At 67.9% G+C, this 50967-nt stretch carries 42 protein-coding genes and 1 pseudogene; 23 read left to right on the plus strand and 20 right to left on the minus strand.

Features of this window, described 5'->3' with window-relative positions:
• Positions 1 to 1017: RNA polymerase sigma factor (locus H5J26_RS05245; protein ID WP_181764504.1), on the plus strand; the 1017-nt coding region annotated here is incomplete at its 5' end.
• Positions 1018 to 1074: 57 nt separating this feature from the next.
• Here H5J26_RS05245 and H5J26_RS05250 read toward each other — a convergent pair.
• From H5J26_RS05250 to H5J26_RS05260, 3 genes are all read right to left on the minus strand, one after another.
• A complete protein-coding gene (locus H5J26_RS05250; protein ID WP_181764505.1) occupies positions 1075 to 1470 on the minus strand; it encodes a nitroreductase/quinone reductase family protein in 396 nt (131 codons plus the stop codon).
• A gap of 332 nt (positions 1471 to 1802) precedes the next feature.
• Entirely contained in the window at positions 1803 to 2078 is a 276-nt protein-coding gene (locus H5J26_RS05255; protein ID WP_309237784.1) for an ANTAR domain-containing protein, read from the minus strand.
• Positions 2079 to 2221: 143 nt separating this feature from the next.
• Positions 2222 to 2761: a flavoprotein gene (locus tag H5J26_RS05260; RefSeq protein WP_181764506.1), complete on the minus strand. Its 540-nt coding sequence runs from the start codon at positions 2759 to 2761 to the stop codon at positions 2222 to 2224.
• Positions 2762 to 3951: 1190 nt separating this feature from the next.
• On the opposite strand from H5J26_RS05260, the gene H5J26_RS05265 reads away from it, so the two are divergent.
• The 5 genes from H5J26_RS05265 to H5J26_RS05285 are packed head-to-tail and all read left to right on the plus strand — an operon-like array spanning position 3952 to position 8161.
• Positions 3952 to 5256, plus strand: coding sequence for an ATP-binding protein (locus H5J26_RS05265; protein WP_181764507.1), 1305 nt, complete (start codon positions 3952 to 3954; stop codon positions 5254 to 5256).
• Positions 5253 to 5657: a roadblock/LC7 domain-containing protein gene (locus tag H5J26_RS05270; protein WP_181764508.1), complete on the plus strand. Its 405-nt coding sequence runs from the start codon at positions 5253 to 5255 to the stop codon at positions 5655 to 5657. Before H5J26_RS05265 ends, H5J26_RS05270 begins: the two co-directional genes overlap by 4 nt.
• Entirely contained in the window at positions 5654 to 6043 is a 390-nt protein-coding gene (locus tag H5J26_RS05275; RefSeq protein ID WP_181764509.1) for a DUF742 domain-containing protein, read from the plus strand. The genes H5J26_RS05270 and H5J26_RS05275 overlap by 4 nt, the downstream gene beginning before the upstream one ends.
• Positions 6024 to 6617 (plus strand): GTP-binding protein, encoded by a 594-nt coding sequence (locus H5J26_RS05280; protein WP_181764510.1) that lies wholly within the window; start codon positions 6024 to 6026, stop codon positions 6615 to 6617. The genes H5J26_RS05275 and H5J26_RS05280 overlap by 20 nt, the downstream gene beginning before the upstream one ends.
• Positions 6614 to 8161, plus strand: coding sequence for a cytochrome P450 (locus H5J26_RS05285; RefSeq protein ID WP_181764511.1), 1548 nt, complete (start codon positions 6614 to 6616; stop codon positions 8159 to 8161). The genes H5J26_RS05280 and H5J26_RS05285 overlap by 4 nt, the downstream gene beginning before the upstream one ends.
• Before the next feature lie 63 nt (positions 8162 to 8224).
• Here H5J26_RS05285 and H5J26_RS05290 read toward each other — a convergent pair whose 3' ends face one another.
• Complete coding sequence (locus tag H5J26_RS05290; RefSeq protein WP_181764512.1) at positions 8225 to 8608, minus strand: VOC family protein; 384 nt, start codon at positions 8606 to 8608, stop codon at positions 8225 to 8227.
• A 433-nt stretch (positions 8609 to 9041) separates the two neighbouring features.
• On the opposite strand from H5J26_RS05290, the gene katG reads away from it, so the two are divergent.
• The 4 genes from katG to H5J26_RS05310 all read left to right on the plus strand — a co-directional run bounded on the left by katG (position 9042) and on the right by H5J26_RS05310 (position 17130).
• Positions 9042 to 11273, plus strand: coding sequence for a catalase/peroxidase HPI (gene katG, locus H5J26_RS05295; RefSeq protein WP_181764513.1), 2232 nt, complete (start codon positions 9042 to 9044; stop codon positions 11271 to 11273).
• Between the two features lie 104 nt (positions 11274 to 11377).
• Positions 11378 to 12373: an aldo/keto reductase gene (locus tag H5J26_RS05300; RefSeq protein ID WP_181764514.1), complete on the plus strand. Its 996-nt coding sequence runs from the start codon at positions 11378 to 11380 to the stop codon at positions 12371 to 12373.
• A gap of 675 nt (positions 12374 to 13048) precedes the next feature.
• A complete protein-coding gene (locus H5J26_RS05305) occupies positions 13049 to 13507 on the plus strand; it encodes a lamin tail domain-containing protein (RefSeq protein WP_181764515.1) in 459 nt (152 codons plus the stop codon).
• Between the two features lie 248 nt (positions 13508 to 13755).
• On the plus strand, positions 13756 to 17130 hold the full coding sequence (locus H5J26_RS05310) for a pyruvate carboxylase (protein ID WP_181764542.1): 3375 nt from the start codon (positions 13756 to 13758) through the stop codon (positions 17128 to 17130).
• Between the two features lie 198 nt (positions 17131 to 17328).
• On the opposite strand, the gene H5J26_RS05315 is transcribed toward H5J26_RS05310, so the two are convergent.
• Positions 17329 to 17571: a hypothetical protein gene (locus H5J26_RS05315; protein ID WP_210771025.1), complete on the minus strand. Its 243-nt coding sequence runs from the start codon at positions 17569 to 17571 to the stop codon at positions 17329 to 17331.
• 208 nt (positions 17572 to 17779) lie between these two features.
• Between H5J26_RS05315 and H5J26_RS05320 the strand changes: the two genes are divergently transcribed.
• From H5J26_RS05320 to H5J26_RS05335, 4 genes are all read left to right on the plus strand, one after another.
• Positions 17780 to 18223: a hypothetical protein gene (locus H5J26_RS05320; RefSeq protein ID WP_181764516.1), complete on the plus strand. Its 444-nt coding sequence runs from the start codon at positions 17780 to 17782 to the stop codon at positions 18221 to 18223.
• 177 nt (positions 18224 to 18400) lie between these two features.
• A complete protein-coding gene (locus H5J26_RS05325) occupies positions 18401 to 18793 on the plus strand; it encodes a PPOX class F420-dependent oxidoreductase (protein ID WP_181764517.1) in 393 nt (130 codons plus the stop codon).
• A 396-nt stretch (positions 18794 to 19189) separates the two neighbouring features.
• Complete coding sequence (locus tag H5J26_RS05330; RefSeq protein WP_181764518.1) at positions 19190 to 20344, plus strand: abortive phage infection protein; 1155 nt, start codon at positions 19190 to 19192, stop codon at positions 20342 to 20344.
• Positions 20345 to 20401: 57 nt separating this feature from the next.
• On the plus strand, positions 20402 to 21079 hold the full coding sequence (locus tag H5J26_RS05335) for a TIGR00266 family protein (protein ID WP_181764519.1): 678 nt from the start codon (positions 20402 to 20404) through the stop codon (positions 21077 to 21079).
• Between the two features lie 207 nt (positions 21080 to 21286).
• Here H5J26_RS05335 and H5J26_RS05340 read toward each other — a convergent pair whose 3' ends face one another.
• The 5 genes from H5J26_RS05340 to H5J26_RS05360 all read right to left on the minus strand — a co-directional run bounded on the left by H5J26_RS05340 (position 21287) and on the right by H5J26_RS05360 (position 25897).
• Positions 21287 to 22723, minus strand: coding sequence for a glycosyltransferase 87 family protein (locus tag H5J26_RS05340; protein ID WP_181764520.1), 1437 nt, complete (start codon positions 22721 to 22723; stop codon positions 21287 to 21289).
• Positions 22724 to 22908: 185 nt separating this feature from the next.
• Entirely contained in the window at positions 22909 to 23853 is a 945-nt protein-coding gene (locus H5J26_RS05345) for an ABC transporter permease (protein WP_181764521.1), read from the minus strand.
• The gene (locus H5J26_RS05350) at positions 23850 to 24791 is read right to left on the minus strand and encodes an ABC transporter ATP-binding protein (RefSeq protein WP_181764522.1); all 942 of its coding nucleotides are present in this window, start codon (positions 24789 to 24791) and stop codon (positions 23850 to 23852) included. The genes H5J26_RS05345 and H5J26_RS05350 overlap by 4 nt, the downstream gene beginning before the upstream one ends.
• Positions 24788 to 25192, minus strand: coding sequence for a GntR family transcriptional regulator (locus tag H5J26_RS05355; RefSeq protein WP_309237785.1), 405 nt, complete (start codon positions 25190 to 25192; stop codon positions 24788 to 24790). The genes H5J26_RS05350 and H5J26_RS05355 overlap by 4 nt, the downstream gene beginning before the upstream one ends.
• A gap of 318 nt (positions 25193 to 25510) precedes the next feature.
• On the minus strand, positions 25511 to 25897 hold the full coding sequence (locus H5J26_RS05360) for a DUF2255 family protein (protein WP_181764524.1): 387 nt from the start codon (positions 25895 to 25897) through the stop codon (positions 25511 to 25513).
• Between the two features lie 346 nt (positions 25898 to 26243).
• On the opposite strand from H5J26_RS05360, the gene H5J26_RS05365 reads away from it, so the two are divergent.
• The 4 genes and pseudogenes from H5J26_RS05365 to H5J26_RS05380 all read left to right on the plus strand — a co-directional run bounded on the left by H5J26_RS05365 (position 26244) and on the right by H5J26_RS05380 (position 30845).
• Positions 26244 to 26816: a helix-turn-helix domain-containing protein gene (locus H5J26_RS05365; RefSeq protein WP_181764525.1), complete on the plus strand. Its 573-nt coding sequence runs from the start codon at positions 26244 to 26246 to the stop codon at positions 26814 to 26816.
• A gap of 47 nt (positions 26817 to 26863) precedes the next feature.
• Positions 26864 to 28306, plus strand: coding sequence for an NAD(P)/FAD-dependent oxidoreductase (locus H5J26_RS05370; protein ID WP_181764526.1), 1443 nt, complete (start codon positions 26864 to 26866; stop codon positions 28304 to 28306).
• A complete protein-coding gene (locus H5J26_RS05375) occupies positions 28303 to 29802 on the plus strand; it encodes a peptide MFS transporter (RefSeq protein ID WP_235980417.1) in 1500 nt (499 codons plus the stop codon). The genes H5J26_RS05370 and H5J26_RS05375 overlap by 4 nt, the downstream gene beginning before the upstream one ends.
• A gap of 158 nt (positions 29803 to 29960) precedes the next feature.
• Positions 29961 to 30845, plus strand: a pseudogene (locus tag H5J26_RS05380) (IS5 family transposase).
• Positions 30846 to 30870: 25 nt separating this feature from the next.
• Here the strand turns inward: H5J26_RS05380 and H5J26_RS05385 are convergent.
• From H5J26_RS05385 to H5J26_RS05395, 3 genes are all read right to left on the minus strand, one after another.
• The gene (locus tag H5J26_RS05385) at positions 30871 to 31827 is read right to left on the minus strand and encodes a S66 peptidase family protein (RefSeq protein ID WP_181764527.1); all 957 of its coding nucleotides are present in this window, start codon (positions 31825 to 31827) and stop codon (positions 30871 to 30873) included.
• A 54-nt stretch (positions 31828 to 31881) separates the two neighbouring features.
• A complete protein-coding gene (locus H5J26_RS05390) occupies positions 31882 to 32787 on the minus strand; it encodes a bifunctional helix-turn-helix transcriptional regulator/GNAT family N-acetyltransferase (protein ID WP_181764528.1) in 906 nt (301 codons plus the stop codon).
• A 91-nt stretch (positions 32788 to 32878) separates the two neighbouring features.
• A complete protein-coding gene (locus tag H5J26_RS05395; protein WP_181764529.1) occupies positions 32879 to 35170 on the minus strand; it encodes an FdhF/YdeP family oxidoreductase in 2292 nt (763 codons plus the stop codon).
• Positions 35171 to 35521: 351 nt separating this feature from the next.
• On the opposite strand from H5J26_RS05395, the gene H5J26_RS05400 reads away from it, so the two are divergent.
• Complete coding sequence (locus H5J26_RS05400; RefSeq protein ID WP_181764530.1) at positions 35522 to 36454, plus strand: LysR family transcriptional regulator; 933 nt, start codon at positions 35522 to 35524, stop codon at positions 36452 to 36454.
• A 133-nt stretch (positions 36455 to 36587) separates the two neighbouring features.
• Here H5J26_RS05400 and H5J26_RS05405 read toward each other — a convergent pair whose 3' ends face one another.
• A complete protein-coding gene (locus tag H5J26_RS05405; protein WP_181764531.1) occupies positions 36588 to 38675 on the minus strand; it encodes a beta-glucosidase family protein in 2088 nt (695 codons plus the stop codon).
• Between the two features lie 396 nt (positions 38676 to 39071).
• Between H5J26_RS05405 and H5J26_RS05410 the strand changes: the two genes are divergently transcribed.
• Together H5J26_RS05410 and H5J26_RS05415 are read left to right on the plus strand one after the other, a co-directional pair.
• On the plus strand, positions 39072 to 39650 hold the full coding sequence (locus H5J26_RS05410; RefSeq protein WP_309237786.1) for a TetR/AcrR family transcriptional regulator: 579 nt from the start codon (positions 39072 to 39074) through the stop codon (positions 39648 to 39650).
• The gene (locus H5J26_RS05415; protein WP_181764533.1) at positions 39647 to 40816 is read left to right on the plus strand and encodes an FAD-dependent oxidoreductase; all 1170 of its coding nucleotides are present in this window, start codon (positions 39647 to 39649) and stop codon (positions 40814 to 40816) included. Before H5J26_RS05410 ends, H5J26_RS05415 begins: the two co-directional genes overlap by 4 nt.
• A gap of 319 nt (positions 40817 to 41135) precedes the next feature.
• Here H5J26_RS05415 and H5J26_RS05420 read toward each other — a convergent pair whose 3' ends face one another.
• Entirely contained in the window at positions 41136 to 41993 is an 858-nt protein-coding gene (locus tag H5J26_RS05420; protein ID WP_181764534.1) for an alpha/beta fold hydrolase, read from the minus strand.
• A gap of 480 nt (positions 41994 to 42473) precedes the next feature.
• Here H5J26_RS05420 and H5J26_RS05425 point away from each other — a divergent pair, with 480 nt between their 5' ends.
• Complete coding sequence (locus H5J26_RS05425; RefSeq protein WP_181764535.1) at positions 42474 to 42731, plus strand: hypothetical protein; 258 nt, start codon at positions 42474 to 42476, stop codon at positions 42729 to 42731.
• Positions 42732 to 42942: 211 nt separating this feature from the next.
• Here the strand turns inward: H5J26_RS05425 and H5J26_RS05430 are convergent, their stop codons facing one another.
• Both H5J26_RS05430 and H5J26_RS05435 read right to left on the minus strand, forming a co-directional pair.
• A complete protein-coding gene (locus H5J26_RS05430) occupies positions 42943 to 43440 on the minus strand; it encodes a hypothetical protein (RefSeq protein ID WP_181764536.1) in 498 nt (165 codons plus the stop codon).
• A gap of 463 nt (positions 43441 to 43903) precedes the next feature.
• Positions 43904 to 45154 (minus strand): MFS transporter, encoded by a 1251-nt coding sequence (locus tag H5J26_RS05435; RefSeq protein WP_181764537.1) that lies wholly within the window; start codon positions 45152 to 45154, stop codon positions 43904 to 43906.
• A 644-nt stretch (positions 45155 to 45798) separates the two neighbouring features.
• Between H5J26_RS05435 and H5J26_RS05440 the strand changes: the two genes are divergently transcribed.
• Positions 45799 to 46257, plus strand: coding sequence for a DUF2867 domain-containing protein (locus H5J26_RS05440; protein ID WP_181764538.1), 459 nt, complete (start codon positions 45799 to 45801; stop codon positions 46255 to 46257).
• 89 nt (positions 46258 to 46346) lie between these two features.
• On the opposite strand, the gene H5J26_RS05445 is transcribed toward H5J26_RS05440, so the two are convergent.
• The 3 genes from H5J26_RS05445 to H5J26_RS05455 are packed head-to-tail and all read right to left on the minus strand — an operon-like array spanning position 46347 to position 49904.
• The gene (locus tag H5J26_RS05445) at positions 46347 to 47936 is read right to left on the minus strand and encodes an AbgT family transporter (RefSeq protein ID WP_235980418.1); all 1590 of its coding nucleotides are present in this window, start codon (positions 47934 to 47936) and stop codon (positions 46347 to 46349) included.
• A 51-nt stretch (positions 47937 to 47987) separates the two neighbouring features.
• Positions 47988 to 49154 carry an NAD(P)/FAD-dependent oxidoreductase gene (locus tag H5J26_RS05450; protein ID WP_181764539.1) on the minus strand — a complete coding sequence of 389 codons (1167 nt, stop codon included), beginning with the start codon at positions 49152 to 49154 and terminating at the stop codon, positions 47988 to 47990.
• A 36-nt stretch (positions 49155 to 49190) separates the two neighbouring features.
• On the minus strand, positions 49191 to 49904 hold the full coding sequence (locus H5J26_RS05455) for a GntR family transcriptional regulator (RefSeq protein ID WP_181764540.1): 714 nt from the start codon (positions 49902 to 49904) through the stop codon (positions 49191 to 49193).
• Positions 49905 to 50967 lie beyond the last annotated feature (1063 nt).

Consider the following 50967-nt stretch of genomic DNA (forward strand, 5'->3'; position numbering starts at 1 on the left):
GTCGGGGCGGCCAAGCTGCGGGAGGCGGCAGTGCTGGCACGTGACGAAGGGCCCCACGACCCCACGGACGAAGACGGAAGCGGGGTGCGGGACGACCGGCTGCGCCTGATGTTCACCTGCTGCCACCCCGCCCTTCCGATCGAAGCCCGGGTGGCTCTGACACTGCGTACGCTCGCAGGGCTCACCGCCCCCGAGATCGCCCGTGCCTTCCTCGTGCCCGAGACGACGATGGCCCAGCGGCTCGTGCGGGCAAAGCGGAAGATCCGCAACGCCGGAATCCCCTACCGGGTGCCGCCCGCGCACCTGCTGCCCGAACGCACCACGGGCGTGCTGGGCGTGATCTACCTGCTCTTCAACGAGGGATACGCGGCCAGCTCCGGCGACCATCTGGTGCGCGCGAACCTCTGCGCGGAAGCCGTACGACTGGCGCGTGTGCTGGCACGACTCATGCCGGACGAGCCCGAGGTGCTCGGACTGCTCGCGCTCCTGCTGCTGCACGACGCCCGGCGCGGGACGCGGGTGGACGAGACCGGCGAGCTGGTCACTCTGGAGGACCAGGACCGCGGCGCGTGGGACCGTGCAGCGATCGAGGAGGGGACGACCCTGCTGGAGTCTGCGCTGCGCCGCAGGCGTCCCGGCCCGTACCAGATCCAGGCCGCCATCGCGGCGTGCCACACCACCGCGGCCACCGCCGCGGAGACGGACTGGGCCGAGATCGCAGCCCTCTACGGGGAGTTGGCGCGCTACGTGCCCTCGGCGGTGGTGCAGCTGAACCGCGCCGTGGCGGTGGGCATGTCCCAGGGCACGGAGGCGGGGCTGGCGCTCGTCTCGGAACTGGAGCTGCAGGGAGACCTGGACGGGTACCACCTGCTGCCGGCAACCCGTGCTGATCTGCTGCGCCGTGCCGGAAGCACCCAGGAAGCCGCGGCGTCGTACAGCCGGGCTCTGGAACTGGTGGAGAACGAGGCGGAGCGGCGCTTCCTCGAAAGGCGGCTCGCTGAGTGCCGATCCGCCTAGAGGCCGTTCGTCGGTGGGGCGTCAGAGCCCACGGCCGCATGTGCCCGGTGAGCCGTGTCAGTCGGTGAGGTCGACCCTCACGGTCAGCAGCCCTGCGCCGAGCGCCCTGACCGCGAGGCTGTTGAGCCGCGGCAGAGACTTCAGCCGTGCACGAGCGTCGTCCTGCGGCATCAGATGGGCCGTGCCCGCATGCCAGCGTCCTTTGATCCGGACCCGGACCTGCGGATGTGCCTTGATGTTCCGTACGTACTGCGACTGCTCGCCGTACTCGGAGACCAGCCAGAACTCGTCTCCGACGCGGCGGCCACCGACCGGAGTCCGTCGTGGCTGCCCGGAGTTGCGCCCCACCGTCTCCAGAAGTGTCTGAGTCGGCAGACGGGAGAGGAGCGGATTGCCGATGCGCCTCTGGAACGACGTGACGGTCCGGTACTTGAGTTCGTCGTGACGCGCCATCCGTGATCGCCCTTCTGCTGCTGGTGCGCCGCGGTCGTCGGCTCAGGCTTCAGACCGGTCGCCTTCCCGCCTCGGCGTCAGGAGCCGAGCTCAAGCATCCCACCGTCACCGGAACGGGTGGGAGAGCGACGGCTCCCAGGCGGACGCAACGGACCCCGGAGGGACACTCGATGGGGGGAGTGGTGCAAGTCGTGGTGTAGGAGCCGCAGTCGTGGTTACCCGACTGCATGCCTCACGGCTTTGGATATGAGGTAGTGGGGAAGTACCTGCCGGTCGGCCGCGGACGACAGGTGGGTGCGGGCTACAGCGGGCACGGTGAGCGGAGGATGAGCTCATTGCTTCCCGATATTGCGCAGCTGCGACTTGACTGCGGCGCGGATCGAGTCGGCCATGGGGTCACCCTGGGTGGCTGCGGTGACCTGCTCGGCGACGATGTGAAGTTTGGTGTTGGTGTGCTGTGACGCCGCCTGCAGCACGTCCCACGCCTCCTGTGGGGTGCAGCCGTGGGAGGCCATCAGTACACCGTGGGCCTGGTCGATGACAGGCCTTGTCTCCATGGCCTGACGCAGCTGCTCGAGTTCCGTCTCCGGCTTCTCAGCCCCGCTCACGGTTTCTCCCCTTCGGTGTGCAGTCAGGAAGTCGGCTCGGTTGACGATGATGCCTCGACCAGAGGATATAGCCGAGGGTGATTTCCTACACCCAGGCGTCGGGACGCCCGGCTGGGCGCCCGCACGGTTTCCTACCCCGCGGGTTACCCCGCGAGTGACCGCGCGGCATCGAGCGCCAGATGCCACGGATACGCTGTCCGGTCTCCCTCACCTGGCGGGCTGGGGCGGAAGCCGCCCTCGCCGTACAGGACCCGCACGCCGGCCGAACGCAAGGTCTCGACGCTCCGGCCGAACTGCGGATGAGTGGCGTAGGCGCTGTTGACGTACGGCATCATCGCCAGCGGCCACCCCATGCCGATCGCTTCGGCCACATAACCGGTCACGAAGTTCGGGGTGAGCCCCAGGGCTGACGAGTTGACGGTGTTCAACGTCGCCGGCGCCACGATCGCCGCGTCCGCATGTGGCCACACCTCGCGGTCCTCGGGGGACCGCGGTGCGCTGCGCACGGGGTTGCCCGTCTGCTCTTCAAGGGTGGGCAGTTGGTCCTCGAGCCAGCCGGCCGCGGTCGGTGTCAGTCCGACGCAGACGGACCATCCGTCCGACCTTGCGCGCTGGACGGCACCGGCGAGGTCGAGCACGGGCGGCGCAGCGCAGCCGAACAGGTACAGCACACGAGAGGTCATGGGGACATCCCACACCTCTTGCGCCCCTGCGCCGCGCACCGCTCCGGGACGGGACGGCGGCGACGATGCCGGAGGCGTCGAGGTCGGACCGCGGACGATTCGAGTGGCACGACCACGTAAGGGTGTCGCGGTGAGGCCGAAGGGTAGGCGCACTCCCAGGTGGGCGGTGCTCCGTCGCCGTTGTTCTCGACACAGGGAGGCGCCATGCCCGGTCTGATGGCACGGATCAAGGAGTTCAGCCGTAGTCCGCAAGGTCGACGGGCGATCGAGTCGGCCCGGCGTGCTGCTTCAGACCCCAGGAAGCAGGCTCAGGCCCGCAAGCTCCTCGGCCGCCTGCGCGGACGCCGGTGACCTGACCTTTCTCATGGGACCGGTGACCTGACCTTCCGCAAGGGGAGGGCCCCGCCGACGCGACCGGCAAGGCAGCGTTCAACGAGACGTCGCGGCACGGAAGTCGGCGTGCGTCCCGGTTCGCGGAGCAGAGGCGCCGTCGCCGCCGTTCGTGGCGGTTTCGGCACCGCAGGCCGCAACGGCGCACGGGTGGGACCGAGTTCATATCGGTCCCGCCCATTTTGCGATGTCCGTAGCGCCGGTGGCGCAGTCGCGCATTTGCGGACATGCCTTGCTTTACACCCGGCTTTCTTCAGCCAGTCGGCAACCGCGAGCGTTTCCGGAGGAAATGCGGAGCAGCTGACTCGTCCTCATGCGAGGCGCCCCCGACCACGTGATTCGGCGTCCTGCCACAAGGCCGGCACCGCCTCACAAGTCTCCGGGCACGATTCTGTCAACTGTCTTGAATTCGAAGAGGGCTGACGTATCTTGGCCTATCACCGGAGCCGTCCGACGCTTGACCACGCAGTTCATCAACGAATGGGCACAGGTCCCGGCCTGTCCGTCTTGAACGGAGCCCTGATGATTCCGACCACCCGCGACCAGTGGGGGCAGGCCTACCGCGCAGTTCTTCCATGCCCGAGCGAATCGGGCCGTTCGGGCACAAGCTGGAACCGTGCGCCGGTGAGCAACTGCCGCTCCGGCACGAGGAGTTCCGGCCGCCCGGAACCGTCCGCAGCCCCCTGGCCGGTACGCACGGGGGCACTCGGGACGGCGCGGCCGCTCGCACCGGATCCGGCCCGTGAACTGCCCTCCGCCTCCTCTCCCCGGCCACCTTGCTCATTCCCGAGGATCTGATCATGCGCACTACGGACGCAGCCTTCTGGCTCATGCTGACCTTGGCCCTGGCCACGATCACCGCCGGGATCACGGCACTTCGGTACCGCGGCCTCGCGCTCCGCAACGCCGAGCGCATCAACTCCCTTGAAAAGGCCGTCCGCATGCGCGACGAGGAGGCCCTCCACCTCGTCGACGAGCGGCTTCCGGCGTTGACGGAGGCCCGCCGGCACGACCAGCGCACACAGATCCCCGATCCGCTGCACGAACGCCTCGCGGGCACGGAGTTCGCGGACACCCACGATGCCGTCCTGGAGATGTTCGGCTACGCGAGTGAGACCGCTGAACAGGCCGCGGAAGGCCTGCTGTTGGCCGTCGCACGGAAGCTCCAGGGGCTGGCCAACGGCCAGCAGCTGAAGATCACCGAGATGACCGAGCGGCACGACGATCCCGTCTTCCTCGAGGATCTGATGCAGCTCGACCACACCAATGCGCAGATCCTCCGCCGGGCCGTCGGCATGGCCGTGGTCTGCCGGGCATGGCCGGGCCGTCAGCACAACGCGACGTCGCTGCACGACATCGTGCGCGGCGCGATCGGGCGGATCCTGGACTACAAGCGCGTCCACATCGTGCGTATCGAGGACACCCGAGCGGTGACGGGCCGCGTGGTGGAGCCTCTGGTCATGACGGTGGCGGAGCTGCTGGAGAACGCGACCCGCTCCTCGCATCCGCAGACTCCCGTACAGGTCCATGTGCAGCTCACCCACAGCGGGTTGGCCTTCGTGATCGAGGACGCCGGCGTGGGCCTGAACGCCGCCGAGCGGGAGAAGGCCGCGCATCTGCTGAACGACGACTCGCTCGGGATCGCGGGCCTGGGAGATCCGCCCCGTTTCGGGTTGGCCGCCTGTGGTGCGCTGGCGCGGCGGTACGGCTTCTCGGTCTCGGTCGACACCGCTTCGGCGTTCGGTGGTGTACGGGCCGTGGTGAACCTGCCCAGGTCGCTTCTGACCGACCCGGTCGAGACGGCGACTGCCCCGGCGATGGCGTCGTCCGCAACGGGGGCTGCCGGCGCGGGAGTTGACACGGGCGACTCGGGTGCACGGGAAGTGACCACGGCGAACGGTTTGCCCAAGCGGACGCGGCAACAGCCTGTGGGGCGTGTCGAGGAGACCGGTTCACCGGGCACGGCCGCCGAAGCCCCCAAGGCTCAAAAGGCCGCGGAGCGGACGCCCAGCCAGGCGGCGGCATCGATCGGTGCGTTCCAGCGCGCAGGCCGGGAGGCGGCTGAGCGTCTTCGTCCTTCGAGTGAGGGGACTCAGGAGTCATGACCCAGAACGCGGATGCATGGATGCTCAACCAGGTGCTGGACCAGCCCGAGGTGTACGACGCCATCCTCATCACCGCCGACGGTCTGGTGAAGGCCTTCACCCCGGGGCTGGACCAGGACCAGGCCGACAGCATCGCCGCTGCGCTGGCCGGCGTGCAGTCCACCAGCAGTGCCACCGCGATGTTCTGCCGTGCTCCGGCCGACTCGTGGAGACAGAGCATGGTCGAGTTCGACGGCGGATTCGTGGTCACGATCCGCGCTCACGACTCCACGTTCCTGTCCGTGGCGACCTCGGGGGCGGCCGACGTGGGGCAGGTGGCCTACCGCATGCATGAGGTCGTGGCTCAGCTGGGGCGGGAGATGGGTGCGGAGCTGCGCGAGGACGCAGGCAGCAGCGCATGACTCACCGTCAGCGGCGTGATCTGGTGAGATCGTTCGTGCTGACGGGCGGGCGGGCCCAGCCCACCTCGAACGCGGACAGCTTGGACGTGGTCACGATGGTGACCGCGGTCCCCGGCAAGCCGGTCACCGGCCTGCAGCCCGAACAGCAGGCGATGATCGACCTGTGCCGCGGGGGCTACCTGTCGGTCGTGGAGGTTGCCGGCCATCTCGGACAGCCGCTCACCATCACCCGGATTCTGATAGGCGACCTTCTCGAATTCGGCCTGCTGAAGACGAAATCGTCCCGGATGGACCCCGCAACTTCCCCGGCCACCGGCGCGACCACTCCCGACCCTGATCATCTCCGTATCCTGGAGAGGATGCTGCATGGCCTCCAGGCTCTCTGACGGGATCTACGTCCGCGACACCGTGCAGATCACCGCGAAACTCATGGTGGTGGGCCCGTTCGGCGTCGGCAAGACCACTCTCATCGGGGCTGTCAGCGAGATCGACCCGCTGCGTACCGAGGAGTTGATGACGCGGGACAGCGTCCCGGTGGACGACGTCACCGGCGTTCCTGAAAAGCGGTCGACTACTGTCGCGCTCGATTTCGGGCGGCTGACTCTCGCTGATGATTTCGCGCTGTACCTCTTCGGTACGCCGGGGCAGCAGCGTTTCACGCAGATCTGGGAGGACCTGTGCCGCGGCGCCTACGGTGCGTTGGTGCTGGCCGATTCCCGGTCGCTGGCAGAGTCGTTCGAGGCTCTGAGTCTGGTCGAGAAGTCCGCACTGCCTTACATCGTTGCGCTCAACAGCTTTCCGGACACACCGGATTACCCCGAGGCGGAATTGCGCGAAGCCCTCGATCTGGACGAGGCGACGCCCCTCATCGTGTGCGACGCGAGGGACCGCGAGTCCGCGAAGAACGCCCTCATCGCGCTAGTCCAGCACCTGTATGCCGACCATCAGGAATCGTCGTGACTACTTCTCCCGACCCCAACCCCGAACAGGGACCCGCCACCGACACCGATTTCGGCCCGGACGACATGCCCGACCCGGATTCCGGGGCGGAGTCGGAGGGTTGCCCGTTCCAGCCGCATCGGCCGGGAACGGCGCCGACTGCGCATCTGCCGAAGTTGCACGGCGACGATTTCGCCACGGATCCGAACGCCACGTATGACTGGCTGCGTGCGCAGGGCGGTCCAGTGCACCCGGTGGAGCTGGCTCCGGGTGTGGAATCGCTTCTGGTGGTCGGATACCAGGCGGCTCTGGAGGTGCTGCGCAGCCCGTATTTCAGCAAGGACGCCCACCGCTGGGAGGCCCTGGAGGCCGGCCATGTGCCCTCCGACAGCCCGATCCTGCCGATCATGGGCCCGCGGAAAAGCCTGTGGTTCGCAGACGGTCAGGAGCACCTGCGGCTGCGTACTCCCGTCGACCACGCGCTGGGCGGAATCGACCCGCGCAAGCTGCGGGCGTGCGTCCAGCGCAGTGCCGTCCAGCTGATCGAGGAATTCGCTCCGGACGGCAAGGCGGATCTGGTCTCGCAGTACGCCGGGCGAATTCCGATGATGGTCCTCACACAGCTCTTCGGCTGCCCCGACCATCTCAACGGCCGTATTTCCGCCGCATTCCTGCAGATGGTCAACGGCGTCGACCCCGCCGCCGCACAGGACGGCCTGAAGGACCTGGTCGCCTGTCTCACCGAACTGATCGAGATCAAGCGCCGGACACCGGGCGACGATGTCACCTCGCGGCTGCTCGAGCGTTCCGCCGACGTCTCCCAGGAAGAGCTCATCGATCAGCTGGTGGTCATCACGGGCGCCGGCCAGGTGCCCGGTACGGCCTGGATCTCGACAGCCATCATGATGCTGCTCTCCGACGACCGCTTCGCCGGCGACCTGACCGGGGGCAGCCTGACCGTCAGCGACGCCCTCAACGAGGTGCTGTGGCTGCACGCACCGCACTCGAACTACTCGTTCGTGTACGCCATCGAGGACTACCTGCTGCGCGACCCCGAGACCGGAACGCAGACCCGCATCCCACCCGGCGTCCCGGTGACCATCAGCCACGCCGCGGCGAACCTGGACCCCTCTCTGCCCACCAGCCAGTCCCAGCGGGCGGCGAACACCGCACACCTCGCCTTCAGCGCCGGCCCGCACGCCTGCCCGGCACAGGATGTCGCCACGATCATCGCCGAGGTCGCCATCGAGGTGCTTCTGGACCGGTTGCCCGAGGTCGAACTGGCAGTGCCAGCAGAGGAGTTGACATGGCGCCCCGGCCCGTTCATCCGGGCCTTGACGGACCTGCCCGTCCGGTTCACCGCCACCCCGGTTGCCGGCGCTCCGACGGGACCGTCCAGCGCGACCGCAGATGCCTCCGCGGTGCCTGCGGGCCAGACTTCCGGACAGGGGCCGGACTCAGAGGGAAGTGAGCCGGCCGCCGCGACGCCTCCGCGACGCCGGTGGAGCTTCGCCGGATCCCGACGGGGCCGCGGTTCGTCCTGGGCTCCGTCCCCGCCTTGGTGAGTTCAGGTGTCAACGAGTGGCTGTGATCTGCCACATGGAACCGGTCAGGCCGGCGCGTGAGCGTCAGGAGTTCATGGCGGCCCGGTCGGCCTCACTGCGCAGGACGCAGAATTCGTTGCCTTCGGGATCAGCGAGGATCGCCCATCCTGAACCGTCGGGATTCCGGTGATCGGCGACGAAGGCGGCACCGAGGCCCAGCAGCCGGTCCACCTCCTGGTCGCGCGAGGTCTCAGGGCGCAGGCACAGATGGATCCGGTTCTTGATCGTCTTCGCCTCGGGCACCTGGTTGAAGTGCAGCACCGGGCCCTCCGCCAGCAGCACCTGAGTCTCCTGGGCGCCCGGTCCGTCCTCCGGATGCAGCGGACGGCCGGTCACGCTGCTCCAGAACCGGGCAAGCTCGTAGGCATCCGCACAGTCAATCGCCACGTTCTGCAACACCGAGACCATGCGCGAGAGCCTTCCTGATCTCCACACCGGACGCCACCGAGTTGCGATCCTTCTCTCACAGCTCAGGCCTCTGGCCGGCACGTTCGGAAACACGTCCCAGGTCCGAGGCCGCAACGTACCGAGCTCTCGGCCGCTTTGAGCTGGTGAGCAGTGAGCACGCGGGCGCCAGGCCTGCGGGGACGGATGCGGTTGAAGAGAGCGCATGCCAAGGTGTTGCTCCGGAACGCTTCGGGGCGCATGAGCGTTCTGCGAAGCAGTGGGGCCGACGAGGTCGAGAGTCGGCACGCGAAGCCGTCCGCCGCGGCTGCCCCGGTTCTCCGACGGCCATGTTTCGCCTGGGACTAGGTTGTGGTGGTCTATGGGGGGCTTGTGCCCGGCTGCTCCGCCGTATCTAGTCTCTGATCAACCCCTGATCCGCTTGGAAGGATTTCCCGTGTCTGAGAACCACGATGCCGTCGTCGAAGAGGCGAGCTCGGGAAGTGGAGGTGGCTGCCCGGTCGCGCACGGCCGCGCCCCGCACCCGACCCAGGGAGGCGGGAACCGCGGCTGGTGGCCGAACCGCCTCAACCTGAAGATCCTCGCCAAGAACACCGCGGTGGCCAACCCGATGAACGAGGAGTTCGACTACGGGGAGGCCTTCAAGACCCTTGATCTTCCCGCCGTGAAGCAGGACATCGCGGGGGTGCTCACCGACTCGCAGGCCTGGTGGCCCGCCGACTTCGGGCACTACGGCCCGTTCATGATCCGGATGGCGTGGCACAGCGCGGGCACCTACCGCATCAGCGACGGCCGCGGTGGTGCAGGGGCCGGACAGCAGCGCTTCGCGCCGCTCAACAGCTGGCCGGACAACGGGAACCTGGACAAGGCCCGCCGCCTGCTGTGGCCCGTGAAGAAGAAGTACGGCCAGAAGCTGTCCTGGGCCGACCTGATGGTCCTCGCCGGCAATGTCGCCCTGGAGCAGATGGGCTTCGAGACGTTCGGCTTCGCCGGTGGCCGCCCGGACGTCTGGGAGCCCGACGAGGACGTCTACTGGGGCCCTGAGTCCACCTGGCTCGGCGACGAGCGCTACAGCGGCGAGCGGGAGCTCGAGGCTCCGCTGGCCGCCGTCCAGATGGGCCTGATCTACGTCAACCCGGAGGGCCCCAACGGCAACCCGGACCCGATCGCCGCGGCCCGCGACATCCGCGAGACGTTCCGTCGCATGGCGATGAACGACGAGGAGACCGTCGCGCTGATCGCCGGCGGGCACACCTTCGGCAAGACCCACGGCGCGGCTCCCGACAGCCACCTCGGCCCCGAACCCGAGGCGGCTCCGCTGGAGTTGCAGGGTCTCGGCTGGAAGGGCACCCACGGCACCGGCAGCGCGGGCGACGCGATCACCAGCGGCCTCGAAGGCATCTGGACCAACACCCCGATCACGTGGGACAACAGCTTCTTCGAGATCCTCTTCGGCTACGAGTGGGAGCTGACCACCAGCCCCGCGGGCGCCAACCAGTGGCAGCCGAAGGACGGCGCCGGAGCGGGCACCGTCCCCGACGCCCACGACGGCTCGAAGAGTCACGCCCCGACGATGCTCACGACCGACCTCTCGCTCCGCATGGACCCGGTCTACGAACCGATCTCGCGGCGCTTCCTCGAGAACCCCGACCAGTTCGCGGACGCGTTCGCCCGTGCGTGGTTCAAGCTGACCCACCGCGACATGGGGCCGATCAACCGCTACCTCGGCCCTGAGGTGCCGAGCGAGACGCTGATCTGGCAGGACCCGGTCCCCGCCGTCGACCACGAACTCGTCGGTGCGGACGACGTGGCCGCTCTCAAGGGCAAGATCCTCGCCTCCGGGCTGTCGGTGTCCGAGCTGGTCGCCACCGCGTGGGCCGCCGCCTCCTCGTTCCGCGGCAGCGACAAGCGCGGCGGCGCCAACGGTGCCCGCATCCGCCTGGAACCGCAGAACCGCTGGGAGGTCAACAACCCCGACCAGCTCGCCACGGTGCTGGGCAAGTTGGAGACCGTCCAGGACGCCTTCAACTCGTCTCAGAGCGGAGGCAAGCGGATCTCGCTCGCCGACCTCATCGTCCTGGGTGGCTGTGCGGGCGTGGAGCAGGCCGCCAAGAAGGCCGGCTACGACATCGAGGTCCCCTTCACACCGGGACGCACGGACGCCTCGGCCGAGCAGACGGACGTGGAGTCCTTCGAGGCCCTCGAGCCGACTGCGGAAGGCTTCCGCAACTACCTGGGGAAGGGCAACGTCCTCCCGCCCGAGTACCTGCTCATCGACCGGGCGAACCTGCTCACCCTGAGCGCGCCCGAGATGACGGTGCTCGTCGGCGGCCTCCGCGTCCTGGATGCGAACTCCGACAGGTCGTCGCTCGGCGTGCTCACGGACAACCCCGGCTCGCTGACCAACGACTTCTTCGTGAACCTGCTCGACATGGGTACGCAGTGGGAGGCGACGTCCAAGGCCGCCGAGACCTACGAGGGCCGTGACACCGTCACGGGCGAGGTCAAGTGGACCGGCAGCCGCGTCGACCTCCTCTTCGGCTCGAACTCCGAGCTGCGCGCGCTCGCGGAGGTCTACGCGTGCGACGACGCGGGTGAGAAGTTCGCGCGCGACTTCGTCGCCGCGTGGGACAAGGTCATGAACCTCGACCGGTTCGACCTGGCCTGAGCACGGACGTCCAGGCCGGCCCGCAGCGGCCGGCCTGGACGTCTTCAGGCTTCGATCAGCACCGCCACGGCCATGCCGAGGCCGCACGCAGGGGGAGAGGCGAGTTGAAGTTCCGTCCGCTGGGCTCTCCGGCTGCACGGGTGTCCTCGATCGGACTCGGCTGCATGGGCATGTCCATCGCCTACGGAGCCGCCGACGAGAAGGAAAGCCTGCGCACGTTGGACCGTGCCGCGGAATTGGGCGTCGACCTTCTCGACACGGCAGACGTGTACGGCGTCGGCGCCAACGAGGCTCTGATCGGTCGTTGGTTGAGCAGCCGCGACCGCGACACGGTGTTTGTCTCCACCAAGTTCGGCCTGAAGCGCAGCGCCGCCACCGGCAGGGTGGACGAGGTCGACACGTCGGCCGCATACGTCCCGGTCGCCTGCGAGGCGTCGCTGACGCGGCTCAAGTCCGAGCACATCGACCTGTACTACATGCATCGTCGTGATCCCGCCGTCCCCATCGAGGACTCGGTCGGCGCCATGGCCGCACTCGTCGAGGCGGGGAAGGTCCGCTTCCTCGGCCTGTCCGAGGTCAGCCCGCAGACCCTGCGCCGCGCCCACGCCGTGCACCCCGTCGCCGCGATCCAGCTCGAGTACTCGCTGTTCACCAGGGACGTGGTGGAGGGCGAGATGCTCGCCACCTGCCGTGAACTCGGTGTCGCCGTCGTGGCGTACTCACCGCTCGGCCGGGGCATGCTCGGCGGTGCGCTGCGCTCCCGAGAGGCACTGTCCGAGGAGGACAACCGTCGACGCTGGCCGCGTTTCGCCCCCGAGAACATCGCCGGCAACCTCGCGCTGGTGGAGGCCGTGAGGAACGTCGCCGGTGAGATCGGCTGCTCGCCGGCGCAGGCGGCCTTGGCCTGGCTCCTCGCCCAGGGCCCGGACGTCCTTCCCATCCCCGGCACCAAACGCAGGCGGTACCTGGAGGAGAACGTCGAAGCAGCCGAGGTGATTCTGAGCGACGAGCAGGTGTCCCGCTTGCGCGACGCGGTGCCGACCGATGCCGTGGCCGGTGGACGCTACCCCGACCAGGCGCTCACCCGGCTCGGCCACTGAACAGCGTGAACGGGCTCGCTCTCCGCAGCGACGGCCCGCCTGCGACATCGGGGACGCAGGAGAGCCGGGTTCTCACTTGGATTCGATCCGCCCCAAGGGCGCGGTGCTTTCCGACAAGTCCTTCTGCACTTGTGCCAACGTCGAGTGGGCCGCTGCGCAGGTCTGCGACAGCGTGACTGCTGTTGACGCTCAAGTCCTCGCCAACCTCCGCTGCGGGACGGGTCCATCGCGGCACGCGCCGCTCAGCGATGGACCAGCCCTCGCAACGAAGAAGGCCAGGAGCGCGACCTGGGGCTCTTCGCTGGAGCGAGTGACGTGAATCGAACCCGGTGCGCTGAGCTGCGGAATCACCATTTCCCGAGCCGCAGTTGGCCTGGCATTCTGCGGATCCGCCGCTGATGGCGCTCTCGCCGCTTCCTTCAACGGCCCCTGTCGACCTGGCGAACGTCCTACGGACACATGTGCGCCTCGCCTCCACCGCAAGGACCGCGTGAGTCCGCCCTCCGAAAGCCACCAGTAGATCTCGGATTTGTCCGCATTCCGTAATACGTCCTCGTGTGCGGCTTTTTTGCGAAGATCGCCCGCCACATTGAGGGGCCTCGGCACTCGGCCGGGATCCGATCGCACCGGCCGGCCAAGTCCGGCCGTGTGTGCACGACTTCGAGGAGACACCACATGTCTGCTTCTCGTCCGCTCCGTTTCGCGGCAACGCTTCTCGCTTCTGCCGCCCTCCTGGGTGCGGCGGCGCTGCCGGCGACGGCCGCCGACTACCCGGACGCCTACCGCTCGGCGGTGGTGATCGGACAGGTGCAGTACGACAGCCCTGGCTGGGACAACGGCACCAACCGCAGCCTGAACGCGGAATGGGTCGAGGTGCGCAACACCAGCCGCCACGCGGTGAGCCTGACCGGCTACACCCTCAGCGACAGTGACGGGAACCGCTACCGCTTCCAGCGCACGTGGCTGCGCGGCCACGACTCGATCCTGGTCCACACCGGTATCGGCCGCGACAACGACCGCGACGTCTACCAGGACCGCCGCAACTACGTGTGGGACAACAACGACGCGGCCACCCTCCGCGACGACCGCGGCCGCTGGATCGACACCAGGTCCTGGGGCCGTCACCACCGCTGACCGGCGGCGCGACACCTGGATCTGAGCTCTGCGGCCAGACCTGCGCTCCGTGGCCGAATCCCGGCCGCGGAGCGCAGTGCTGTTCGAAGGGCGGCCGCTCCGCGGCGAACAGCGGGATCCGGAAGGCATCACCCCGCCCGGCACCGTCTCCACCCCACCTCAGCGGTGGTCCGTGTCCAGCTTTCGCGCCTTAGGCATTAGCGTTGCCGACACTTGCTTCCCCCATGGAAGACGGAGAGGGATCGGACATGTTCCGCAAGGTGTTGGTTGCGAACCGTGGTGAGATCGCCATCCGCGCGTTCCGCGCCGGCTACGAACTGGGCGCACGTACCGTTGCGGTCTTCCCGCACGAAGACCGCAACTCGCTGCACCGGTTGAAGGCCGACGAAGCCTATGAGATCGGCGAGCCCGGACATCCGGTGCGGGCGTATCTCTCGGTGGAGGAGATCGTCGAGGCGGCACGCACGGCGGGCGCGGACGCCGTCTACCCGGGGTACGGCTTCCTGTCCGAGAACCCCGATCTGGCCCATGCCTGTGAGGACGCGGGGATCACGTTCGTCGGCCCCTCCGCGGAGATCCTGGCGCTGACCGGCAACAAGGCTCGCGCGGTGGCCGCCGCTCGGGATGCCGGTGTGCCGGTCCTCGGGTCCTCCGAACCGTCCGCCGATGTGGACGAGCTGGTACGGGCTGCGGAGGACGTCGGTTTCCCGCTGTTCGTCAAGGCCGTCGCCGGCGGCGGCGGGCGCGGCATGCGGCGGGTCGAGGACCCCGGGGTGCTGCGCGAATCCATCGAAACCGCGGCGCGCGAGGCCGAGTCGGCATTCGGGGACTCGACCGTCTTCCTGGAGAAGGCCGTGGTCGAACCCCGTCACATCGAGGTGCAGATCCTCGCCGACGGTGCGGGCGAAGTGATGCATCTCTACGAGCGGGACTGTTCCGTGCAGCGCCGCCACCAGAAGGTGGTCGAGCTCGCCCCCGCCCCGAACCTCGACCCGGAGCTGCGCGACCGGATCTGCCAGGACGCGGTGAAGTTCGCCCGTCAGATCGGCTACCGCAACGCAGGGACGGTGGAGTTCCTGCTCGACCGCGACGGCCGGCACGTCTTCATCGAGATGAACCCGCGCATTCAAGTCGAGCACACGGTGACCGAGGAGGTCACCGATGTCGACCTCGTACAGGCCCAGTTGCGCATCGCCGCCGGCGAGACGCTGGCCGACCTCGGACTGTCGCAGGAGTCCGTCTACCTGCGCGGCGCCGCACTGCAGTGCCGCATCACCACCGAGGACCCGGCCAACGACTTCCGCCCCGACACCGGCACGATCAGTGCCTACCGCTCACCGGGCGGCACCGGGATCCGGCTCGACGGCGGCACCACCCACGCCGGCACGGCGATCAGCGCGCACTTCGACTCGATGCTCGTCAAACTCACCTGCCGCGGCCGGGACTTCGAGACCGCCATCGGCCGCGCCCGGCGCGCCGCAGCCGAGTTCCGCATCCGAGGCGTGGCCACGAACATCCCGTTCCTGCAGGCCGTCCTCGACGACCCGGACTTCCGTGCCGGCCGGATCACCACATCCTTCATCGAGCAACGGCCGCACCTGCTGACCGCACGGCCGTCCGCCGACCGCGGCTCGAGGCTGCTCACGTACCTCGCCGACGTCACGGTGAACAAGCCCAACGGCGAGCGGCCCCAGCTGAGCGACCCGGCCACCAAACTGCCGGGCCTGCCTGAGACCGAGCCGCCCGCCGGCTCCAAGCAGAAGCTCACCGAGGTGGGACCGGAGGGCTTCGCCCGGTGGCTGCGCGAATCGCCGACCATCGGCGTCACCGACACCACCTTGCGGGACGCGCACCAGTCGCTGCTCGCCACACGCGTGCGTACGAAGGACATGCTCGCCGTGGCCCCGGTGATGGCACACACCGTGCCGCAGCTGCTGTCCCTGGAATGCTGGGGCGGGGCCACCTACGACGTCGCACTGCGCTTCCTCGCCGAGGATCCCTGGGAGCGCCTGGCCCAACTGCGCGAAGCGGTACCCAACATCTGCCTGCAGATGCTGCTGCGCGGACGCAACACCGTGGGCTACACGCCGTACCCCACCGAAGTCACCAGTGCCTTCGTCGAAGAGGCCGCGGCCACCGGCATCGACATCTTCCGCATCTTCGACGCGCTCAACGACGTCGAGCAGATGCGGCCCGCCATCGAGGCCGTCCGCGAAACCGGATCCGCGATCGCCGAGGTCTCGCTGTGCTACACGTCCGACCTCACGGATCCGTCGGAGAACCTGTACACCCTCGACTACTACCTCAGGCTGGCCGAACAGGCCGTGGACGCCGGCGCACACGTGCTGGCGGTCAAGGACATGGCCGGCCTTCTGCGCGCACCCGCAGCGACGCGTCTCGTCACCGCGCTGCGCAGGGAGTTCGACCTGCCCGTCCACATCCACACCCACGACACCGCGGGCGGCCAGCTGGCGACCTATCTCGCGGCGATCCAGGCGGGTGCCGACGCGGTGGACGGGGCGGTGGCCTCCATGGCGGGCACCACGTCTCAGCCGTCGCTCTCGGCGATCGTGGCCGCCACCGACCACTCCGACCGTCCGACAGGGCTCGACCTGCGGGCGATCGGTGATCTGGAGCCGTACTGGGAGAGCGTCCGCAAGATTTACGCGCCCTTCGAGGCGGGCCTGACGTCACCGACCGGACGGGTCTACCACCACGAGATCCCCGGCGGGCAGCTGTCCAACCTGCGCACGCAGGCGATCGCCCTGGGCCTGGGCGACCGCTTCGAGGACATCGAAGCGATGTACGAAGCGGCCGACAAGATCCTCGGACGCCTCGTGAAGGTCACCCCCTCGTCCAAGGTGGTCGGCGACCTTGCGCTGCACCTGGTCGGAGCCGGGGTGTCGCCGGAGGACTTCGAGGCCGAGCCGAACACCATCGACATCCCGGACTCCGTCATCGGCTTCCTGCGCGGCGAGTTGGGCAATCCGCCCGGCGGGTGGCCGGAGCCGTTCCGTACCAAGGCGCTGGAGGGCCGCGCCGCCGCGAAGCCGGTGGAGGAACTGTCCGCCGAGGACCGCGAAGGGCTGGAGAAGGACCGCCAAGCGACGCTGAACCGGCTGCTGTTCCCCGGACCCACGAAGGACTTCGAGGCGCACCGCGAGGCTTACGGCGACACCAGCGTGTTGGAGAGCCGGGACTTCTTCTACGGCCTCCGCCCGGGCAAGGAGTACGCGGTCGACCTCGAACCCGGCGTTCGGCTGCTCATCGAACTCGAAGCGGTCGGCGAGGCCGACGAACGGGGCATGCGCACCGTCATGTCGACCCTGAACGGCCAACTGCGGCCGATCCAGGTGCGGGACGCTTCCGTGGCGTCCGATGTCCCGCCCACGGAGAAGGCGGACCGGTCCAACGCAGGGCATGTCGCGGCCCCGTTCGCCGGTGTCGTCACGCTCGCGGTCACTGAGGGCGACACCGTCGAGGCGGGTGCCACCGTGGCCACCATCGAGGCGATGAAGATGGAAGCCGCCATCACCGCTTCGAAGGACGGGACGGTCTCGCGCCTGGCCGTCGCCCCCATCCAGCAGGTGGAAGGCGGCGACCTCCTCATCGAACTCGCCTGAACGCAACCGCGGTTCCGCCGAGCGCCGGGTCGGACATGCTCCAGAACCGGCGCGCGGCGGGCAGCGGCCGCCGGAGGGCTTGTGTGCCTCCAGTCGCGGCACCGGCTGCCGAGGGCGCGCGTGCTCAGCCCGGTCACGGCAGTCGTCCAGGGAGGACGACGCCACCAAGTGGCGGACGGAGAGCGGGCGTTCGAGAGGTCAGACGTGAGTCACCGGGCCGTGGCGCCGGTGGAACGACCGACGCAGAGCCGAGCCCATCAGGGCCGCGGATATCAGTCCGGGGCCACAGTGCACGGCCAGGACGCCGATCAGGCTGGGACCGCCCCAGTCGTGGCGGTACGTCGACGGATCAGACATGTCGATGACGAACGGCTCCGCGATCCCGCGGACGATCAGGTAAGCCCCGAGCACCGTCCCGACAACCATGGCGAGCCTCTTCATGGGCGCCTCCTCTGCTTGATCGAGACTAGGGAGCGCGGTCATGGCCCGGCCATGGTGAATGCCTCCGTCTTCCGTGGGGGCTGTCCCCACCATGGCGGGCAGGGGCCGTCGGCCCTGTGTCGTCGGCCCGAGGGGGTGTTGCCGGCGGACGGTCTCTGAGAGGTGCCCCGACCCGGCGCCGACCGGACGCCTGGATTAGCCTCACGCCATGGACCCGGAATTGGAGTTCAGCGCGAGGGCGGTTGCGCTGAAGTGCGACGAGAAGCCCTTCCCCGTCATCGGGATGCGTCCACGGCACACAGCCGTCCAGGAAAGCGGCCTCCTCGACCCGCTCTCCCCGTTCGAGCAGGTGCTCCTGGAAGTCGGCTTCGAGCCGCTGAAGGATTTCAGCAGGTTCCAGATGGTGCCTCATCCCGACTGGACCGTCCGGCTTCCGCTCGACGGCACGTACGAGATCGACTTCAAGGGGCAGACCCACATCGTGGGCACGCGCTCAACACCGCGCGAGTGGTGCGAGATGGTCCGGGAGACGGGCACCGCCCTCCTGGTCTTCCAGCGCGGCGAGGCCGGCCAAGTCAACGGCGTTGAAGTGCTGGAGGCCCTCGCGTCCGGCAACACCTTCGCAGTCGGTGCCCAGCTGACCGGAGAATAGCGGCGCTTGGCGTCTCGAAAGACCGGGCTGACCTCCTGGGACGCCTCGCGGCCGGGGCATGCGGGCCTCGGACGTTCCCGGCCGCGTACGGTCCTGTCATCGGTCCCGGCTCACGGGGCCAGGGACACGACCGCACGATGCAGAACACCGACCCGCGTTCTGAGCCGGGAGAGCGTCATGGAACTCAACGAAGAACTGCGCGGTCTGCTGCGTGAGCCCGGCATCTGCTACCTGACCACCCTGATGCCCGACGGTTCGCCGCAGGTGACCCAGGTCTGGGTCGATACCGACGGCGAGCACGTTCTCATCAACAGCGTGCAGGGCCACGTGAAGACCAAGAACATCGCGCGGGACCCGCGGGTGGCACTCGCCGTCTTCCACCCGGACAACCCCACCCGCTACTTCCAGGTGCGCGGCCGGGTGGTCGAGGCGACGACGAAGGGCGCGAGGGAGCACATCGAAACGCTCGCCTCGAAGTACCTCGGTGCGCCGTATCCCTGGTACGGAGGGCGTGACGAGGTTCGCGTCCTCTTCGTCATCGAGCCGGTGAGCATCAGCAGCATGGGGTGATTGCCTGTGCGCCGCCTCGCGAGGCCGGCCCCGCTCGCGGTTGCGACCCTGCGAGGTTCGAGGAGCTGGGGCAGTGCACCGCCCGTCTTCTCGCTGCGTCCGGCCCCGCCGTGAACGGCCTGAGTGCTCCTGCTGGTGCCGCAGGACGACCTCGGCTTTCCGACACGATCTGCGGAGCCGCGCTGACCGCGCCCCAACACGTCGTGGCGGGGCCGCCTTTCTGGCACCCCCGACGGGACGTACGCCGGAAGTCGTGTCGTCCGACGCAGATCTCATTCCGCCGTCTCAGTGGCCGTGACCCGGAGGATGACGACCCGGTGTACCTCCGCTCAGCACACTGAGGGACGTCGCGGACCGGCGAGCTACCGGCACCGGGCGGACACGAGGGGGAGAAGCGTGCACGGCGAGGGACTCAATCGGGCGCAGTTTCTGACCAGCGCGGCGGCCATCGGAGTCGCGGGGGCGACAGGGGCGCTCGCGGCAGGCGGCAGGGCCGAAGCGGCAACGACGACGGACGGCCCGACGGTGCGCAGTGGCGGGGCTCGAACCGGTCTGAGATATCGCGGCGTCTGCTACGAGGTCGCGGACGGCGAGACCCCGCACACCGGCTGGAACGCCGTCCGCATGCGCGAGGACATGCGAGTCATCAAGGAAGACCTGCACGCCAGTTCGGTCTCGGTCTTCGGTGACGGCATCAGCCGCCTCAAGGCCACGTCCTCCGAGGCGGCAGAGCGTGGGCTGCACGTCTGGCTCCAGCCCCGGCTGGCGGACGTGCCGCAGGCCGACATCCTCGATCACCTCGCCGAGACCGGCAGGCACGCGGAAAGTCTGCGGCGGCAGGGCGCCCGTGTGCACTTGAGCGTCGGCTGTGAGTTCGTGCTGTTCGTCCCGGGGATCGTGCCGGGCGAAACCGCATTGGAGCGGATCAAGAACCTGACCGAGGGCAACTACGACCCGCAGAAGATGATGCGTCGGCTGCGCTCCTTCATCGCCCGTGCCGCGGCTGTCGGCAGGTCCGTTTTCCGCGGGCGGATGACGTACGGCGCCGCGCAGGACGACGATGTCGACTGGGACCTCTTCGACATCGTCAGCGTCAACTACTACGCGAACTTCCGCAGCAAGGCCGACCATGTCCGCGAGCTCATGAAGTACGTGCGCAAGGGAAAACCCGTGGTGGTCTCCGAGTTCGGCACGTGCACCTACAAGGGCGCCCCGGAACAGGGCGGCATGGGCTGGGACGTCGTCGACTACGACAAGCCGGAGCCGGAGATCGTCGGCGCCCTGGTCCGCAGCGAACGGACCCAGGCGACGTACCTCTGCGACCTGCTCGACGTCTTCGAGTCGATGAACCTGTACGCAGCCCTGACGTACAACTTCGTCACACCTGACGCCCCGCACAGGATCAAGCCGCGATACGACCTGGACATGGCGAGCTACAGCATCGTGAAGCCGGTCTGGAGGACGCACGAGAAGCCCACCTCCGGATGGCACTGGGAGCCGAAGGAAGCGTTCCATGCGCTGGCCCGGCACTTCGCACGTGCGCGTTGCTGACCGGGACCGCCGCCGAAGACAGCTGTCAACACCTCTCCCACTGCAAGGAGTTGCACGATGCACGTCGAACTTCGTCACCAGCCGTCCTTCACCGTGGCACGCCTCGGTCTGTCGCCGGACGAGCGCTGCCAGGTCGAGTCGGGGGCGATGCACAGCATGAGCCCAGGTGTCGAGGTGCAGGCCCAGTCGCAGGGCGGGGTGATGAAGGGGCTCGGACGCGCATTCCTCGCCGGTGAGTCGATGTTCATCTCCACCTACACGGCCCTGTCGGAGGGAGGCTGGGTCGACGTGGCGCCGAGCCTTCCCGGCGACATGCAGGTGATCGACCTCGACGGAAGTACGGGATGGTGCATCACCCGCGGTTCCTGGATCGCTTCCTCCAGCGGTGTCCAACTCGACACCAAGTGGGGCGGCTTCGGGAACCTGCTCGGTGGTGAGGGGGGCTTCCTGAGCCACGCGACGGGGCAGGGCCAGGTCCTGACCGCCTGCTACGGAGCGATGGAGACGGTCGAACTCCGGGACGGTGAAGCCGTCACCATCGACTCCGGTCATGTCGTCGCGTACGCCGACACGGTGCAGTGCAAGACCCGCAAGGTCGCGCAGGGTTGGATCCAGTCCGCCAAGAGCGGCGAGAACCTCGTCTTCGACTTCACCGGCCCGGGGCGCGTGCTCACACAGACCCGCAACCCCTCCGCGCTGTCCGTATGGGTGCGCTCCAAGGCTTCCAAGGGCTGAGCGCGCCGCACCTCACCACGGCAGGCAAAGCAGACGAGACGCGCTCGACCTGGTCACGAGGCCGGACGGCTCGCGCCCAGGCCGAGCGCACGGCTTGCGGAAAGGGTCTGCAGGACCGGAGTTCGGTGAAGGTTCGGCCGGGCTCAACTTCCGCCGGGCCGCTGCGTTTTCCGTAGGACCTCGGGCTTGTGGCCGGGGCCATGGGCGTCAGCGAGGGCGTCGGCCGGTGCGCACTGAGGTGGCCGACTCACGGACGACTCGCAGCGGCGAAGGCTGATGCTCGGTGCAGTCGCAACCCGCCGGAGTTCTCTTCTGTCCGTACCGAGCGTGACGGCATTCGCTCTGCGCGGCGCTGATGCAGGGCGGGCGAACCGGGCCACGTCGCCTGTCGGCGGAGAGCAGACGTCCGTACCGGCACGCTGTCGCGACGCGGACGGGCGCTGTTCCTTCATCGCCGGCGTACCGGCCCGTGATGCGGAACCAGCAGAAGAGCACGAGCGGGTAGATGACGTAACCGATCCTGGTCGCCGGCGCGAGCATCATGGCCAGGGTCAGCCCCAGCGCGATCCGGTCGGCGGCGGTCGAGGCGGTCCGAGGCGGGCGCACAAGGAGCGACGCGCCCATCAGGGCGGCGCTGACACCGAGGGCCGTCAGTGTGATGGCGGTGCCGTGCGGAACGTGCGTCGCCAGCAGGTGCCCCGGGAGCGGACTCGCGGCTGACGAGGGCACGTTCGCGAGCCCGAGCGGGTAGAGCACGAGGTGCTGGACGCAGGCCCGCGGATCGGTCAGGAGCACCGGAACGCAGACCAGAGCGAGAACGGCGGCCGCTGACGCAGCGCACCGCAGCACGGCCCTCCTCCCGCGGCGGGCCGCGAGCAGGACGAAGACCACCGGCAGGGCGGGCCAGGCCGTCCACTTCAGCGCGGCGGCAAGCCCCAAGGCGACGCCTGCACGCCCGTCGTCGCCCCTGCCGGCGTAGGCCAGCCCCAGACACATCAGCCCGATCACGGGCGGATCCACGCCACCGATCGCCAGGGGCAGCGCGACAGCGGGGCAGACCGCCATCAGCGTCACAGCGGAACGGGTGCGCCGGCCCGTACCGGCAACTCGTGCCGCGGCCACCATCGTCGCGACGAAGCACGCGGCGAACCACCAGCGCGGACCGACGAGGACTCCGGCGCCCGCCATGTCGCCGAACAGCGCGCTGGGCAGGCCGAACAGGGCCATCCCCGGAAGATAGGGATTGAAGTCGCTGACCTGACGGGGATCTACGACATAGGGATTGCCGGTGGACAGGAGCAGTTCACCCGCCCTCTCGATGACGCCGACCTCCATCTGTGCCTTTCCGAGCACGACCAGGTAGACCAACGGCAACGCGACTGCCCCGGCAACGGCGATGACCGCGGTCGCGGGCGCCCAACGTATGCGGGACCTCACCGAGACCAGCGCGGCGGCCCCGTAGGCGAGCGCGGCGCACACGCCCCATATCTGCTGGGGGACCCTCGGGGGAGACGAGACGGCGAGGAGCAGGGCCATCGCGGCGCACAGCGCCAGGCCCACCGGCTCCCACCATCGGCCCTTCCGCGTCCAACTGGCTCTGGCGGCCCCTGGTTCGGCGCGGTTCACAGGCGTCGTTGCTGTCATTGTCCCCTCGTTCGGTCGTGACGGATCGCCGGAACGGCGTTGGTCGGATGCCGGTCCGTTGAGTCGTTCAGGCTGGTGGTCGGTGGCGGTGCCCGATCAGGGCTGCGGAGTGGCCGCGAGCCGACGGCGTGCGTTACGCCTGACGTCGTCTCCGACACGTCGGTGGCAGCGGCGCGGTGCCGGCGTCAGGGCGTCCGGCGGCGAAGCAGCCAGTAGGCGGCCGCCACCGCCAGTGCTGCGAGCAGGAGGACGAAACCGGTCTCGACGAGCTGCACCGGCCAGTACAGGGACGCCGGCTTCGCGCCGAGACAGGCGTCGACGGAGTACTTGTGGTCGGACTGGTCCCACTGACAGCGCAGCGCCGCGAAGCCGAAGGGGCCCTCGCCCTTGTGGGTGCGGGTGACGACCGGCCAGATCTGGGTGCGCCAGGGGTTGAGGATCCAGGAGACGGTCCACGTGACCAGCCCCGCGATGGCGAGTGCGGGAAGCATGCTCCGGGTCAGGAAGCCGGCGAGGACGCCGACGGCCAGTCCGAGCAGAACGTAGGCGACGGTCGACGGGCCGTAGGTGAAGTAATAGTCCTGGATCTCGTAGCCGGCGGTGAGCATGTCGTGGGCGTCGGCCCAGTGGAGGAGCGTGCGGAAATGAAGGATGAGGATGCCGGCGCCGACCGTGAGGAAGACGGTGGGAACGGCGAGCTTCTCCATGAGCCAGCGAGTGGGTGTGATGGCCTGAGTCCACGCCAACTCCGCTGTTCCGTTCTCCAGTTCGCGGGCGATGAGTGCTCCACCGGCCCAGCCTGCGACGATCGGAGCGAGGTTCCGCAGGGCCGTGGCGACGTAGTCGAACGTGAACCAGAAGTCGAAGAGGGGGTCTGCTTCGCTCCCGTCCAACGGGAGCTCGTCGCAGCCCCGGAAACCGCGTGTGCCGCAGTTCTCCTGGAACTCCACGGCGCCTGTCCCGTACGGGCCGTAGCGCAGCCACAGCATGGCCACCGTCCCGATCACCACGAAGGCGATCCATATCCACATGGCCGAACGGTGAACGCGCAGCACTGCCCAGAGCCCGCGGCGGTCGGTGGCTGAACGGCCGGAGGCGTCCGTGCCCGGCCGGGTGGTGGTGCTGCTCATGCGGCGTTCTCCTGCGATCGCGTGCGCTGTGCGCTCTGGACGGATTCGGGTGTGGCGTCCTCGGTGAGGAGCGGCGGGGCCTCGGTGTTGGCTAGGTGGGCGAGGAGGACTTCCTCGACGGTGGGGCGCTCGGCCAGCCACTCGCCGACCGGTTCGCCGTGCGACCGCACCAGCGCGGTGCTGCCGCGGCCCACCGGACGCTGCTCGATCACCGTCTGCTGCGAGGTGTCGAGGGCGGCGGTGCCGGTGAGCAGCGTGTGCGCGGACATCACTTCCTCGATCTCACCGCCCAGCCGCAGACGGCCTCCGGCGACCAGGAAGAGGAAGTCGCAGGAGCTCTCGAGTTCGGCTATGACGTGCGAGGACATCACGATGGTCGTGCCCTGTTCGGTGGCGGCGGACATGAGCGCTCCCGTCAGCTGACGGCGCGCCAACGGGTCCAGGTCGGCCATGGGTTCATCGAGGAGCATCAACTCGGCCCGCTTGCCGAAGGCCAGGGCCAGGGCCACACGCGTGCGCTGTCCGCCGGAGAGAGTCCGGATCTTCGCGGCGGGGTCGAGGCCCTCGTCGCCGTACGCGATCCGTTCCGCAGCCTGCTGGTCCCACCGGCCGGCTGCGCGGTTGAGCACCGCGCCGTAGCGCAGAGTGTCGGCGACCGACAGGTGAGGGTGCAGCGGCTTGGACTGCGCGACGTAGGCCACGCGTTCACGGGCCTGGGCGGGAGTCCGTCCGAGCACGGTCACTTCGCCGGAAGTCGGCCGGAGCAGGCCTGCAGCGAGGCGGAGGAGAGTGGACTTGCCGGCTCCGTTCGGGCCGACGAGGGCACATATTCGGCCTTGCGGAAGTCTGAAGAAGCAGTCCTCTAGGACGGCCGCCCTCCGGCGTGAGTAGGACATGCCAAGTCCCGTCGCTTCCAGTGCGGCGGCGGTGTCGCTCATGAATTCTCCTGCGGGAAATGTTTGTTGAGGACGGAGTCGAAGAGGGCCGTCATGTCCTCCTGGTCCAGGCCGCCTTCGTGGGCGCGGGCCACCCAGTCCTCCAAGTCGGTCCGGTAGGGGGAGTCGAGGCTCGTGGTGGCGCCGAGTGAGGCCTGGACGAACGTGCCCAGGCCTCGGCGAGCCTCGACGAGCCCCTCGCGCTCGAGCTCGCGGTAAGCCTTCAAAACGGTGTTCGGGTTGATTGCGGTGGCCTCGACGACCTCACGAGCGGTCGGGAGCTTGTCGCCGGGTTGCAGCAGCCCGAGCCGCAGCGCCTGCTTGGTCTGCTGGACGATCTGCCAGTAGGTGGCGACGCCGCTGCGGCGGTCGATGCGGAACTGGATGGTTCCTGCTGCGGTCACGCACAGAACCCTTTCACTAATTGAGTAGTGAAAGGGTGGACGACGGGGCTCGCGGATGTCAAGCAACATCCGCGAACCGCCCACTGATTGGGCGCTGACCAGGCACTACGCGGCCGCGCACAGACCGAATGCAGAGGGAACGCAGCCGTAGTGGAACCACTGGAGGCATGTTCAAGTCGGCTTCTGGGCACGGTGGTTCGATGCGATCGCGCACCATGTCCCGCCCCGCTCCTCCAGTCGCAAGCTCCTGCCGGACTGCTCGGCGGGCGGAGAAAGGCCTCCCTGGAGAAGCCCCGCTTATCTGCAGGGCCGGGCCGGCTACTTCTGTGACTCGGAGGGGGTGAGCTTGAGGGTGGTCGCACGGGCGGGGTCGGCGGTCATGGAGGGTACGTAGTCGCTGAGGTGGGCGTACTTGGTGCGGTAGGCCGAGTCGATGCGGTCGTTGAGGCCCGGGTCCTGGATCTCCGTGAAGTCGACGTCCACGTCGACGCCGTCGCAGCGGATGTGACCGGCATGGCTCGCCTGCGCGGTACGGAGCCAGAGGCCGTCCGGTCCCCGGTAGGAGCGGACGAACACTTCGTCGCCCTCGCGGATGACCCAGATGGTGGTGGGCTTACGCAGGGTGCCGTCGGCGTGCTGGGGCTGGATCTGTAGTTCGTCCGTGCCCTCGATACGAGAGAGCTGGTCGGAGCTCCAGCTGGGCATGATGAGGTCTCCTTCGCTGCGACGAGATCGATGCCCGTAATCGTGGCAGCGGCCCCGGGCCGGTCCCGGATGCGGACCGGCGCGTTCCGATGCCCGTGCGTCCACACCAGCGTTCCCGCGTTCACGGTCACAGCTCCGCGAGCCCGGTCAGCCGGTGAAGCCGGGCCGGGGGAGTGGTCACCGCCGGCGAGGATCCCGCGCCGAACCGGCCGCCTGCGCCCGTCCGTACGAAGCCGGCTCGCCGTCAGCGACCCCTTCAGTGTGTCCTGACCAGCGCGACCACAGAAAACTTTGATCAAGGCAATACCCATTGTGGTGAAGTCAAGGACTTGTTAGGTTCCGCCCCATGCCGAATGACCAGTCCGACGTCAAGTCCGGTGTCGGGGCTCGACTGCGCCGACGCAGGCGGGCCCTCCATCTGACTCTCAAAGCCGTGGCCGAGCAGACCGGCCTCACGGAGGGATACCTCTCCCAGGTCGAGCGGGACCAGGCGAATGCGAGCGTGCACACCCTTCAGCGACTGTGCGGGGTACTCAAGCTCACCGTTGGCGACCTCTTCGACCAGGGCGGATCCACGGCCAGCCCGGTGCTGCGGTTCCGCGACACCCACGGCATGTCTTTCGGCGAGGGTGCAACGAAGATCAAACTCACCCCCGGGTCCTTCGACCACCTGGAGGTGCTCCTCGGTCACTTCGCCCCGGGCGGCTCCACCGGCGTGGAGCCCTACACCCACGGCAGCTCCGAAGAACTGCTCCTGTGCCTGTCCGGCGAGGTGGAGGTGGAGATCCGGGGGCAGCGCCACAGGCTCTCCGCGCTGGACTCGATCCATTACCTCAGCAGCGACCCCCACCGGGTCGCCGAAATCGGCGGCACCCAAGAGGCCCGTGTCCTCTGGGCGATCGCACCCCCCACCTACTGACGTCCCACTCCGCCGATACACCCCGTCGCCCTCCGTTGGAGATCCCCATGACCGCGTACCGCAACGGCGAGATATCGCACTGGATGCGGGCTGCCCACGCAGCGGACGGGCCGGCCGATCCGTCGCAGCGCCGTGCCGTGGACCTCCCCGACGAGAAGCAGGAACTCGCCGTCGTCGGCGGTGGCTTGACCGGACTCTGGGCCGCCTACCACGCCGTCGTGGACCGCCCCGGCGCGAAGGTCACCGTCCTGGAGGCCGAAGAGGTCGGCTATGGCGCCTCCGGACGGAACGGCGGCTGGCTCTCACCGCTCATCCCAGGCAACCGCGCCGTGTATGCCAAGGCTGCCCGGGCGCGAGGCCTGGACGGCACCGCTGCCGTCACCTCCTTCCAGCAGGAGATGGACGGAGCCGTGGACGACACGCTCCGCATCCTCCAGGAAGAGGGCATTGAGGCAGACCAGCACAGGGGCGGGCATCTGCGCGTGGCCACCACCCCGGCCGCGATGAAACGCCTCGAGCTGACCCACGCAGCAGACCTCGCCAACGGATACCGCGAGCAGGACCTCCAACTCCTCGACGCCGAAGCCCTCAAGAAGCGCATCGCCGTTCGCCCGGCGCTGGGCGGCCTGCTCACCCGCACCACCGCGCGAGTCGACCCCGCCAAGCTCATCCGCGGCCTCAAGGCGGTCGTGGAGGCCAGAGGCGTACGCGTCGTCGAAGGCGCGCGCGTCACCCGGATCGCGCCCGGCACAGTGATCACCTCGCGCGGAACGGTGAGCGCCACGACCATCCTGAGCTGCCTGGAGGCCTACTCCGGCCAGGTCGACAGCGATGCCCGCGGCCTCGGTAAGCGCGACATCGTCCCCGTCAACTCCTCGATGGTCGTCACCAACCAGCTCCCCGAAGACGCGTGGGAACGGATCGGCTGGCAGGGCCGTGAGTGCCTGGGCGACGCCGCGCACACCTTCGTCTACGCACAGCGCACCGCCGACGACCGCATCGCCATCGGCGGCCGTGGCACGCCCTACGCCTTCAACTCCGGAACCCCCGGCCTGGGCAGCGTGGACGCCCGTACAGTGCGCACCCTGTGCGAACGGCTCCAACTGTTCTTTCCCGACCTGCAGTTCACCGTCGAACACGCCTGGCGCGGCGCCATCGGCGTGACCCGCGACTGGTGCGCCGGGATCACCTTCGACTCCGACACCGGGATCGGCGTCGCGCGCGGCTTCGCCGGACACGGCGTCACGGCCACCCACCTCGCCGCACGGACCCTCCTGGACCGGGCAGCCGGAGGTGACACCGCGCTGACCCGGCTGCCGTGGAACGAGCACGACTCAGGACGCTGGGAGCCCGAACCGCTCCGCTGGGCCGGCATCCACGCCATGTACCGGCTCTTCGGCATCGCCGACCGGTGGGAGGAAAGCCGCCACTCCCAGAACACCTCCCTCATAGCCCGTTTCGGCTCGCGACTGGCAGGACTCAGCGAATGACGACACCGCACCAGACCAGCAAGGCAACCGACAGCGACACCCGCGGGACGCCGGTCGAGAAATCAGGGCACCCCCTCCGGCGCGGCCTTTGGAGCATGGCCTTCACCGAACTGTGGGAGCGCTACTCCTTCTACGGCCTCCAGGGAATTCTCTCGTTCTACCTGCTCTACGAACTCTCGGACGGCGGTCTCGCCCTGGACCCGGCCGTCGCATCGGGCATCGTCGGCGCCTACGGCGGCGCCGTCTACCTGTCCCAGATCCTCGGCGCATGGCTGGGCGACCGGCTCGTCACGCCGCAGAACATGGTGCTCTACGGCGCTGTCGTCATCACCGTCGGGCACGTGGTGCTCGCCTTCGCACCCGGTCTCACCGGCCTGGGCGTCGGGCTGGTGTGCATCGTCCTCGGCACCGGCGCACTGAAGACGAACATCACCTCGATCGTCGGCTTCGTCCTGGACGACAACGAGCGCTACCGGGACGTCGGCTTCTCGTACTTCTACATGGCCATCAACATCGGTGCCGTGGTCGGTCCGCTCACCACCGGTCTCGCCCAGAACGAGCTCGGCTTTCACTACGGGTTCGGGCTGGCCGCGATCGGCATGTGCGCGGCCCTCGGCCAGTACATGGCCTCGATGAAGCAGCTTCCAGAACGCGCGCGGACCATCAACAACCCCCTGCCCGCCAATCGCCGTCCGCTCGTGGCCTTGGCGTTCCTTGCCTCTCTGGCAGTGATCGGCGCCGCCGTCGCCACCGGCCTGCTGCGCGCGGAGAACCTGTCCACCGTGGTGACCGTCGCTGCGCTCGTGGCTGCCGCCGTCTACTTCCTCATCTTGACCAGGGCACCGGCAGTCAGCAGGGACGAGCGGCGACGCATCCTCGGCTACCTGCCCCTCTTCGTGGCGTCAGGGGTGTACTTCGGGTTCCTGTTCCAGAAGTTCACCGCGATCTCGATCCTGATAACCGAACGCATCGACCTGCACATCGGCGGCTGGACGTTCCCGGTCGCATGGATCACGACCGTCAGCCCGCTGGCGGCCGTCCTCATCACCCCGCTCATCGCCAGGCTGTGGAACACCCTTGGGGAGCGCCAGCCCGGGACGGTGGCCAAGGTCGCGATCGGGCTCACCCAGATCGGCTGCGCCTACCTGTTCCTGCTCATCGTCTCCGAGGCCACAGGGAACGCCGAGATCCCGCTGTTCCTCATCCTCCTGTTCATGATGCTGGCCGGTTCCTCCGAGGTCTTCGTCGGCCCCATGGGGCTGTCCCTGGCCACGAGGATCGGGCCTGAGAAGTTCCGGTCCCAGATGGTCGGACTGAACTTCCTGACACTGGCCTTGGGTTCGTCCCTGGCGGGGCTGCTCGGCCAGCTGTTCACCACGATCGGCAACGCTTCCTACTTCACCGTCACCGCCGTGTGCGGCATCGGCATCGGTCTCGCCCTCTTCGCCGCTCGTGGACCGGTGGGACGTCTCCTCAGGGCAGGGCTGGAGCACTGAGCGCGAGGCGGAACACGGGGGCTGTCCATCGTCTCCGGCCTCGCCGCCGCAGTAATCCTGCATCTGTGAACCGAAGCGATTGCCGCATCGGGGGGAGCGGCAGGCGAGGGCGAGGGTCTGTTGCGAAAGTGGATCTTGGCCGTGGATGATCACGCCCTGTGGGACGTAATGATCTGACGGATGGCCAGTGGGCCCGCTTGGTGCGGCTGTTGCCGCAGGGCATCGAGCCGGGCCGTCCGCCGGTGTGGACACGGCGGCAGCTGATAGACGGCATACGGTGGCGGACGCGGACTGGTGCTCCTGGAGGGATGTGCCGCATCGATACGGCCCCTGGGACCGGGTCTATGACCTCTTCCGCCGCTGGCAGCGTGATGGCACGTGGGCCAGGATCGTCACCCAGCTCCAGGCCGAGGCCGACGCGAAGGGCCTGATCACCTGGGAGGTGAGCGTCGACTCCACCGTCTGCATGGCCCGCCAGCATGCCGCCGGGGCGGCGGAAAGGGGGACCTGCAACAGGAGCCGCCCGGCGGCATCGCCGTCGAGCCAGCCGACCACAGCCTTGGTTCGCTCCCGGGGTGGGCTGACCGCCAAGATTCATCTTGCCGTCGAGCAGGGACAGAAGCCGCTGTCCATTGTGATCACAGCAGGTCAGCGGGGGGGGGGGGGGGGGGCTCGCCACAGTTCGAACCGGTCCTGGAAGCGATCCGGGTGCCCCGGCTCGGTCGGGCCGGCCCCGCAGGTGCCCGGACCGGGTGCGGGCCGACAAGGCGTACGACTCCTGCCATAACCGGGCCTACCTGCGAAGACGCGGCATCAAGGCAACCATCCCGGCCCCCGCGGACCGCGTCCGCAACCGCCAGAAACTCGGCTCCCGAGGCGGCCGGCCACCGACGTTCGACAAGACCGACTACAAGCAGCGGCATGCGGTCGAATGCGGGATCAACCGGCTCAAGCGCCACCGGGCCGTGGCCACGAGATACAACAAGCTCGCCGTCCGCTACGAGGCGACCGTGCTGGTCGCAGCCCTCAACGAGTGGCTGTGACCAGCACCATCACACAACGCAGTCCCTAGACGACGGCTGAGAGGACGATCAGCGCTCCCGTGGCGGTGTCGATCGTCGCTTGGGTGCCGAGGGGGATCGTCGGGGGGTTGTTGCCGTGCCCGGCAGGGAGCCCGCCCAGGACTGGAACACCGAGTGGGGCCAGCCGGTCGCGCAGGACGTCATGGATGCCCCATCCACCCAGCGTCGGATCGTCGGCATCGCGTTCGAAGCCTAGGAATTGGCCGAGGGCGACGCCACGCACACCGTCGAGAGCCCGGGAGCGGGTGAGCTGGGTCAGTGCGCGGTCGACCTCGCCCAGCCCGGTTCCTCTCTGGTGTTCGAGGAAGAGGATCGCCCCGCGCAGGCTAGGCAGGCCGGCTCCGGTCTCCGTGCGGATCGCGTTGAGGTTGCCGCCCATCAGGACGCCCGTCGCTGTGCCCTCCACGGTGACGTCCGCGGTGGCCTCGGACGGGTCGCGGTGGAGGGTGACGGGGTCGGTGGTCATCAGCGCGCGGCGCAGGGACTTGGCGGAGGCGGGCCCGGTGTAGGTGTCGTCGCGTTTGGCGAAGGGTCCGTGGAGTGTGGCCAGGCGGCATCGTGACCACAAGGCGAGGTGGAGGTGGGTGATGTCGCTGAACCCGACGACCGGCTTTGGGTCACGTCTGAGGGCATCGGTGTCGAGGTCGTCGACGATGCGGTAGGTGCCTTTGCCACCCCGGGCGGCGATCACGGCGCGGACGCCCGGATCGCGAAACGCGGCGTTCAGATCGAAGACACGGTCCTCGTCGCGGCCAGCCATGTAACCCCATCGATCGAAGACGTGCTCGCCCAGCTCGACCCGAAGGCCCCAGGAGGTGAGCAGTTCAACCCCCCGGTCGACTTCTTCCCGACCCGGCGGACAGGCAGGAGCAACGATCCGCACCCGATCACCGGGCCGCAGGCGCGGCGCCCTCAACGACAGCGGATTCTCGTGGTCATCCATCCGACGATTCTGCGCGTGATCACCGATGGCCGAGATCCACTTTCGCAACAGACCCTAGAGGCCCTCGTGCGGGGTGGGGGTGATGTGCTTCTCGAACCAATGGTGGGCGTAGGGCTCGTCGTTGAAGGCTTCGACCTCGGTGTATCCCGCGGAGCGGTACATGCTGATCGCTGCGGTGAGCGACCGGTTCGTCTCGAGGTGCAGCACCCGGGTGCCGTGCACAGCGGCGTGCCTCTCGAGTTCGTACAGCAGCCGGCGGCCGACTCCCAGGCCCCGCGCTGATTCGTCGACCCACATGCGCTTGATCTGTGTGGGGGCATCCGGCTTGAACTTCAGCGCCCCGCATCCGACAGGCTGCGAGTGCAACCGCGCCACCAGGAGAAGCCCGGCCGGTGGCCTGAGTTCTCCGGGGCGGGCGACGTTGCTCTGGGCGGTGTCGAAGCCGTGCTCGAAGCGGCGGTCGAGCTCGGCGGCGTACTGCTGCATGCAGTGGCGTGCGTCGGGGTGCTCCGGGTCGGCCGGCGTGATCGTGACGATCGCCGCGGTCAGCAGACGTTCGACGTCACCCATCGCCGTCACCAGGCGGGTGCGCTGGGCGTCGGTGAGCGGCTGGAGCAGGGAAGCCGCCAGGTCGTCGGCGGAACGGTCGAGGAGCGTGCGTTCGGCCCGACCGGCAGGCGTGAGCCGCACGTTGCGCACACGCTTGTCGTCCTGCTGCGGCTCCACCGTGACCAGGCCTTCCGCCTGCAGTGAGCGGAGCAGGCGGCTGACGTAGCCGGAGTCGAGGCCGAGCTGGGAGCGCAGTCGCCGTACGTCCCGCCCCTCCTTGCCGATCTCCCACAACAGACGCGCCTGGCCGAGCGGCCGGTCGCGGCCCAGGAAGCGCTCGTTGAGCGCACCCACTCGCTCCGTGACGGTGCGGTTGAACTGCCGCACCTGCGAAACCAGCGTCGAGTCCATTCTCTGACTTTAGTCAGAGAATGGACTCCCGCTCAAGGGCGAAGGGGCAGCAGCCCGAACTCGTCGCTTGAACCTTGCACGGCCGCGCTCGTCACACCGGCAGACCGGCGGCTTCCAGGCGGCACACGATGCCCTTCGACGTGGGGGTGTTGCTGATGTCGGCGACGCTGTCGAGCGGCACCAGGACGTTGGTCTCCGGGTAGTACGAGGCGGCGGATCCCCGCGCCGTGGGATACGCGACCACGCGGAAGCCCTTCGCCCGCCGCTCCACACCGTCGTGCCAGACGCCGACGAGGTCGACCTCGGTGCGGTCGGCGATGTTCAGCTCCTCCAGGTCTTCCGGGTTGACCAGCACGATCCTGCGGGCGTTGTGGATGCCCCGGTAGCGGTCGTTCATCGCGTAAGGGATGGTGTTCCACTGGTCGTGGGAGCGGAGCGTCTGCAGCAGCAGATGCCCCTTGGGAGCCTGAAGCATCGTGAACTCGTTGCGGGTGAAGACCGCCTTGCCGCTCGGGGTGTTGAACTTGAACTCGTTGACGGGATTGGGCAGTTTGAAGCCGCCCGGCACCGTCACCCGCGCGTTGAAGTCCTCGAAGCCCGGTACGACGCGCGAGATGCGGTCCCTGATCGTGTCGTAGTCGGCTTCGAACTCCTCCCAGGGAATGGGGGTTTTGTCACCGAGCGCGGCGCGCGCCAGCCTGCTGATGATCGACACCTCGCTGAGCAGCCGCGGCGAGGCCGGAGCCAGGCGGCCGCGTGAGATGTGCACTTCGCTCATCGAGTCCTCGACGGTGACGAACTGCTCGCCGCCTGCCTGGAAGTCCCTGTCGCTGCGGCCCAGCGTCGGAAGGATCAGCGCCGTCTCCCCGCACACCGTGTGGGAACGGTTGAGCTTCGTCGAGATGTGCGCGGTCAACCGGCAGCGCCGCAGGGCCTCTTCGGTCGCCTGGCTGTCCGGACTGGCCCGTACGAAATTGCCCGCCACTCCGACGAAGAGTCGTGCCCGCCCCTCCAGCATGGCCCGGATCGCATTGACGGAGTCCAGTCCGTGCTCAGCGGGCGGGGTGAAGCCGAACTCGCGCTCCAGGGCGTCCAGGAAGGACTGCGGCATCCGCTCCCAGATCCCCATGGTGCGGTCGCCCTGCACGTTGCTGTGGCCGCGCACCGGACAGACGCCGGCCCCCGGCTTGCCGATGTTGCCGCGCAGCATGAGGAAGTTGACGATCTCGCGGATGGTGGGCACGCCGTGCTTGTGCTGCGTCAGCCCCATCGCCCAGCACACGATGACCTTCCGCGAGCCAAGGACGCGCGAGTGCACCCTCTCGATCTCGTCGCGGCTCAGCCCCGTCGCCGTCAGCACGTCGTCCCAGCAGACCTGGCGTGCGTGCGATGCGTACTCCTCGAAACCGGTGCTGTGGGCGTCGATGAAGCCGTGGTCCAGCACCTGGCCGGGCGCCTCGTCCTCCGCCTCCAGCAGCAGCCGGTTGAGCGCCTGGAAGAGGGCGAGGTCGCCGCCGGGGCGGATCTGCAGGAACTGATCGGCGATCTCCGTGCCGCGCCCGATGACGCCGCGCACCTTCTGCGGGTGCTTGAACCGCATCAGGCCCGCCTCGGGCAGCGGGTTCACGGCGACGACCTGACCGCCGTTGCGCTTGGTCTCCTCCAGCGCTGAGAGCATCCGCGGATGGTTCGTGCCCGGATTCTGCCCGACGACGAAGACGAGGTCGGCGTCGTGGATGTCCTCCAGGCTCACGCTGCCCTTGCCGATGCCCAAAGTCTCCTGCAGTGCCGAACCGCTCGACTCGTGGCACATGTTGGAGCAGTCCGGCAGATTGTTCGTGCCGTACGCGCGGGCGAAGAGCTGGAGCAGGAATGCGGCCTCGTTGCTGACCCGACCGGAGGTGTAGAAGAGGGCCTCGTCGGGGGAGTCGAGGCCACGGAGCTCGGCGGCGAGCAGGCCGAGGGCCTCGTCCCATGCGACGGGCTCGTAGTGGTCCGAACCGGGACGCTTGACCATCGGCTCCGTCAGGCGGCCCTGCTGGTTGAGCCAGTAGTCGGACTTCTGGTCCAGCTCCGAGACGGAGTGCTCACGGAAGAAGTCGGCGGTCACCCGGCGCGAGGTCGCCTCGTCGTTGATGTGCTTCGCGCCGTTCTCGCAGTACTCGTTCCGTGCCCGCTTGCCCGGCCCGTGCTCCGGCCAGGCGCAGCCCGGGCAGTCGATCCCGTTGGCCTGGTTGACGTTCAGCAGCGTCAGCGCGGTGCGCCGCACCGAGGTCTGGCCCAGCGAGTACTGAAGGGCGTGGGCCACGCCGGGAACGCCCGTCGCCCAGGTCTTGGGCGGAGTGACGGACAGCTCGTCTTCCGGATCCTCGTTCTTGCGCACTGCTCGGTCCCCTTCTGCCACGTGCCGTGAATCCCGCCGCCGTGACTCGCCTCAGACCCGAGATGCCCCGGTGTCCGGCCGGTCGACGGCATTACGTTCAAGAGATGTAGAACGCCTAGGTGGACTTTGGCCCGTTTTCACGGTCTATCGCCACTGGTGCGGTGGCTTCAAGCTTCGTATCAATAGTGGAGAGGAGTCAAAGAGTTGTCTCCGATGAGCCGATAGACGGCGCCTATCGGAGCCCGCACGGCAGCCGCTCCCGCCGGGCCGCTGCAGGGGATTCCAGACTGTGACCCGGTCTGTGAGGTGATCGCTCTGGACTGCGATCGGCCTGCGGGCACATGCTGAGGCATGCTGCTTCGCCAGTTGGAATACCTGGTCGCGCTCGCCCGTGAAGGGCACTTCGCGCGCGCCGCCGCGGCGTGCTTCGTCTCCCAGCCCTCGTTGTCGGCCGGCATACGGAAGCTCGAGAGCGACCTGGACGTACCGCTCGTCCAGCACGGGGCCCGCTTCGAAGGTTTGACCCCGGAGGGCGAGCGGGTCCTGCACCGGGCTCGCCGCATCCTTCACGAGCGCGACGCGCTTCAGCAGGAACTGGCGGAGATGCGCGGGCAGTTGACGGGCACGCTGCGTCTGGGAGCCATCCCCACCGCGATGACCGTCACATCGCTCCTCACGACGCAGTTCTGCGAGCATCACCAGCAGGTGACCATCGAGCTGGAGTCGCTGTCGTCGCGGGACATCATGCGGCGGCTGGCCGAGTTCGAGATCGACGCCGCACTGACCTACCTGGACGACGGTGCCTTGCAGGGCGTACGCAAATTCCCCCTGTACGAGGAGCAGTATCTCCTGCTCACACCCGGTGACGGGCCGTGCGCCGGCCAGAGCGATGTGAGCTGGGCGCAGGCCGCCGAGGTTCCGCTGGTGCTGCTCTCCCGGAGAATGCGCAACCGCCGGATCCTGGATGAGTTCTTCGCGGCCGAGAGCGCGACCGCCTCACCGGCAGTGGAGACCGACACGGTCGACGGCCTGTACGCGCATCTCGCCTCGGGCCGCTGGTCGAGCGTCATCTCCCACGCCTGGCTCCACATGTTCGGCATCCCGGCCGGCATGCGGGTCGTACGGCTCAAGGAACCCGACGCCTCGCGCCGTCCCAGTGTCGGCCTGGTCGTCGCGGCGCACGCGCGGGAGTCCGCGATGGTGCGTGCCCTGCTGGCCGTGGCCGGGGGAGCGGGAGTCCGCGATGCGCTGGACGCGCTGCTCAAGGCGCACCTGGACTCATAGGGGGCCGCTGATCAGCGCACAGGCCATGTTCCCTCTGCGCTGATGGCGACGACACCTTCGACGGGTGCCCGACCGCGCACGCCCGGGGTGACGTGCCCCGCTTCGACGCCGGCCCGTGCGGTGTGGCCCCCCTTCACTCTTCGACCTGGTACGAAGCGCTGAGCGGCAGTGCGCGTGAGGAAGGGCCGACTCCGATGCCGTACTCGCCCTCCCGTACCCGGAACGCGTCGCTGCTGGTGTCCCAGTAGGACAGCTGTCGCGGGTCGACGGAGAGCCGCATCTGCTTGCTCTCGCCGCCCTTCAGGCTCACCTTCCGATAGCCGGCCAGCTCCCGGGGCGGGCTGTCCGCCTCCGTGTCCGGCTTGCTGACGTACACCTGCGCCGCCTCGGACCCCGCGCGCTTCCCGGTATTGGTGACGGTGAACGACAGACTCACCGGATCCCGCGGGCCGCCGGAGCCCTTCTCCATGCGCAGGTCGGAGTAGGTGAAGCTGCTGTAGGACAGGCCGTGCCCGAAGGGGAAGAGCGGCTCCGTGCCCGTCTTGTCGTACCAGCGGTAGCCGACGTCGACCCCCTCCGTGTAGTAGGCGGTGCCGCCCACTCCCGGGTACTGGGCCTTGGTGTGCGCTGGCACCTCCTTCTCGCCGGCGGGGAAGGTCTGGGGCAGCTTGCCCGAGGGGTTCACGTCCCCCCACAGCAGGCGGGCGGTGGCGGCGCCTCCGCGAGCGCCCGGATACCAGGTCTCCAGGACGCTCTTGACCCGCGGCAGCCAGGGCATCAGCACAGGACCGCCGGTCTGGAGCACCACGACGGTCTCAGGGTTGGCCGCGGCCACCTTCGAGATCAACTCGTCCTGGTTGCTGGGAAGCGACAGGCCGGAACGGTCGCCTCCCTCGCCCTCCTGGTCGTGTGCGAAGACGAGCGCGACGTCGGCGGACTTCGCCGAATCGGCCGCCGCCCGCACATTCCTTCCGTCGTCGTGCGTGACGTGGGCCAAGGGCGCTCGCTTCTTGACGGCGTCGAGCGTCGTGTCCTCCGAGAGCGGGTCGACCTGGCTGCTGCCACCGCCCTGAACCGAGTCGTCAGCGGCAGATCCGACAACGGCGATCCGGGACGCGGAATCCGTCAGGGGCAGGGCATCGTCCTCGTTCTTGAGCAGTACGGCGCTCTTCTCGACGACTCGCTGCGCTGCCGCGTTCCCCGCCGCCTTGTCGATCGGGGACGTTGCGGTGCCGTCCCGCTCGAAGAAGCCGAACCTGAACAGGACGACGAGGATCTCCCGTACGCGCTGATCGACTACGTCCTGCGTGAGTTCGCCGCAGCGCAGCGGGGAGCGGACGCTGAGGCCGCTGACGTGGAAGGAGAGGGGCAGTTCGACGTTGAGGCCGGCCGCCAGATCGCAACTGCCGTGCGTGGAGGGGTAGTCGGAGACCACGTACCCGTCGAAACCGAAGCGCGAGCGCAACATCGTGCGCAGCGCATGCGAGTTGGAGCAGGCGTAGACGGAGTTGACCCGGTTGTACGAGCACATCACCGAGCCCGGACTGCCCTCCCTCACGGCGAGGTCGAAGGGAGTGCCGTAGATCTCGTGCAGCGTACGTTCATCGATCTCGGCCGAGACGGTCATGCGGTCCGTCTCCTGGTTGTTGGCCATGTAGTGCTTGACGGTCGCGATGACACCCTGCGACTGGATGCCCCTGGTGTCGGCGCCCGCGATGGTGCCGGAGAGGTACGGATCCTCGCTGAAGTACTCGAAGTTGCGACCGTTCACCGGCACTCGCTGGATGTTCGTGCCGGGACCGAAGACCTGCATCTGACCCCTCGCGCGAGCCTCACGCCCCAGCGTCTCGCCGTACTCCCGCGCCACGTCGGTGTCGAAGCTCGCGGCCTGCGAGACGGGAGCGGGAAGCGCAGTGGCCTTCTGCCCGTTGCGTACACCCGCGGGACCGTCCGTCATCGTCACACCCGGCACGCCGAGACGCCGTATCGGCGCGATGTAACCCGTGGACGGCACAGGAGAGCCCAGAGAGCCGTGCAGCATGCGGACTTTCTCACGGCGAGTCATCGCGTCCAGCAGCAGATCGGCGCGCTCCTCGGGGGTGAGCGACCTGTCGGTCCAGGGGCGGTCCGGCTCAGCGCTCGATGATGCGGCGGCGGAGGCCTGTGAGTAGGGGAGCGGGCCCGGCACGGTCAGCGCGGCACAGAACACCAGGGCGGTCACAACCCTGAGGAGGGGGCGAGGAGATCCTGACACTTCAGCACGTCCTTTCCGGCGACATCGCGGTCACAGACGACTGACAGGCACATGGCCATTCACTTGAGATATCCCCATGTACCTGCCAATAAATGCGACAGCGGCGGACGCGCGACATGGACGGCCCCTGAACGGCAAGGCCTCCGGGGTTGATCGGACGGGTCCTCAACTGGCCGTCGCCTACTGGCAGTTGCTGCCCCTGCTGGCGTTCCCGGCGTGGCGGTAGGAGCCCGGGCGATCACTCCGACATCCGATGAGACCGGCACTTGCGCTGAGCGGTCGGCGTAGTCCGCCGTGGGTGGACACATGTTATTGTACGGACGTACAGGTCAATCGTACAAATATCGAGGAGGAGGTGTGGACGTGCCATCTGCGTCACGGGAACGGGGTCGGGCGACTCGGCAGCGGCTGCTCGATGCGGCGGTGCAGCTGATCACCGAGGTGGGCTGGGGCTCCGTCACCACCCGGAAGATCGCTGAGCGGGCGGGCGTCCCCTTCGGGGTGATCCACTATCACTTCCCGTCGGTGACCGACCTGCTGATCGACGCGTCTCTGCAGTTCAGCCGAGCAGCCCTCAAGGGTCCACTGGAGGAGCTGACTTCAGCACCCGACGTGGCGAGTGGCGTGGCGCGTGTTCTGGCGGGTCTGGACTCATCCCAGCCCGATGATCCGGCCACGCTGCTGCTGGCGGAGGCGTTCCTCGCCGCCGCCCGCGAGGAGCGCCTCCGCACCCAACTGGGCGAACTGCTCAGCGAGTTCCGGGACGCAGTGGCCGCGTGGCTCCGGGAGAACGGGGTGAGCGACTCCGAGCCGACAGCGGCAGTGCTGGCCGCCACGCTCGACGGCCTGATCCTTCATCGCGTCCTGAACCCGTCACTGCGAGGTTCCACGCTCGCCGGCCCATTGACCCGCCTCGCCACGGAAGGACCTGATCAACCATGAAAGCCGTCATCTGCGGTGCCGGCATAGCCGGCCTCACCCTTGCCTGGTTCCTGGAGCGGGACGGGTGGGACGTCGTGGTCGTGGAGCACGCCCCGGGCCCACGCCCCGAGGGCTACATGATCGACTTCTTCGCATCCGGCTACGACGCCGCCGAACTGATGGGGCTTCTGCCCGAGTTGAACGAACTCGGCTACGACATCAGCGAAGTCAGCTACGTCGACAACGGCGGCCGCCGCCGAAGCAGCGTCAACTACGAGACGTTCCGCAGACTTCAGGACGGGCGTCTCCTCGCGCTGATGCGTGGCGACCTCGAGCACGTCCTCCACCGTGCTGTCGGCGAAAGGGTGAGCATGCGCTTCGGCTGCAGCATCGTGGCGGTGGAGCAGACGGAGTCCGGAGTCGACGTCACCCTGACGGACGGGACGCACGAGGACGCGGACCTCCTCGTCGGCGCGGACGGGATCCATTCGCGCGTCCGCGACCTCGCTTTCGGTCCCGAGCGTCAGTACCTGCGATACCTCGGCTACCACACCGCCGCGCACGTCTTCACCGACGAGGAACTCCACGCCCGACTGGCCGGCACGTTCAAGCTACGCGCCGGCCCCGGCAGACAGGCCGGCTGCTACCCCCTCCGTGAAGGGCGCGTCGCAGCGTTCTACTCCCACACCGCCTCCGATCCCACGCGGCCGGCTGACCCGCGAGCCACCCTGCAGCGCGTCTATGCGGACATGGGATGGGTCGTCCCCACCGCGCTCGCCCGCTGTCCGCAGCCTCCTGAGCTGTACTACGACCAGGTCGCGCAGATCGAGATGCCCACCTGGAGCCGCGGCCGCGTCACGCTCGTGGGAGACGCCTGCCAGGCGGTGTCGCTGCTCGCGGGGCAGGGCGCCGCCATGGCCATGGGCGGTGCGTATGTCCTCGCCGCCGAGTTGCGCGGCAGCGGGGACGTCCCCACAGCGCTCGCCCGATACGAATCAGAGGTCAAACCCGCGGTCGAGCGGAAGCAAGACGCGGGCCGTCGCACCGCGAACTGGCTTGTCCCCCGCACCCGATGGCGGATCGCTGCACGCAACCAGTTCCTCCAACTGGCAAGCCTCCCCGGCCTCAGCGGACTCCTGCGGCCGCTGCTGACCACCCCGGCGGGCAGCGTCGTGCCGCGCCAATGACGGCCGAACTCGGCTGGCCGCACCGCTCAGCAGGGAGCGAAGATCCGTAGCACCGGACTCGACCAGATCGTTCAGGGCTGGGTCATCTCCGAAGACATCGGCCGCAAGAAGCCGGAACCCGAGATCTTCCAGGCGGCAGCCGCAGGCGGACGGCGAACTCCCCTGAGACAGGTACGGCTGGCCGTCCGGGCCCGCGGCCACGGCACTGCTGTCATCTCCACTCGGGATCCGAGTGCAGGTTGATCATGGACTTCCTCCAGAACTCGTCGACAAGCGCTGCTCCCACAGATCAACGAAGCCACGCCCCGCCACTCTCGACTCAGCCGGCCTCTCGCACCGGCCCTGCTCCGGTCTCGACCAGGAATTCGGTGAGCACCTCGGCGAGTCGTTCGGGCTGGTCCTCAGGGACGAGGGTGGACGAGTCAGCGATCTCGATCAACCGGCCCTGCGGATACAGTTCGGCCAGCCGACGGCCGTGCTCACGCGGCATCAATCTGTCCTCAGTCGCCCAGACGACCAGCACCGGGCGGTCGAAGTCACGCAGTCGCTCGCTCCAGGCCAGCAGGGTCTCGCGCTTGGGCGCTGAAGCGGCGAACTTGGCGAAGTCCCTGCGAATGGCCTTGCTCCGGGTCGCCGGGGCGAACCAGTCGTCCAGGATGTCGTCCGGGATTCCGCGCAGGCTCATCCCGCCGTATCCGTTGCGGTTGTTCCGGAACCAGGGGATACGCATGAGGCGCGTCAGGAGCCAGACGCCCCCGGGAACCCCGCACACTGCCGCAGCCGCCTTAGCGGGGCCTGGCGGAAAATTGTCGAATGCCTCGCAGGCCACCAGCGCCAGGCGCGCAACCCGCTGGGATTTCCCTTCCGACACCAGGAACTGGGCACCGCCCCAGTCATTGAGGACGAGGGTCACGCCATCAAGGCCGAGACGTTCGATGAACTCACCCACGAGCAGTGCGACACCACGCTGGGACAGATCGGCGTCCCGGTTCATCGGCCGACGATGTCCACCCAGAGGCAGCGTGGGCAAGATGCAGCGATACCCGTTCAGCAGGGGCACCACTTTGCGCCACTGCGTCTCGTTCATCGGCATCCCGTGGCAGAAAATCAGCACCGGCCCGTCACCGCCGGTGTCCTGATAGTCAATCGCTCCGGACGACAGCGCGATCTGCGGCATTCAAACCCCTATGTGGAAGTGTTCCAATGTAATCCAGTTAACGCTGATGGGCCGGCGAAAGTTGTAAGCACGCCGCCGCCCAGCAGCCCGGACTGCACCGTTCTCACCGAGCCGGTCACCTTCCTCCTCACGGCGCTCGGCCGACAGGGCCCCTCGGGAGCCATGCCACGAGGCCACGTATTCACATGGGCCGCAAGCCCTGGCTCGCTCTGCGCTTCCCGAGGCTATTCACGGCGCCCTGAACCCGGTTCGACAGCCGACTGAGGCCCGCAAGGGGCATCACATGCAGCACCTGATTCCAGTCAGACGACGACGAATTGACGACTGCGCACATCCGTCGACTCAACCCATCCGACTTGCCGTGGTGTTGGGCGGCCGTCAGAAGCAACGTCCCTGCGTGCATTGCCGTCTTACCGGGCGTCAGGTTCAGAACGCAGCCTGCCGACTCGTACTGGCAGCTGACTGGAAGGGGCACAGTCCATGGAGCTCGATCCCGGCCTCTGCCTGGATGTTCCGGAGGGTTTCGACGACACGGATGCTGAGTCCCAAGTGCATCCCATGGCCAGGAAACTCTTCCCCGCGACCACTGCCGCGGAAGCCTTCAAGAAGGCCTACGAATGGGTGGGGGAACACGAGGTCTTCCTCGTGGACGCTTCATGGGATTTTGCCCACGACGAGGACGAGCCCTACACGTTGAGCATCTACTTCACCTTTGAGCTCGACCCCGAAGCCACGTGAACGACCGGCAAACGCACTGAGCGGGCCTCGGCCGCAGCCCCGATCCGGCAGCCCCACCCGAGTGACGTTGCGGCGCTGTTCCCCCTGCCTTCATCCAGATGTGCGGCGCAGCCGACGTCCGCTGTTCGCGGAATTCGAGCCGCCTGCACTGGGATCGTCCCGTCGGACACAAGGCAGGGGGAAAGGCGCATGCCGGATACGCGTGACCGCGTCAGCGAGCGCCGGCCCTCTCCGCCCCTCCATGCGGAAGGTGTGCCAGGGCGGCGATCAACCGCGCCGGCAGGTAGGCGGGCCAGTTGGGCCGGCCCGTCTGGTAAGCGACATAGCCGAGCGGACGTGCCTCCTGAACCTCGTCAGCGGTCTCCGCCTGGTACACCAACCGGCAGCTGCCTGAGGACTGCGCGGCGCGGTTCCACAGCACGGGTGCCGGCTTGCGCTCGGCCTCCGTCCGGGGGGTGAAGATGCGGTCCTCGAAGTCCGACCACGCGAAGGGGCGGTCGCCCTCCCAGTCCTTGTTGATCACCTTCCGCAGCTCGGCCGCACGTTCCTCATCCGTTGAGCCCCATTCGGACGGCACGTTGGTGATCAGACCGACCGGAATGTGGCGCGCCCGCAGCGCCCGTAGATGCTCTTCGGCTCCCGGCATGTACCGGACACTGTCGTCCTCGGCCGTATGAACCAGCGTCTCGCCGAGATCGAAATACACCATGACGCACCCGCGGGAACGTGAGTCTTCTGCGGGGGAGTGAGGTGCGCGTTCAAAGGCAGCCGCGGAAGGCGCGCTCAAAGCTGTCGCGCCCAGAGTCACGGTGCCGCACAGGATGAACAGAGTTCTGCGCAAGCTGCCGCGTATCGACGTTCTCTTCATGCGGTGCCTCTCGTGGGGGGAATCAGTGATCGTAGTGGTACATGTGCAATACACCCGCCGCCAAACCTCGCGTACCCGTGATCCCTGACGCCACCACAGTTGGCAACATGGCTGACTTGATCACCGCAAGCGCGTCGTTCCCGCCGAACTCCCGTCCTCGCAGGGCCTGTTCGCGCAGGTCATAATGCTGCAGCGTCAGCTCCGCCCCTGTGGGGGCGGCCCTCGAGGACGTACTTCAAGCTCGACGATTGAACCTGCATCGCGTGAACTCGGTCCGGAGGGAGACACATCAATGGCCGCGTAGTCAGTCGACTACCTCGGCGGCCCGCGCAGTTCCCTGCGACGCTGCGCCGCTCGACAACCGTCGTTCCAGAGGCCGGATCGCCATGCTCGCGGTCAGCGCCAGGCAGCCGACGGCCGCCCACGGCAGCACCCGGTTCACGTCGTACAGGACGCCGAAGAGGCCGGGTGTCACCATGTCGGCAGTGGCGAACGAGTACTGGAACGCGGCCAGATAGGTCCCTCGCACACCCTTCGGCGCCGCCTCAGCGGACAGCGCGTTCGAGGCCGGTCCGTGCAGCATCTCCGCCGCTGCCCACAGCAGCATCACCAGCGCCAGGTAGCCGACCAGCAGCGGACCCTGCGGAAGCAGCACCGCCAGGGCGGCGGCCGCGCACCAGGCCGCCCACAGCCATCCTCCCCAGGCCATCGCACCGCCCCGCGAAGTGAACTGACGGGATCGGCGCGTGACTTCGGCCGTACAAGTGGCCACGACCACGGTGGTGATCGTGAGGAGGACACCGACCACCCAGCCGGGCGCGTGCAACCCGCGGCTGACGTATACCGGCATCGCCACGGCGAGAAAGACCGTGCAGATGTTGAACAGGACGTTCACGCCGATCAGCCCCAGATACGGTCTGTTGCGCAGCAACTGCCGTACCCCGTCCCAGGATTGACCGTCAGGCGTGCCGGCTGGCCGTCGTGCACCGCGGACGAAGAGCCCTACGGCCAACGCCGCGACGACGAAGGAGATCGCATCCGCCAGCACCATCCCCCGGTACGCCTGCTGTGAGGCGAGAGCGAGCAGCACGCCCGCGAGCACCGTGCCCGCGCCTGTGCCGGCCGCCCGGATCATGCCCGCCCGGGCGAACCACTGGTCCCTGGCCTCCCCGTCCGCCTGGTCGGCGATCAGCGCGAAGACCGACGACCAGTACACACGCAGCCCTACCGCCTCGACCAGCGCCGCGAGGAACAGCGAGACCGGTCCGGCCACCCCCAAGTAGAGCGAGAATCCAGCGGCTTGCAGCAACAGTCCTGTGATCACCACCGGCCGCGGCCCGATGCGGTCGACGATCCGCCCGACGAGCAGCGGCAACAACAACGAGCATGCGACCGCGGCAGTCAGCAGCAGGCCGACGCCGGCCTCCGACAGATCGGTGACGCTGAGGAAGTAGACCATGGAGAGCGGGAGATAGAGGCCGGTGCCGACGGCGTCGACGGCCAGCGCCACCGGCAACGCCCAGGCCGCGCCGTCGCGAGCTCGCGGCCACCTCACGGCGCACAAGGCGCGGGGTGCGCCGTAGCTCGACGTCGAGCGGAGGCCGGAGTACGCGCCGCTCGGCCCTCAGCTGCACTGGGTGCGACTGCGTCGCGGACTTCCTGCTGCCGGACGTCACTTCTTCGCACGAGGCGGCCCCCATCCTGTTCAGGCTCATCGGGCTTTGCCGGATGCGCTCCCCACTGGCCCGGAGCGGGCAGCCTGAGGCATGCGCCGCCACCCAACGGAGTTTGCCGGGTCAGTGGCGACGTTCGTGGGCATAGCGGTTGATTGGCCTGATGATGGCTGGCACTAGCCGGTCGTCACTCCAGTCGGCGGCGAACGTTCCCCGAACCGGGACGGCGCGACCGCATGTGGCCCCCGGGCACGGCCTCGTACGCGCAACTCTGAATACAGCCCCTTCAGAATTGCGGCCTGGAGCACCAACAGCCCTCCGCCCCAAGGCCGTTCCGTCAACGGTTTCGAAGACCTGGCCTTCTGGCTCTCCACCTGGAGCGGGCGTGCCAGTGACGACCGAGTCATAGTCCGCAGGGTCGGGAAGATGCCCACGAGCCGCAGCCCGAGCTTCGACAGCCGTGACTTTCCCTCGCCGCGCAGAACATTGACCTCGGCAGGGGCGCTTGCCTCCTAGACTCTCGTCCATGCCATCCTCGCGGGCCTCCCTCGTCCTCCGCACCGCGGTGGATCCCGGCGGTGCCCACTACGCCTCGGCATTCGCCGCATCAGCCATCGACCTGCCGTCCCGGACGCCCGAGCACTGGGCGCGGGCGGCATTCGAGGATGCACCGCCCGCCCTGCAGTGGCTCCTGCGAGCCGGTTGGCTCGGTGTGCTCGGCCTGCAACTGGGGCCGCGTTCTTCGGCGAAGCATGTGCTGGGCTGGCCTGTCGCGGAGTCCGAGCCCAGCGCGATCGTCATGGAGGCGCACTCGCCATTGCTCATCGCGCGCAATGTCGTGTCCGTGGACGACTCAGGGCTGATCTGGTCCACGTACGTGCGCTTCGAGAGCCGTGTCGGCAGGGCTGTGTGGGCGGCGATCGCGCCGGTGCACCACTGGATCATCCCGCTCCTCTTGAGGTGGGCGATCCGTCGGGAGCTGTAGAGCTTTTTCGCTGCCGCTTCGCTGGCCAACGGCGAGCACCCGGTCATCCATCGCGTCGAGTCGGCGCGGAAGGCCACCAACATGGATGATCAGCGGATGGGTACGCCAGGCCCCAGCGGGATGCCCAGGCCGTACCAGATCGCAAAGAATGCCGACCATGCGATCAGAATGGAGAAGGCGACCGGCACCGTGAAGGACATCAGGGTTCCAATCCCCGCGTCCTTTCGGTACTGCTGCACGAATCCCAGGGCGAGCACGAAGTAAGGGCTCATCGGGGTCACAGCGTTGGTGACCGAGTCGCCGACCATGAAGGCGACTTGGGCCGTTTCCGGCCTGATGCTCAGATACATCGCCATGGGGACCAGAATGGGCGCGAGAATTGACCACATCGCCGAGCCACTTGTGATCAGCATGTTGAGCAGACTGACGGACAGAAGGATGGCGAGCAGAATAAGCAGGTGGGGTGCGTTCAACGAGTGCAGCAGATCGGCGCCCTGGACGGTCAACACGGATCCGATACCGGACCATTTGAAGTAGGCCAGGAACTGCGAGACTGCGAAGAAGAGTACGATCACGGGGGCGATTTTGCTGACGCCTTCGGTCATGATCACCGGGACCGAGGACAACGACGGGACGGTTCCTACGACTCGACCGTAGACGAACCCCAGCAGCGCAAACAGCAGGGCGATGAACACGCTGATGTTCACCACGACCACCGAATTCACGATGCTTCCGCCCTCGCCGAGCAGCGGCGATCCCGGCACTGATACCAGAGCTATCACCAACGCCGCGTAGAGAACGAACACGCCGGCCGCCAGCTTGAGCGCCCGCTTTTCCGTCGGCGTGAGATGGATGTCCGGGACGGCAGCGTGCTCGTCCGCAAGTTCGTCGCCGCTGGCGGCAACGGTCGGGGAGTCCTCCTCGGGCGACCGGGCGAATTCGGGCCGCCGGGCCTGAACGAGTTCGACCACCAATGTGATGACCACAGCCAGGAACAGGGACGATACGGCGGAGAAGAAGTACGGGGCAACGGGGGTGATCACGTAGTTGGGGTCGACGGTCTGCGCGGCCGTGGCCGACAGCGACGAACGGATGGCGTCGGACGGTGTCACCAGGGGGCTGGCGTTGAACCCGGCCGACACCGACACGTAGGCGACCATCACCCCGAGCACGGGGCTGCGTCCTGCCGCGCGGAAGGCCAGGGCCCCGAGAGGGATCATCACGAGGTAGGCGGAGTCGCTCATGACGTGAGCGATCATGCCGCTGAATGCGATCGCGAAGGTCACCCATCGGCCGGGGAGACGGACCACTGTGATCCGGAGAAGTGCCTCAAGAAACCCGCTCTTCTCGGCGACGCTGACTCCCAACAGCATGACGAGAATGACAGCAAGAGGCGGGAACGCCGCGAGATTGTCCAGCGCGGAACTCGCGGCGAACTTGACCCCCTCAAGGGAGAGCAGGCTCTTGACCGCAACATGGTCTCCCGACTCCGGCAGCGTGACAGAAACGTCGAACAGAGCCAGCACGAGACTGGCAACACTCAGTACTCCGGCGAGGATCCAGAAGAGCCAGAAGGGGTGGGGGAGCTTGTTCCCGGCACGCTCGATCGCGCCGATCACACGGAACAGCCTGCTCATTTCACCCTTGCTGGATATCTCGCGCTTGTCTTTGGTTTGCATTTGCATGTAATGAGGCCTTCCGGGAAGGGAACTGCGGTTGAGGGCTGTCGGCTACTGCTCACCCAGAGCAGTGGCGCGCTGGGGCGCCTCGATGTCCGAGCGCCGTACACCGATGAATCGTGTGGGCCGGAAGGCCCGCAGAAGGTCTTGTTCCTGGTCCGTTGCGATCTCGGCCGCGACCAGTCGTCCCAGAATCGGAGCCAAGGTGACTCCGCTGTGTGAGACGAGGCAATAGACGCGGGACCGGGGGGAGGCGTAGCCGGCGACGGTGTGGCCGTCAACGGGCAGTGACCGGAAGCCGATTCGCAGGTCGATCTCCGGTGCACGGCTCGGATCGGCCAGCAGTGCGGTGAATCGCTGAGTGATGGTCTTCGCGATGTCCCCGTCCGCGGATGGAGGGTCTACCGGGTCGACTTCGGCGTTCAGATCGAGAGCTTGCAGGACGGTATGTCCGCCGGCTGCGGGGCGAAGATTGAGGCCGGGACTGTGGATCACACAGTGCAGGTCGAGTTCCGGGGATTTGGCGTACCCGAGAAGACCGACAGTCTGCGATCCACGACCGAAATCCGTCACCATGGGAACGTCGATACCGACCTGTGCCGCGAGCCGTTCTGTCCAGCGGCCCGCTGCCAGAACGACTCGATCGCCAGTGCAGACTTCGCCTCCGGCCAGCGTGACGGACACTCCGCCAGGCCTGTCGTCGATGGCGACGACCTTGTCGATCGCGGACTTGGCTCCGTGCTGCTCGGCATCCGCCCACAGGTTGCTCACGAAGAGATCCGGCAGAACGTATCCCTCGTGGGGGAAATGCGCGATGGAAGTGATGGTTGCCGGGATCCGGACATCGCCTGCTATCCGAGTTGCTTCCTCAGAGGTGACCCAGCGGGCGGCGTAGCCGACAGACTGCAGTCTTTCCACGTTGCTGGCGAGCCACTGTTCACTTGAGGAATCCGCCCACTGGAGCGCCCCGCTGGGAAAGTACGACGGCACGCCGCGCAGCTGCTCGGCCACCCTGGCGTGTTCCTCCATGCCGGCGAGGCCTAGCCGATGGTAGTCCGGAGCGAGCCTTCGGTACGAGTTGACCCAGGCAAAGGTCGTGGCGGTCGTACCGGTGCCTGCATCCCCCTGATCCAGGAGAAGAACCTCCTCGCCTGCGAGGGCGAGATGCCGTGCGACGCTCACGCCCAGTACGCCTGCACCGATGACGATGACCTTCATTGTTCGGGTAATTCCTTTCTTGCGGCGACGCGCCGCTCACGTGGCAGGAAGGGGAAGCTCCATGAAGAACTCCGCGGTTCCCGGACGAACGAGGGTCGTGACCACTTCGAGGCACCCTCCGTCTTTGGAACGCAATTCCCTGCGTCGCATGAGTGCCGGCGTTCCGATCTCGCTGTCGAGCAGGTTGGCGTCGTCTTGGTCGAGGATCACCGGGTCGAGGTAGAGGCGGATTGCATCGATCGGAACTCCCTTGCGTTGCAAATACGGGAGGGTGACGAGGTCTTCGAGGTTTTCGTCCAGCAGGTCGGGAGCAATCGCGAAGAGAACGACATGCCGCTCGACGGACTGGGGCGCGTCGCGTACGTCGAGCTTGCGGCGGACCAGTTCCACCACGGCCGTGTCAGCGGGAGCACCGGGAAGAGTGAGGACGGCAGCGTCGGCCCTGACGATCCGCGCGGAAACGACGTCGTGTCTGCCCGGTGCGCTCTTCGCCGCTGCCGTGGGAGAAATGAAATTCAGCAGATTGATCTGTCTCGTCACGTCCGCGACAAACGTTCCGTGGCGCCGCCGACGGATCGCCAGTCCCGCATCGGCCAGGTCGTTGAGGACTCGTTGGGCCGTCGCTCGACTGACGCCGTACTGGGTGGAGAGGGCCATCTCCGTCGGCAGCCGCGCGCCAGGACCGAGGTCTCCGGCCTGGATCTTCGCTTCGAGCTCTCGCCTGATCTGTACGTAAATTGGCTCGGTCATGGTTAGACCGTACAATTTTTCAATTGACTGGTAACAGTGGGTTCGTCAACGCTCCCCTCGGTCTCCGCCTCGTCTCGCTGAGCCGCTGCCCCAGAGCCACTCGCGACTGCCGATCACCGCGGGCAACCTCGGAGTCGACTGGCCGGACCTGCTTCGATACGTGGATCAGCACGTCCACCGGGGATGCAGAGCCCAAGGGTGCGCAGCCGATGAGGGGCAAGGAGGCGGGAGGCGCCTCGACGTGGGCCGGCCTTGTCGGGTTGAGGCGGTTTACGGCCAGGCCCGCGAGAGCGCTGGAGTGGAGTCCGCCTGCTGCATCCTTGGCTCGGCCCTGAGTGGTCCTGCAGGCAAGGGGATCCAGGTCGGTCATGAGATTCCTCCTCCCTCCATCACGCGAGCGGCGCGATGCTTCGGCGGTTGGTGGTGCATGACTGTGCAGGGGTGGGCAAAGCCGCTTCACGCAGATGTGACGGATGATCCGAGAGCCCAGTGCGTGGCGGAGTAGATGCGTCAGCCTGAGCGGTTGCCCGACATGCGGGATGGCGCCTTCAGCCTGGGGCCGTGCCGTGCGGAGTCGCCAGCCCTCTGCATCAGCGGAGACTTCGGGTTAGGAAGCCGGGCGCCCCGCTTGATGCGCGGGCCGTCGGCCACCTCGATTCGCAAGGCGCAAGGGTCGCTGGCCTCGGCTTTCGATAGTCGTCCCTGGGCTGGGGAAGTCCGTGAGCGATCGTGTCGGTGATCACCGGTTCGCTGCCCTTGAAAGAGCCGGTCGTTCGAGACTTGCTGGACTCAGATGTGCTTACGGCGGTGGGGGCGTGGGTGGAGCTCTTGGTGGGGGAGTTCCGTGAGGCCGGCCCTTCTCGGGCGGTGATGTGAGCTAGAGGCCGGGGCCCTTGCCTGATATTTCATGTCGATCTCCTGCCTGGTCTGCATGTGGAACGACGCTGACGTCACATGACTCTACAAAACTTCAATTGACCGGTCAATAGTGTTCACCGAGGATCCACGAGCGGCCGGGGCTCGCCCGCCGTACGAGCTAGGGGCAAGGAGCTCTCGGCTCAAA

Origin of the sequence: Streptomyces albidus (ex Kaewkla and Franco 2022) (genome assembly GCF_013870515.1) — a bacterium.
GTDB classification, from domain to species: Bacteria; Actinomycetota; Actinomycetes; order Streptomycetales; family Streptomycetaceae; genus Streptomyces; species Streptomyces albidus.

Excerpts from the sequence above, each read along its gene's own strand:
- H5J26_RS05280 (WP_181764510.1), top strand. The coding sequence starts at position 6,024 with ATGGCCTCCAGGCTCTCTGACGGGATCTACGTCCGCGACACCGTGCAG.
- H5J26_RS05310 (WP_181764542.1), top strand. The coding sequence starts at position 13,756 with ATGTTCCGCAAGGTGTTGGTTGCGAACCGTGGTGAGATCGCCATCCGC.
- H5J26_RS05345 (WP_181764521.1), bottom strand. The coding sequence starts at position 23,853 with ATGAGCAGCACCACCACCCGGCCGGGCACGGACGCCTCCGGCCGTTCA.
- H5J26_RS05325 (WP_181764517.1), top strand. The coding sequence starts at position 18,401 with ATGGAACTCAACGAAGAACTGCGCGGTCTGCTGCGTGAGCCCGGCATC.
- H5J26_RS05440 (WP_181764538.1), top strand. The coding sequence starts at position 45,799 with ATGCCATCCTCGCGGGCCTCCCTCGTCCTCCGCACCGCGGTGGATCCC.
- H5J26_RS05250 (WP_181764505.1), bottom strand. The coding sequence starts at position 1,470 with ATGGCGCGTCACGACGAACTCAAGTACCGGACCGTCACGTCGTTCCAG.
- H5J26_RS05390 (WP_181764528.1), bottom strand. The coding sequence starts at position 32,787 with ATGGACTCGACGCTGGTTTCGCAGGTGCGGCAGTTCAACCGCACCGTC.
- H5J26_RS05340 (WP_181764520.1), bottom strand. The coding sequence starts at position 22,723 with ATGACAGCAACGACGCCTGTGAACCGCGCCGAACCAGGGGCCGCCAGA.
- H5J26_RS05375 (WP_235980417.1), top strand. The coding sequence starts at position 28,303 with ATGACGACACCGCACCAGACCAGCAAGGCAACCGACAGCGACACCCGC.
- H5J26_RS05315 (WP_210771025.1), bottom strand. The coding sequence starts at position 17,571 with ATGAAGAGGCTCGCCATGGTTGTCGGGACGGTGCTCGGGGCTTACCTG.
- H5J26_RS05290 (WP_181764512.1), bottom strand. The coding sequence starts at position 8,608 with ATGGTCTCGGTGTTGCAGAACGTGGCGATTGACTGTGCGGATGCCTAC.
- H5J26_RS05425 (WP_181764535.1), top strand. The coding sequence starts at position 42,474 with ATGGAGCTCGATCCCGGCCTCTGCCTGGATGTTCCGGAGGGTTTCGAC.
- H5J26_RS05455 (WP_181764540.1), bottom strand. The coding sequence starts at position 49,904 with ATGACCGAGCCAATTTACGTACAGATCAGGCGAGAGCTCGAAGCGAAG.
- H5J26_RS05320 (WP_181764516.1), top strand. The coding sequence starts at position 17,780 with ATGGACCCGGAATTGGAGTTCAGCGCGAGGGCGGTTGCGCTGAAGTGC.
- H5J26_RS05370 (WP_181764526.1), top strand. The coding sequence starts at position 26,864 with ATGACCGCGTACCGCAACGGCGAGATATCGCACTGGATGCGGGCTGCC.
- H5J26_RS05275 (WP_181764509.1), top strand. The coding sequence starts at position 5,654 with ATGACTCACCGTCAGCGGCGTGATCTGGTGAGATCGTTCGTGCTGACG.
- H5J26_RS05360 (WP_181764524.1), bottom strand. The coding sequence starts at position 25,897 with ATGCCCAGCTGGAGCTCCGACCAGCTCTCTCGTATCGAGGGCACGGAC.
- H5J26_RS05260 (WP_181764506.1), bottom strand. The coding sequence starts at position 2,761 with ATGACCTCTCGTGTGCTGTACCTGTTCGGCTGCGCTGCGCCGCCCGTG.
- H5J26_RS05270 (WP_181764508.1), top strand. The coding sequence starts at position 5,253 with ATGACCCAGAACGCGGATGCATGGATGCTCAACCAGGTGCTGGACCAG.
- H5J26_RS05385 (WP_181764527.1), bottom strand. The coding sequence starts at position 31,827 with ATGGATGACCACGAGAATCCGCTGTCGTTGAGGGCGCCGCGCCTGCGG.
- H5J26_RS05420 (WP_181764534.1), bottom strand. The coding sequence starts at position 41,993 with ATGCCGCAGATCGCGCTGTCGTCCGGAGCGATTGACTATCAGGACACC.
- H5J26_RS05450 (WP_181764539.1), bottom strand. The coding sequence starts at position 49,154 with ATGAAGGTCATCGTCATCGGTGCAGGCGTACTGGGCGTGAGCGTCGCA.
- H5J26_RS05335 (WP_181764519.1), top strand. The coding sequence starts at position 20,402 with ATGCACGTCGAACTTCGTCACCAGCCGTCCTTCACCGTGGCACGCCTC.
- H5J26_RS05400 (WP_181764530.1), top strand. The coding sequence starts at position 35,522 with ATGCTGCTTCGCCAGTTGGAATACCTGGTCGCGCTCGCCCGTGAAGGG.
- H5J26_RS05430 (WP_181764536.1), bottom strand. The coding sequence starts at position 43,440 with ATGGTGTATTTCGATCTCGGCGAGACGCTGGTTCATACGGCCGAGGAC.
- H5J26_RS05265 (WP_181764507.1), top strand. The coding sequence starts at position 3,952 with ATGCGCACTACGGACGCAGCCTTCTGGCTCATGCTGACCTTGGCCCTG.
- H5J26_RS05445 (WP_235980418.1), bottom strand. The coding sequence starts at position 47,936 with ATGCAAACCAAAGACAAGCGCGAGATATCCAGCAAGGGTGAAATGAGC.
- H5J26_RS05415 (WP_181764533.1), top strand. The coding sequence starts at position 39,647 with ATGAAAGCCGTCATCTGCGGTGCCGGCATAGCCGGCCTCACCCTTGCC.
- H5J26_RS05305 (WP_181764515.1), top strand. The coding sequence starts at position 13,049 with ATGTCTGCTTCTCGTCCGCTCCGTTTCGCGGCAACGCTTCTCGCTTCT.
- H5J26_RS05365 (WP_181764525.1), top strand. The coding sequence starts at position 26,244 with ATGCCGAATGACCAGTCCGACGTCAAGTCCGGTGTCGGGGCTCGACTG.
- H5J26_RS05350 (WP_181764522.1), bottom strand. The coding sequence starts at position 24,791 with ATGAGCGACACCGCCGCCGCACTGGAAGCGACGGGACTTGGCATGTCC.